Source organism: Caulobacter sp. GW821-FHT09A05, assembly GCF_059418465.1.
On sequence record NZ_JBWKPX010000036.1, the window covers coordinates 1 to 45,885 of the forward strand.

A 45,885-nucleotide genomic window follows, 5' to 3' on the forward strand; every position below is an offset into this window, starting at 1 on the left:
CGCGACGTCAAGGGCCTCTACAAGAAGGCCCGCGCCGGGCAGCTGAAGAACTTCACCGGCATCGACAGCCCCTACGAAGCCCCCGAACACCCCGAACTGCGCATCGACACCACGAAGATGGACCCGGTCGCCGCCGCCGAGCGCATCGTCGCCTGGCTGGAAGGCGAGATCGATTACGAGATCTGACGCGGCGAAATCCTCGTCCTTCGACAGGCTCAGGATGAGGATTTCTTCTGCGCCCGCATTGAATTCGGCCTCATCCTGAGCTTGTCGAAGGACGAGGACGACCACTCAGCGCGTCCGCTTTAGGAGGTTGACCGCGCCGATCAGGCCAAGGCCTCCCATCGCCGCCATGGCCAGGTAGCCCCTGGTCCCGAAGGCGTCGAACAGCGGGCCCGAGGCCAGGGCGCCGACGCCCAGCATGAAGCCGGCCGACAGGGCCGAGTTGATCGCCTGGGCGGCCGAGGCGCTGCCCGGCGGAGCCAGGCGCTCGATCAGCCGCAGCGAGGCCATGAAGCTGGCCGCGAAGGTCAGGGCGTGCAGGGCCTGCAGCGGGAACAGCAGCCACAGCGGCGGGGCGAAGGCATAGGCGGTCCAGCGCAACAGGGCCGCGGCCCCGCCCAGCACCAGCAGCGTCTCGGGCCCGACCCTGCGCCGCCACGGTTCGGCGAACCACATGAAGCCGACCTCGACGGCCACCCCGACGCCCCACAGCACGCCGATCAGCGGGTCCGAGAGGCCCTGCTGGCGCCAGAGCAGGGCCGAGAAGCCGTAATAGAAAGCGTGCGTCCCCTGGATCAGGCCGGCGGTGATCACCGCCAGCACGAAGGTCCGGTCGCGCAGCAGGCCGCCCAGGCCTTTCCAGCGCTCGGCGCGGCCGAGCTGGGGGGCTCCGGCCTCGCGGACGCGATCGGGCGGCAGGACCAGGATCGAGACCACGGCCACGCCGACCGCCGCCGCGGTGATCCAGGCGGCGATGACGCCGGGCGCCGTGACCGCCAGGATCGCGCCCATGGCCAGGTTGGCGACGATGAAGGCCGCCGAGCCCGCGCCGCGCGGAACGCCGTAGTTGAAGCCGTCCAGCCGCGAGCGCCGCAGGGTGATCACGTCGATCAGCGGCGTCAGGGTGGTCAGGCAGGTCATGCCGACCAGCCAGCAGGCCAGCAGACCCCAGAACCCCGAGGCGAACACCATGGCCAGGTAGCCGGCCGCCGCGCCCAGGGCCAGCAGCGCCAGGGGCGTGCGACGCAGGGTGAAGCCGTCGGCCCACACCGCCAGGCCCGGTCCCAGGAACGGCCGGGCCAGCAGGGGCGCGGCCAGGATCACCCCGATCTCGGCCCCCGTCAGGCCGCGCGAGCGGAAATAGGTGGCGATGTAGGGCAGGCTGACGCCGGTGCCGAGATAGGAAACGACATAGAACAGGCCCAGGCGGGCCTGGGCGGACGTGAAGCGGGGGGAGAACCTCACGAACGCTCCCTCCCCTTTCCTTCCCTTATTCCGCCCCGCCGAACCGCGCGGTCCATTCGGCGATCTGCTCGTCCTCGATCTTCTTGAACAGCACCTCCGGCGCGCGGACCGCCAGGCCGACCGGCAGGGCCGACAGCTCGGCGGCGGCGTCGGTGGTCGGCCAGGCCGGCGGCCAGGACAGCGCGAAGGCCTCGGCGATCTTCTCGGCCGCGAACGGGATGAACGGCGCGGAGATGCGGGCGTACAGGGCCGCCAGGTTCAGGGCGGTGCGGACGATCACGGCCGCGCGGTCACGGTCGGTCTTGATCGCCGTCCACGGGGCGGCCTCCTGCAGGTACTCGTTGCCGACCACCCACAGGGCCCGCAGGGCCTGGGCGCTCTTGCGCACCTCGATGGCCTCCATCTGCTCGGCGAGATCCGCGAGACGCGCGGAAACGTCGGCGAACAGTTTCTCCTCCAGCGGGCCGGGAGCCCCGCCCTCGGGGATCACGCCGTCGAACTTGCTTTCGGTGAACTTCAGGATGCGGTTGACGAAGTTGCCCAGCACGTCGGCCAGGTCGCGGTTCACGGCGCTGGCGAACTGCTCCCAGGTGAAGGCGGTGTCGCTGCTTTCGGGCGCGTTCGAGGTCAGGTACCAGCGCCACAGGTCCGGCGGCAGGAGCTCCAGGGCCGCGTCCATGAACACGCCGCGCCTGTTCGAGGTCGAGAACTTGCCGCCGTACCAGTTGAGCCAGTTGAAGGCCTTGAGCATGTCGACGCTCTTCCACGGCTCTTCCGAGCCCAGGATCGTGGCCGGGAAGCTGACCGTGTGGAAGGCGACGTTGTCCTTGCCCATGAACTGGACGTAGCGGACGTCGGCCGCGCCCTCGTCGGTGCGCCACCACGACTTCCAGTCGCGGCCCGGCCCGGCCTCCGCCCATTCCTGGGTGGCGGCGATATATTCGATCGGCGCGTCGAACCAGACGTAGAAGACCTTGTCCTCGAAGCCCGGGCGCGGGAACTCGCCCTTGGTCACCGGGATGCCCCAGGAAAGGTCGCGGGTGATGCCGCGGTCGATCAGGCCTTCGTCCAGGTGCTTGTAGGCGATCGACTTGGCCAGCAGCTGCCAGTCGGGATGGCTGTCGATCCAGGCCCGGATGCGCTCGGCCATCTTGGTCTGCAGGAGATAGAGGTGCCGCGTGTCGCGCACCTCCAGGTTCCGCGAGCCGGAAATCACCGAATAGGGGTCCTTCAGCTCGGTGGGGTCCAGCAGGTTGCCGCAGTTGTCGCACTGGTCGCCGCGGGCCTTCTCGAAGCCGCAGTGCGGACAGGTGCCCTCGATGTAGCGGTCGGGCAGGAAGCGCTTGTCGTCGATGGAATAGACCATCTGGTCGACGCGCTCCTCGATCAGGCCGCGGTCCTCCAGCACCTCGCAGAAGTGCTGGGTCAGGCGATGGTTCTGCGGCGAGGACGAGCGGCCGAAATGGTCCCACGACAGGCCGAAGGCGCGGCCGACATCGTGCTGCAGCACGTGCTGCTCGGCGCAGTAGGTCGCCACGTCCTGGCCGGCCGCGGCCGCCGCCAGCTCGGCCGGGGTGCCGTGCTCGTCGGTGGCGCAGATATAGAGGGTGTCGTTCCCCCGGGCGCGCTGGAACCGGGCGTAGACGTCGGCCGGCAGCATCGATCCCGCCAGATTGCCCAGGTGCTTGATGCCGTTGATGTACGGCAGGGCGGAGGTGATCAGGATGCGGGCCATGGGTCTTCCGGGGGAGTCGAGGAGCGGTTGGATATAGAAGGTGGGGACCGGAAACGAAAGCGCCGCGAGCCCCCTCCGGCCCTTCGGGCCACCTCCCCCAGAGGGCAGGGGTATCGCATATGGAAATTCCGGCCCAAATCAGGGTTCGGACCGGCTTTGGCGCCACCTGGATCGACCCAAGGAAAGCTTCGGATCGCGCGCGAATACTGACTTTCGAGTCGGCTCCACTGCGCACCGAGATGGCCGTTTTTCCATATGCGATACCCCTGCCCCAGAGGGGGAGGATCTACGCCGCGATAGATGCTCCCCCTCGGGGGGAGCTGTCGGCGAAGCCGACTGAGGGGGTCTTTCGCACGCACGACATCTCATGCTCACGCGGAAACCCGCTGAGGGAATGGAAAGGGTCGCGGAGCGCCGGACATCGTCCGGAGTGTTTTGACTATTACCGTTTCGACGAAGCCCAGATCGCTCCGCGCGGTCGTTATCCGCCAGCGTCCGGTAGGCAGCCCTGTTGAGGCTTAGCCGGACTCCGGACCCCGCCGTTTCCGACGGACTCCGGCGACGAGGGCGCGGATCTACGACACACGCGCTTGGTCCCCATCGACGCCGACGGCGGGCGGGCTTCCCAACGATGGAAGGCCCCGGACACGCTGGAGTAACCCCCTCCAGCCCAGTCCCGCTCGATCGCCCCCCGCCGCCGCATCGGTCGCTGGCCATGCGCCCTTTCCACGCGACGAGGTGGGACCAGGATAAGGGTGGTCCGAAGGGGGGAGGACCAAATCGGGTCGAGAAAGTTCAGGGGGTTGATATCGCTAGCGTTCATTCCGAACAGGCCGAGCATGGACGCTCCTCCCCCGCGACGCGGGGGAGGTGGCGCGATGCGAATACGCATCGTGACGGAGGGGGCGTGGCCGCCGCCGAACTCCCCCTCCATCTCGTCGCTGCGCGTCGAGCCATCTCCCCCGTTTCACGAGGAGGAAAAGGGTTAGGACACGCCCCCACCGTCTTCGCCCCCATGACCGCGATCAGCTCGGCGGGAGCCTCGTGGCGTCTCCCCTTGGGGCGGGGGACATGCGACGCCGTGAGCGCTCTGAGGGATGAAGCGGCCGGGCCGTGTGGCGCGCCCGGCGCTCCCGCCACCTCCCTGGAGGGAGGATCTCGTGGATCAGCCGCCGCTCGCGCGCAGGGCCCGGCCCTGCTCGCGCGACAGCTTGGACTGGACCTCGTCGCGGATGTCGATGCGGCAGGCGCGCGCCGACCAGCGGTCCAGCTTTTCGGCCCGGGTCCGGGCGTCGCAGACCGTCTCGCCGGCCGCGTCGATCCGGGCCTGGAGCCGGCGCGCGTCGTCGGGACGGGAAAGGTCCAGGTCGCCGACCCGGATCGTGGCCAGCACCGGAGGTCTGGCCGGCGCGGCCCAAGCCGGCTGGACTAGACCGAGGACAGGCAGGCCTGCCAGGCCCAGCACCGCGATCGTCGACAGCTTGGTGATGAAACGGCCCATGTTGGCCTCCCCTGTCCTTGGCGACGCCGTCCGCGTCGTCTTCGAGGGGTAGAATGGCCAGACTTCCTGGAGAATACGCGTTACGTCTGCTTCATGACGCCGTATTCATAGAGTGAACGTCGTGTAATCTTTCCGGCGCCCAAGTCAGCGCGAAGAGGAATTCAGCCGCGCTTCCTTGACCGGCGGCTTTTCCAGCGCCTGGTAGACCACCGTGCGCGTCGTCGCGTCCAGGCCCGAGCCCACGCCGCCCAGGCGCTGGATCATGCCGACGAAGAACAGGTCGTTGGCCGGGTCGATCCAGAACCAGGTGCCGGCGCTGCCGCCCCAGCTGATCGTGCCCGGCCCGACCGGCGCGCCGGACAGGTGCGGGTCGACCGCCACGGCCACGTCCAGGCCGTAGCCCATGCCGGCGCTGAACGGGAACGGCTTCTGGTCAGGGCGCAGCACCCCGGCCGTGCCGTTGGTGGTGACCTGGAAGCTGGGCGGCAGGTGGTTGGACCGCATCAGGGCCACGGTCTCGGGCCGCAGGATGCGCACGCCGTCCAGTTCGCCGCCGTTCAGGATCATCTGGGCGAAGCGGGCGAAGTCGCCGGCGGTGGACAGCAGCCCCCCGCCCCCGGACGGCGCGGCCGGCGGCCTGGACACGTCGCGCCACGGCCCCTCGCTGGCCGGGATCAGCTTGCCCGTGGCCGGATCGCCGTCATAGAGGGCGGCCAGGCGCGGCAGCTTCTCGGCCGGGGCCCAGAAGGCGGTGTCCTTCATCTTCAGGGGACGGAAGATCCGCTCCTCCATGAACACCGGCAGGGTCTGGCCCGACAGGCGCTCGACGATCAACCCCTGCAGGTCGGCGGCGACGCTGTAGCGCCACATCACGCCAGGCTGGGCGTACATCGGCAGCATGGCCACCTTGCGGACCAGGTGGTCCAGGCTGTCGGACTGCAGCACCCCGGCCCGGTAATAGGCCTGGTCGGCGACGCTGGCCGGGTCGTCGGCCAGGCCATAGGCGAAGCCGGCGGTATGGGTCATCAGCTCGCGCATGGTCGGCGGACGGCTGGCGGGAGTCAGGATCGGCCGTCCCTGGGCGTCGACACCGGAGGCCACGCGCAGGTCGGCCAGTTCCGGCAGGTATTCCGTGACCGGGTCGTCGAGCCGCCACCGGCCCTCCTGATAGAGGATCAGCATCGCCACCCCGGTGACCGCCTTGGTCTCGGAGCGGATGCGGAAGATGGCGTCGGCGGGCATGGCCTCGCCGGTCTCCAGGCTGCGCTTGCCGAAGGCCTTCAGCGACACCACCCGGCCATGACGGCCCAGCACGGTGACGCCGCCGGCGATCTGGCCCTGGTCGACCAGGGCCTGCATCGTCTCGTCCAGCTTCCGCAGCCGCTCGACCGAGAACCCCGCCGTCTCCGGCCGGGCCACGGGCAGGGGCGCGGCGGCGACGGAGCCGGCGGCGGTGAGGCCCAGCAGCGTCGCCAGGGCGCCGGCGGTTCTCCGGAACGGCTTCATCATTTCACGAGATCCTGTCATCCCGGACAAGCGCGCAGCGCGCCGATCCGGGACCGATCCAAAGCGCGGCGCTTCCGGCGGTCCCGGATCTGCGCTTCGCTTCGTCCGGGATGACAGGGAGAGAAGTCATCACTTGGGCCGGAAGCGCTTGGAGGTCGGGAAGCCCTTGGGCGACAGCTTGCCGGCCCCGGCCCGGCGGCCGACCCAGTCCTTCCACTCGGTCCAGTCGCGGCGGCGGCCGGCCGTGTCGATCCAGAAGGCGCCGCCCTCGGTGGTGAACGAGATCGCGTCGCGCAGCCCGCCCTCGCGATAGGACTGCAGCTTGACGCCCTTGCCGCGCGGCATTTCCGGCAACTCCTCCAGCGGGAAGATCAGGATCTTGCCATTGTCGCCGATCACCGCGATCTGGTCGCCCGTCGCCTCCAGGCAGAAGGCCGCGCCGGCCGCGTCGACCGTCAGCACCTGCTTACCCGCCTTGCGGTTGGCCAGGGCCTCTTCCTCCGGCATCAGGAACCCGTAGCCCTGTTTCGAGGCCAGGAAGCGTTTGCGCCCGGCCTTGAACGGGAACATGTCGATGATCTTCACCTTGTCGTCGAGCTCGATCATCATCCGCACGGGCTCGCCGTGGCCGCGCGCCGACGGCAGGTTGGCGCAGCTGATCGTGAAGAACCGGCCGTCGCTGGTGAACAGCAGGAGCTTGTCGGTGGTCTCGGCCGGGGCCAGGAAGCCCAGCTTGTCGCCTTCCTTGAACTTCAGCTCGGACGGGTCGTCGATCTTGCCCTTGGCGGCGCGGATCCAGCCGCGGTCCGACAGGATGACGGTGATCGGCTCGCGCACGATCATCGCCTCCAGGGCGGCGTCGGCGTCGACCAGCGGCGCGTCCTCGAAGATCGAGCGGCCGATCACCCCGGTCGGGCGCGGCTTGTCGTGCGGGTGGGCGATCTTGACCAGGACGGCGCGCACCTGGCGCAGGCCCGCGCCGACCAGGTCCCATTGTTTCCTGTCACTGGCCAGCATGGCCATGATGCCGTCGCGCTCCTCCACCAGCTCGGCGTGCTCGCGGCGGATCTCCATCTCCTCCAGCTTGGCCAGCTGGCGCAGGCGGGTGTTGAGGATGGCGTCGGCCTGGATGTCCGACAGGGCGAAGGCGGCCATCAGCTTCTGCTTGGGCTCGTCCTCGTAGCGGACGATGCGGATCACCTCGTCCAGATTGAGGTAGGCGATCAGCAGGCCGTCCAGGATGTGCAGGCGGGCCTCGATCTTGGCCAGGCGGTGGCGGGCCCGGCGGGTCAGCACCTCGCGACGGTGGGCCAGGAACGCCATCAGCGCCGACTTGATGCCCATGACGCCGGGCGTGCCCTTGGCGTCCAGCACGTTGATGTTGACCGGGAAGCGGCTTTCCAGCGCCGAGAGCTTGAACAGGCTCTCCATCAGCACTTCGGGCTCGACGTTCTTGGACTTGGGCTCGAGGACCAGGCGGATGTCCTCGGCGCTCTCGTCGCGCACGTCGCCCAGCAGGGCGGCCTTCTTGCTGTCGATCAGGTCGGCCAGCTGCTCGACCAGGTCGGACTTCTTGACCTGGTACGGGATCTCGGTGACGACGATCTGGTAGGTGCCGCGGCCGGTGTCTTCCTTCTCCCAGCGGGCGCGGGTGCGCACGCCGCCGCGACCGGTCTCGTAGGTCTCCAGCAGGCTCTCGCGGGATTCGACGATTACGCCGCCGGTCGGGAAGTCCGGCCCCGGCACGCGCTCCAGGATCTCGGCCGTGGTCGCCTCGGGCTTGGACAGCAGCAGCAGGCAGGCGTCGATCAGCTCGGCCGGGTTGTGCGGCGGGATCGAGGTGGCCATGCCCACGGCGATGCCCGACGAGCCGTTGGCCAGCAGGTTGGGGAAGCCCGACGGCAGGACCACCGGCTCCTCGTCCTGGCCGTCGTAGGACGGCTTGAAGTCGACCGCGTCCTCGTCGATGCCGTCCAGCAGCAGCATGGCCGCGGCGGTCATCTTGCACTCGGTGTAGCGCATGGCGGCGGGGTTATCGCCGTCGATGTTGCCGAAATTGCCCTGGCCGTCGACCAGCGGCACCCGCTGGGCGAAGTCCTGGGCCAGGCGAACCAGGGCGTCGTAGATCGACTGGTCGCCGTGCGGGTGGAAGTTACCCATCACCTCGCCGACCACCTTAGCGCACTTGCGCGCGGCGCCCTCGGGGTTGAGGCGCATGTTGTTCATCGCGTGCAGCACGCGACGGTGCACGGGCTTCAAGCCATCGCGCACATCGGGCAGGGCCCGCGAGCCGATCGTCGACAGGGCATAGGCCAGGTAGCGCTTGGACAGCGCCTCGCTCAGCGGCTCGTCGAGGATGCGGCCGTCTTCCGGGCCGCCGGGGGGAGGTAGGACTGGTTTGTTCATCTGGGAGATTCGTTACGCGTGAAAGGCACAGTAGCAGATGTGGGAGGCCCAAATCCTCCCCCTGTGGGGGCGGTTCGCGGCGTCACAATCGCCCCGCCTCGCCCAGACGGTCCAGCAGCCATACCCGGGCCGGCGGCAGCGGCCTGTTCAGCGGATGGAACACGAACTGCTCGAGGAAGTGGCCGGTGATGTCCAGGCCCGCCTTGACGTCGCCCTCGGCCAGCCCGCCCTGGGCCGACAGCATGAACGGCGGCAGGGGCAGCAGCTTGTCGCGATAGGGCGCGCCCGCCGCGCGGCTGACCGCCCGGCCCGTCCGGGGGCTGACATAGACCAGGTCGTCCAGCGAGCCGGTAGCGGCGCACCGGGACAGGTCCAGGCCGAAACCCAGGTCCTGCAGCAATCCGGCCTCGAAGCGCACATAGACCGCCGGCCAGATCGCCGGGACGGCCAGGGCGGCGATCAGGGCCTCCAGGGCGTGGAAGGCCCCAGGATGGGCCTCGCGCTCGGGCAAGGCCCCGGCGGCGACGGCGGCGGCGGCCGACAGGCCCGACAGGGCCAGGGGGTCGTCGAACAGCGAGGAAGGGCCCTCGCCCATCGGCTCCAGGGTCGCCGCGCCCAGCTGGTCGCTCATCCGGGCGCGATAGCGGGCGATGACCTTGGCCCCGGCCTGCAGGAACGGCTTCATCCGCCGCGAGGCCGCGCCCGAGACATGGGCGACGAACTTGCCCCGGTCCTGGGTCAGCAGCTCGACGATCGCCCCGGTCTCGCCATGGACCCGCGCCGACAGCACGAAGGCTTCGTCCTCCCACTCCATATCAATCACCGCTCATCCCGGCGAAAGCCGGGACCCAAGCGGCGTTGGCCGTGTGGTCTCCGCGCGAAACCCCAAGCTCGGCTTGGGTCCCGGCTTGCGCCGGGATGAGCCGATTGTGGAGACGCAGGATCGGCGTGATGCGCACTAGGATGACGTCCCCCAGCCCACGATCTTCTCGATCAGCGGCCGCCATTCGGCCTGGACCGGCAGGCCGATGACGTCGCGCAGGGTCGCCTCCAGCGCGTCGGCCGACAGGTCGCGCTGTTCGACCAGGGCGCCCGTGGCGTCGCGGTGGGTCAAGCGATTGTTCTTCAGGGCGTAGCGCGCGGCCGGCGTGGTGCGGCCGGCCGTCAGGCTGAAGGTGAAGTGCGAGCTGGGATGGGCGTAGGTGTAGAAATTGGCCTGTTCGTAGTCCTGGTCGGCCAAGGCGCCCAGCGCCACCTGGTAGGTCGCCGCCCAGCGGCCCGAAAGGTCGGCCTGGACCTGGCGCTCGCCGCCCAACTCATCGACCGGCAGGATGCGGAACGCGCCGTTGGGCGTGGCCTGCACCGCGTCGGAGAACAGCGCCAGCGGCCCCGTCAGCACGCAGCCGCCGAAGCCGACGTCGGCCAGCCAGGTCGTGTCGTCTCCGGGAACGCGCACGGCCAGCACCATGTGCGAGCGCGGCCGCGGCGGCAGGTGCTCTGGGACCATCCACAGCACCCGCGCCATCAACCCCGTGACCTCGAAGCCCAGCGCCGTCAGCACCCGCTTGAAGAGACCGTTCTGCTCGTAGCAGTAGCCCCCTCGCCCGGCCGTGATCAGCTTGGCGTCGACCTGCGCCGGATCCAGGCTGATCGCCTTGCCCAGCAGCACGTCGAGGTTCTCGAACGGGATGGCGTCGGGGTGCCGCTGGTGGAGGGCGCGCAGCACCGCGAGCGTCGGCTCGCGCGGGCCGTCATAGCCGATGCGGGCGAAATAGGCGTCCAGGTCGACGCTGGGCTGGGCCGCCTCGGCGGGCGCGATGTCGAGCTTGCTCAAGGCGCGATATTCCCTGTCTGTTCACGGTCCAAGGACAGGGTGCGGGCGGCGAAGTCAAGAGATGTCGCCCGAGCTCCCGGCCCTTCGGGTCGTGCTCCGCGCGCCCAAGGGTAAACTCCGCGAAGCGAAGAGCCGGGACTCAGGGGCGGCCGCACCGCGCTGGCCCGGTCACCTGGATCCCGGACAGCCTCTACGAGGCTTCCGGGATGACAACGGAGATTTGCGGATGAAGGCTCTTGGTCCTAGACGTCGAAATCCAGGCCCATGTCGTTGAACAGGCCGCGCTCCTCGGCCCAGTTCTCTTTCACCTTCACGTGCAGGAACAGGTGGATCTTGCGGTCGAGAATGTCCTGCAGCTCCTCGCGCGAGGCCTTGCCGATCCACTTGATCACCTCGCCGCCCTTGCCCAGCACGATGGCGCGCTGGCCGTCGCGCTCGACATAGATGGTCTGCTCGATGCGGGCGCTGCCGTCGGGGCGTTCCTCGAAGGCCGTGGTCTCGACCGAGGCGGCGTAGGGCAGCTCCTCGTGGACGCGCAGATAGATCTTCTCGCGGGTGATCTCGGCGGCCAGCAGGCGGGCCGGCAGGTCGGCGGTCTGATCTTCCGGATAGAGCCACGGCCCCTCCGGCATCAGCGAGGCCAGCTTGGCCATCAGGTCGTCGACCCCGGCGCCGGTGGCGGCGCTGATCATGAAGACCTCGGAATAGACGCCGGTGTCGAACAGGTCCTGGGTGACGGCCAGCAGGGTCTCGCGCTTGACGCCGTCGATCTTGTTGAGCGCCAGGATCACCTGGCGATTAGCGGCCTTCAGGCCCTCGATGATGGTCTGGACGTCCTGCACCGAGCGGTGCTCGCCCGGGGTGGCGCGGCGCTCGCGCACGGCCAGCTCGGCCTGGACATCGACGAGGTGGACCACGACCTCGCTGTCCTCGGCCCCGCTCCAGGCGGAACGGACCATGGCGCGGTCCAGGCGACGGCGCGGCGTGAAGATGCCGGGGGTGTCGACGAGGACGATCTGAGTGTTTCCGGTCATGGCCACGCCGCGCACGGGGAAGCGCGTGGTCTGGACCTTCTGGGTGACGATCGAGACCTTGGCCCCGACCATGCGGTTGACCAGGGTGGACTTGCCGGCGTTCGGGGCGCCGATGATGGCGGCGAAGCCGGCGCGGGTGGTTTGGTTTTGGGAGGTGGTTTCAGTCATTGCGGGTGCGTGTAGCACCGATGCGTCGAAAAAGCCCTCCCCCAGTTGGGCGGCCCCTTCAGGCCAATGGGGCGAAAGGGACGAGGCCGAAGCGGCGCAGGCGTTCGTTGGCGGCGTCGGCGTAGCGGTGGGCGAAGGCCTCGCGTTCCTCGCGCGGCCGGGCAAAGAACGCGGCTTCCCGTGCCTCCCAGTCGTCTGGGCTGTCGGCCGGCGCGCGTTCCACCTTCTCCAGCCAATCGACGTGGTGGCCGATCTCGTGCGGCAGGGTGCGGTAGAGTTGGGTGGCGCGTATCGCGTCCAGAGTCGGCGTCACGATCCAGCGCGATCCGACCTGCTCGACCTTGTGCCCGTCAGCCGCCAGCCGCGCCAACTCCGCCTGACCGCCCGGTCCCAGCGCGCTCGACCATACGATCGGCTTGGTGGGATCCACCGCCTCGATGAAAACCATCGGCCCCGAGGAGAAAGAGGGCCGTCCTTGCAGGCCGAGGTCGGCGCTGTAGGCGAAACGCCCCCAGACCGGCGAAAGAAGCCGCGCTTTGCGCGTGGGTTGTCGCAGGACGATCGCCGCCAGGCTTTCCCAATCGGTGCGCGGCAGGCTTTCCAGCATCCGCGCGATGTCGGCCACGGAACAGGCGTGGACGCAGCCACCGTGATTTTCCTCGGCCACGAACAGCATTTCATAGCCGGCGATCGTGACCCGGATACGCTGGTGAGGGCCGAGCATGGCGTACCAGATCCGCTCCTCGGACGAGGGCCAGGGAATGACCATGCGATTGTCGAGGCCATGACCCTGCTTGGCCGTGCCGATATTGCGGTTGCGGCGAGCCGGGACGCGCACCTTAGGCTCCGCCCGCCCCTTCCCGCGCCAGCAGCGCCTTGGCCGCGGCCTTCTCGGCCTCCTGCCGCGAGCGGCCCTCGGCATATACCGGATCCAGCCCCGCCACCGTCACCTGCACGGTGAACACCGGCGCGTGGTCGGGCCCCTTGCGGTCCTTGACGGCGTAGGTCGGCAGCGGCTTGCCCTTGCCCTGGGCCCATTCCTGCAGCGCGGTCTTGGGATCGCGCGGCTTGCCCTGGTTGGCGCGCTCGAACTCGTCGGCCCACAGGTCGAGGAACACCCGGCGAGCGGTTTCCAGTCCGCCGTCACGGTAGAGGGCGGCCATCAGCGCCTCGGCGGCGCCGGCCAGGATCGAGTCGGTCTCGCGGCCGCCGATCTTGCTGGACGAGGCCGACAGGCGCAGGGCCGGGCCCATCTCCGCGCCGCGGGCGACCCGCGCGCAGGTCTCGCGGCTGACCAGGGCGTTCAGGCGCGGGGCCAGCTCGCCTTCCTTGGCCTTGGGGAAGCGCTCGGCCAGGGCCTCGGCGGCCAGCAGGCCCAGCACGCGGTCGCCGATGAACTCCAGCACCTCGTTGTCGCCGGCCTTCTTGGCCCCGTCGCCCACGCTGGCATGGGTCAGGGCCAGCTCCAGCAACTGGCGGTCCTGGAACCTGTGGCCGATCCGGCGCTCCAGCTCGCCGACCGCGACGGCGCGTCTATCCATTGGAAATGCTCTGGGTGCGCCCTCGTCCTTCGACAGGCTCAGGATGAGGGCTACTGGGGCGTTCACAGCCCACGAGGCGATTCATTCGATATCCTCATCCTGAGCCTGTCGAAGGACGAGGATATCGCGAGAGGTCGTTGCGCCAAACCTACTTCAGGACGCGGAAGAAGCGGCTGGGACGCGCCTCGGTGAACCAGGTCCATGGCTTGAACAGGTGGGCGTCGGCGTTCCACGACAGCAGGATCAGCTGGGCACGGCCCACCAGGTTCTCGGCCGGCACGAAGCCGACGCCTTCCTGCATGCCGATATACTGGTCGTTGGCGTAGTCCCACTTGCAGGTGCCGGGACCGGTCTTGAAGGCCGAGACGCCCGGGTCGAAGCGGCTGTCCAGCGAGTTGTCGCGGTTGTCGCCCATGAAGAAGTAGCAGCCCTGCGGCACGGTGTAGACGCCGGTGTTGTCGGCGTCGCTGTCGGGGCCGTAGTCCTGGGTGGCGTACTGGCGGCCTTCGGGATTGGTCTCCTCGAAGCGGCCGGCCCGGATGGTGCCATAGCCGGTGTCGACCAGGGCCGAGGGCATTTCCTTGCGCGGCAAGGCCTTGCCGTTGATGTAGACCACGCCGCCGCGCACCTGGACCTTGTCGCCGGGCAGGCCGATCAGGCGCTTGATGTAGTCGACGTTGGGGTCGCGCGGCAGCTTGAAGACGATGATGTCGCCGCGCGTCGGGGCCTTGCCCAGGATGCGGCCGTCGAACAGCGGCGGGCTGAACGGGATCGAGTGCTTCGACCAGCCGTAGCTGTACTTCGAAACGATGATGTAGTCGCCCTGGTAGAGATTGGGCTCCATCGACGCCGACGGGATCGTGAACGGCTGGAACAGCAGCACACGCAGCACCAGGGCGATCGCCAGGGCGTAGGCGACCGTCTTGACGATCTCGATGAACTCCTTGACCGCCCCGGCCTTGTCGTCGGGCGTTTCGGTTTCGGCGGCTTCGGTCATGCGCTGTGGGGCTCTCGACGGAATGGACGGCGGGCGAACCCGACGCGCCTAGCTAGACGGGGTTTACGACGGGGGCAAGCGTGGCGCCCGTTAACTCGCCGTCATGGCGTAGGCGGCGGGGCGTTGCGCCCGGGCGGCGCCTGGCCCAGCTTGACCGTGGAATCCAGGCTCAAAATGTGGCGAGGATCGCCACCAGGACCAGGGCGAAGAAGCCCCAGCCGACCAGCAGCCAGGCCAGCGGGCGCTCCTGCCAGGGCTTCGGCTGGTGCTCGCGCGCCGCCTTGATTTCGGCATCGCTCCAGATGGCCATGGTGTTTCCCCGTCCCAGAACGGCGCCGTGGGCGGCGCTTGGGGATCGCGGTGCAAGGCGGGGGCCGGGCCACTAGGCGCCACCCGCGCGGGAGGGCTATCGCCTATGGCTTCGCGCAAAAAGGCTGTCATCCCGGACAAGGCCGGCGAAGCCGGGCGCCGATCCGGGACCGCCGCAAACGCTGAGCTCACGCCCCGGTCCCGGATCTTCGCGCTGCGCGCTCGTCCGGGATGACAGCCGTTTTATGGTGACCAGGCGGTAGGCCCCCGTGCGGGAAAGACCGAAGCTAGACCGCCGGCACCGCCTCGATGATCACGAAGGCCTGGGCGTAGGGGTGGTCGTCGGTCAGGGACAGGTGGATCACCGGGGTCATGCCCTCGGGGACCATCGCCGCCAGGCGCTCGGCCGCGCCGCCGGTCAGGGCCATGGTCGGCTTGCCGGACGGCAGGTTCACCACGCCCATGCCCGCCAGGTGCACCCCGCCCTTCAGACCGGTGCCCAGGGCCTTGGAACAGGCCTCCTTAGCGGCGAAGCGCTTGGCGTAGCTGGAGGCGCGGTCGGGCTTGCGCTCGGACCGCTTGCGCTCGATCTCGGTGAAGACCTTGTTCGTGAACCGGTCGCCGAACCGTTCGAGGGATTTCTCGATCCGGCGGATGTCGCACAGGTCCGAACCGATCCCGATGATCACGCGGCGGCCTCCAGCCTCGCCGCGTCCATCAGGGCCCGCATCCGCAGGATGGCCTGCGGCAGGCCGACGAAGATCGCCTCGCCGATTAGGAAGTGGCCGATGTTGAGTTCAGCGATCTGCGGGATGGCGGCCACCGGCTTGACGGTGGCGTAGTCGATGCCGTGGCCGGCATGGACCTCCAGGCCCAGGCTGGCGGCCAGGGCCGCGCCGGCCTTCAGCCGTTCCAGGATGGCGGCGGCCCGGTCGGCGTGACCCTCGCGGGCGGCGTCGCAATAGGCGCCGGTGTGCAGCTCGACCACCTGGGCGCCGGCCTCGGCCGAGGCCTGGATCTGGGCGGGATCGGCCTCGATGAACAGCGACACCCGGGCCCCAACGGTCCGCAGGCGGGCGACAGCCTCGACGATACGGACCTTGCCGCGCACCACGTCCAGGCCGCCCTCGGTGGTGACCTCCTCGCGGCGCTCGGGCACCAGGCAGGCGGCGTGCGGCCGGGCCTGCAGGGCGATGCCGACCATCTCGTCGGTGACCGCCATCTCGAAGTTCAGCGGCTTGCCGCGCTTCAGGCACAGGTCGGTCAGCAGGACGATGTCGGCGTCGCTGATGTGGCGGCGGTCCTCGCGCAGGTGGGCGGTGATGCCGTCGGCGCCGGCCGCCAGGGCCAGCTCGGCGGCCCGCACCGGCTCGGGATAGCTGGCCCCGCGCGCGTTGCGGATCGTGGCCACGTGATCGATGTTGACGCCCAGCCGCAGCATGCGCGTCAGCCCTTCAGGCGCCGGCTGCCGGGATCCTCGATCGGGATCGCCGCCAGTTCCGGCGGCAGGGCGTCGGCCGGATAGGCCGGGACCTCCAGGCTGGCCAGGGCCACCAGCGGCACGCCGACATCGGCCTTGCCGCCCGAGCGGTCGACGATGCAGGCCGCGGCGATCACCTCGCCGCCGGCCTCCTGGATCGCGGCGATGCACTCCCGCGACGACAGGCCGGTGGTGACGATGTCCTCGACCATCACGACCTTCGCGCCCGGCTCCAGGTGGAAGCCGCGGCGGAACTTGAAGCCGCCGCCCTCGCGCTCGACATAGATCGAGGCGACGTTCAGCCAGCGGGCGGTCTCGTAGCCGGGGATGATGCCGCCCACGGCCGGCGAGACGGCCACGTCGGGCTGGCCGACCGTGGCCACGATCTTCTCGGCCAGGGCCTTGCAGAGGCGCGCGCACCGCTCGGGCCGCATGAACACCAGGTTCTTCTGCAGGAAGACGGGGCTGTGCAGGCCGGAGGACAGCACGAAGTGGCCTTCGCGCAGGGCGCCGGCGGCGCGGAATTCGTCGAGGACGTCGTCATTGGTCATGAGGGCTGGATATAGGCCGGTGGGGGCGAGTCTACAAACGCTGTAGAAGGCGGCCATGAGCACCGTGGAATCACTCTCCGAACTCCGCCCCCGCGTCGGCTGCGGCGCGGCGATCCTCGACGGCGAGGGCCGGATCCTGCTGGTCCAGCGCCGCCGCCAGCCCGAGGCCGGCCATTGGGGCCAGCCCGGCGGCAAGCTGGACTGGGGCGAGAACGGCCGCGCCTGCGCCGAGCGCGAGATCCTCGAGGAGCTGGGGATCACCATCGTCGCCGGCCCGGTGCTTTGCGTCACCGACATGATCGCCGAGGGCAGCCACTGGGTGGCCGTGACCTACCGCGCCGACGGCTGCGTGGGCGAGCCGGCGATCCTCGAGCCGCAGGCCCTGGCCGACTGGGGCTGGTTCTCGCTGGACGCCCTGCCCTCGCCCCTGACCGCCGCCACCCTCGACGCGGTCGCCGCGCTTAGGGCATAAGCGCGCCACCGATTTGCGAGGAAGGTTCGCCATGTCCGTCGTCACCCTGAAGCGCTGGAACCTGTCGATGGGCGCCGGCCAGCCGCTGGCGGTGATCGCCGGGCTGAACGTGCTGGAGAACCTGGACCTGGCCCTGGAGGTGGGGCGCGAACTGAAGGCGATCACCGCCGAGCTGGGCCTGCCCTATGTGTTCAAGGCCAGCTTCGACAAGGCCAACCGCTCATCGATCACCAGCTATCGCGGTCCGGGCCTGAAGGACGGCCTGGCCATGCTGGCCGAGGTCAAGGCCAGGCTGGACGTGCCGATCGCCACCGACATCCACGAGGTCGACCAGGCCGGGCCGGTCGCCGCCGTCGCCGACCTGGTGCAGATCCCCGCCTTCCTGTGCCGCCAGACCGACCTGATCGTCGCCGCCTCGCGCGCCACGGCCGCCGCCGGCGGCTGGCTGCACGTCAAGAAGGCCCAGTTCATCGCCCCCTGGGACTGCAGGAACATCGTCCACAAGGCCCGCGAGGCCGCGCCGGACCTGCAGATCGTGCTGTGCGAGCGCGGCGCCTCGTTCGGCTACAACAACCTGGTGGTCGACATGCTGGGCATCGCCCAGATGCAGAGCCTGGGCGTGCCGGTGACCATCGACGCCACCCACGCCGTCCAACTGCCCGGCGCCGACCCGCGCACGGCCGGCGGCTCGACTGGCGGCCGCCGCGAGGGCGTGCCGATCATCGCCAAGGCCGCCGTGGCGGCGGGGGCGGACGGGGTGTTCCTGGAGTTCCACACCGACCCCGACAAGGCCCTGTGCGACGGCCCCAGCTGCCTGCCGCTGAGCGACGCGGCGGGGCTGCTGAAGACCCTGAAGGCGCTGCACGGGGTGGTGCGGGGCTAGAGGCGCCGCGCGCGCAATTATTCGGTTGTCATCCCGGAAGCCTCGCAGAGGCTGTCCGGGACCCAGGGGACTGGGTAAAGGCCTTGCGGCTGTCCTGGGTCCCGGACAAGCGCTGCGCGCTTTCCGGGATGACAACCGCGCGGGCCCCTACCCCCGCGTCCGGTCCACCGTCTCCACGGTCGGGCAGGTGCGCAGCGCCGCCGAGATGTTGGTCAGGTGCTTGGCGTCGCGGACCTCGACGTCGATGTCGACGTCGAAGAAGTCGCTCTGCCGGTGGTGCATGCGCAGGTTGACGATGTTGCCGCCGGCCTCGCCGATGATCGTGCAGACCTGTCCCAGCACGCCCGGCGCATTGCCGATGGTGGCGTGCAGGCGAGCCAGGGAGACGGTCTCGCGCTCGGCCTCGGGCGTCCAGTTCAGGTCGCGCCAGAGGTCCTCGCGGTCCTCGTATTCGGCCAGCTTGGGGCAGTCGATGGTGTGGACGTCCAGGCCCGCGCCATCCTCCCGCAGGATGCCGACGATGCGGTCGCCCGGCACCGGGCTGCAGCAGTGGGCGAAGTGCAGCGACACGCCGGGCGTCAGGCCGCCGCCGCGCACATAGAGCCGGGCGGCCGTGCCGCCCTCGATCTTGCGCCGCGCCGTGGCCACGGCCACGTCGGTGTCCTTCATGCCCGGGAAGGCCGTCTCCAGCACCTGGCTGGGCGAGACCCGGCCGCGGCCGACCGCGTCGAACAGGGCCTCCTCCGCGTCGAGGGCGAAGCGCTCCAGGATCGGCCGCAGCGAGACGTCCTTCAGCTTCTTGCCGGCCCGCTCGAACACCTGCTCCACCGAGGCCCGGCCCAGGCGCAGGAACTCTTCCTTCTCGGTCTGGCGGATGTGGCGGCGGATGGCCGAGCGCGCCCGGCCGGTCACCGTCAGCGACCGCCAGTCCGGCGGCACCACGGGCTTGGAGCCCCGGACCACCTCGACCACGTCGCCGTTGTTGAGCAGGGTGCGCAGCGGCTTGAGCTCGCCGTTGATCTTCACCCCGATGCAGGTGTCGCCGACGCTGGTGTGGACCGCGTAGGCGAAGTCCAGCGGCATGGCGCCCCGCGGCAGGCTGACCAGCTTGCCCTTGGGGGTGAAGACGAACACCTGGTCGAGGAACATCTCCAGCTTGGCGTGCTCGACCAGTTCCTCGGCGTCGCCGCCGTGCTCCAGCACCTGGACCAGCTGGCGCAGGTTGGCCAGGGGATCGCGGCCGCCGGCCGCCTCCATGCCCTCCAGGTCCAGGCCGTACGAGGCGTCCTTGTAGCGGAAGTGGGCGGCCACGCCCTCCTCGTTGACCCGGTCCATGGCCTCGGTGCGGATCTGCATCTCGATGCGCATGCCGCGCGGCCCCACCACCGTGGTGTGCAGCGAGCGGTAGTTGTTGCGCTTGGGGGTCGAGATGAAGTCCTTGAAGCGGTCGGGCACGCTGGACCAGGCGCGATGCACCACGCCCAGGGCCCGGTAGCAGTCCTCCTCGCTGTCGACGATCACCCGGAAGGCGTAGATGTCGGACATCTGCGAGAAGCCGATCGACTTGCGCTGCAGCTTGCGCCAGATCGAATAGGGCGACTTCTCGCGGCCGAAGACCCGGGCCGGCAGGCCGGCCGACTCCAGGCGGGCGGCGATCTCCTGGCTGACCAGGGCGACCGCCCCGCCCTGCTCGGCGCGCAGGGTGTCCAGGCGGCGGATGATCGCGTTGCGGGCCACCGGATTAGTATGCTCGAAGGAAAGCTCCTCCAGCTCGGTGCAGATGCGGTGGCAGCCGATGTTGCGGGCCAGGGGCGCGTAGATGTCGCGCGTCTCGCGGGCGATGCGCTCGCGCTTGGCCTGGCTCTTGATGAAGTGCAGCGTCCGCATGTTGTGCAGGCGGTCGGCCAGCTTGACCAGCAGGACCCGGACGTCCTTGGAGATGGCCAGGATGAACTTGCGCAGGTTCTCGGCCTGGCGGGCGTGCTCGGCCTGCAGCTCCAGCTTCGACAGCTTGGTGACGCCCTCGACCAGCTCGCCGATCTCGTCGCCGAACAGCTTGGCGATCTCTTCCTTGGTGACCGGGGTGTCCTCGATCACGTCGTGCAGCAGGGCCGTGACGATGGTCGCGGTGTCCAGCCGGTACTCGGTCAGGATGCCGGCCACCTCGATCGGGTGGGCGTAGTAAGGGTCGCCGCTGGCCCTCGTCTGGCTGCCGTGCATGCGCATGGCGTAGACATAGGCGCGGTTCAGCAGGGCCTCGTCCGCTGTCGGATCGTAGGCGTGGACGCGCTCGATCAGTTCGTACTGGCGGAGGAACTTCTGGCGGGGCTTGGCGGAAGACGCGGGCGGGGCGGGCGCCGGGTCGTTGGCGGGCGCCGCAGACGACGACGCGCCCGATTCGGAATCGGGCGCGCGTTCGGAAGGAGCGGCGGCGGGCGCCGCTTCGAGAATGAGTGGGTCTGCGCCGTCGGGGCTCAGTACCGCTCCTCCTGACCGCCGTCGCGGTCGCTCTGCAGGGCGCGGACCAGTTCCAGTTCGCTCATCTGCATGTGGGTGGGATCGGCCAGCAGGGCGAGGGTTTCGGCCTCTTCCTCGGCTTCGGTGTGCTCGTCCACGCGCTGCAGCGTGGTGATCAGCTGTTCCTTCAGGCCCTCGTGATCGACCACGTCGTCGGCGATCTCGCGCAGGGCGACGACGGGGTTCTTGTCGTTGTCGCGATCGACGAGCAGCGAGGCGCCGGCCGAGATGCCGCGCGCGCGATGGGCGGACAGCAGGACCAGAGCGAAGCGGTTGGGAACCTTCTCGACGCAATCTTCGACGGTGACGCGGGCCATGAATTCCTCGGGCTATGAGCCTTGGTTATCGCAAAATAGGGTCTGCAGCGGCGTTACACAACGCCGCATCGGCAGAGTCCCGGCTTTCGCGAGGGGGCGCTTATGCCGGGTTTGACCGGAGAAGTCCAGCGGAACGACGTGGAGGTACGCCTCACCCTACCGCGCCTTCTGCGGATAGATCGTCTCGCCGCGTTCCAGCATGCCGACGAACGTCTCGATCTTTTTCCGGCGGCCGGCTTCCGTCTTCATGTTGTGGACGCGGAAGGCCAGGGCGAAGCGGTTCTGTTCCGTGAGCTTTCCCAGCATCGCCCTGGCCTGCGGGTTGGCGTCGATCGCCGCCTGCAGGTCGTCGGGGATCTTCATGGCCTTGCCGCTGCCATAGGCGCGGTCCCAGCGGCCGTCGGCCTTGGCCGCCTCGACCTCGCGCAGGCCGTGCTCGGTCATGCGGCCCTCGGCGATCAGCCGGACGACGTTGTCGACATTGATCTGGCTCCAGAGGCTCTTCCTGCCGCGCGGCGTGTAGCGCTGGAGGAAGCTCTTGTCGTCGAAGCCCTTGCGCACCGCGTCGATCCAGCCCCAGCACAGCACCACGTCGATCGCCTGCCTGGCGTTGATCGAGGGCAGGCCCGACCCGACCTTGTGGATCTTGATCCAGACCTCGCTCTCCTTGTCATGGTGACGCGAGAGCCAGTCATAGAAGGCGTCGGAATCGACGAACTCGTGGACGCGCGCGGGATCGACCTGGATCGCGGCCATTCAGGCGTCCTCCCGCACGACCCGATCGCGCCCTACCAGACCTTCACCCGCTGCGCGGGCGGCAGGTACAGCGGGTCGCCCGGCTTGATCCCGAAGGCGTCGTACCAGGCGTCGAGGTTGCGCACGGTCAGGGCGCGGTAGCGGGCCGGCGCGTGCCCGTCGGTGATCAGCGCCTGGCGCAGCGAGGCGTCGCGCGAATAGCTCAGCCAGCTCTGGGCGTAGGCCAGGAAGAACCGCTGGTCGCCAGTCAGGCCGTCGATCACCGGGGCGGGCTTGCCGCCCAGCGAGGCGTGGTAGGCGTCCAGGGCCGCGGCCAGGCCGGCGACGTCGGCGATGTTCTCGCTGAGGGTCTGCTTGCCGTTCACGCCCAGGTCGGGGAACGGCTTGTAGCCGTCGAACTGCAGGGCCAGGGCCGCGCCCGCCTTCTGGAAGTGGGCGAAGTCGGTGGGCGTCCACCAGTTGCGCAGGCGGCCCTGGCTGTCGAACTGCGCGCCCTGGTCGTCGAAGCTGTGGCTGATCTCGTGGCCGATAGTGGCGCCGATCGCGCCATAGTTGGCGGCGGCGTCGTAGCTGGAATCGAAGTTGGGGGCCTGCAGGATCGCGGCCGGGAAGTTCAGGCCGTTCAGCATCGGCAGGTTCACGGCGTTGACGGTCTGGGGCGTCATCACCCACTCGCCGCGATCCACCGGCTTGCCCAGCTTGGCCTTGGCGGTGGCGTAGTCGAAGACCTCCGAACGCTGGACGTTGCCCAGGGCGTCGCCGCGCACGATCGTCAGGCCCGAATAGTCGCGCCATTTGTCGGGATAGCCGACGCCGACCTTCAGCACATCGACCTTGCGATGGGCCTCGGCCTTGGTCTCGGGCGCCATCCAGTCCAGCCCGTCGATGCGCTTCTCGAAGGCGACCTTCATGGTCTCGACCATGGCCGAGACCTCGGCCTTGGACTGGGCCGGGAAATACTTGTCGACATAGAGCTGGCCGACCGCCTCGCCGAGCACGGCGTTTGTCGAGTTGACGCCGCGCTTCCAGCGGGCCGCCAGTTGCGGCGTGCCCTGCAGGGCCGCGCCGTAGAAGGCGAAGCGCTCATCGACGAAGGCCTTGGGCAGCAGGTTGCTGTAGTGGTCCAGCAGGTGGAAGGTCAGGTAGTCCTTCCAGGTCTCCAGGCTTTCCTCGTCGGCGATCTTGCCCAGGCCCACCACCATGGTCGGGTGCCAGACGATGAAGCGCGGCTGGTCGGCCAGGCCCGCGGCCGTGAAGAAGGTCGTCCAGTCCAGGCCCGGGGCCCTGGTCGCGAAGTCGGCCTGGGTCCAGCTGTTGTTGGCCTTCTGGACGTCGGCGCTGTCGGCGCGGCTGCCCGAGACCTGGGCGATCCGGGTTTCCAGGGCCATGATCCTGGCCGCCTTGGCCTCGGCGTCGGCGACGCCGCCCAGGGCCAGGATCTTGGCGACGTGGGCCACGTACTTGGCGCGGGCGTCCTGCATGGAGGCGCTGTCGCCGACATAGTACTGCCGGTCGGGCATCCCCAGGCCGCCCTGCAGCAGGAACGGCGCATACTTGCTGGTGTCGTCGAACGCCGGCGAGACCCACAGGCCCAGCACGTTGTCGGTGTAGAAGTCCGTGGAGTTGAGGGCGTCGACGTCGGCCCGGACGTTGCCGCCCAGCACGGCGGCCAGGCTCTTCTTGTCCTTGATCGCGGCGATGCGGGCCAGGTCGGCCTTCAGCGGCGTGATCCCCTTGGCCTCGATCGCCGCCTCGTCCATGTAGCTGGCGTAGTAGTCGCCGACCTTCTGGCCGTCGCCCGCGCCGCCCGTCTTGGCGGCCGCCTGGATCAGATCGACGGTCCGCTTGGCGGCTTCCTCGACCATCACCGCGCTCTTGCCGTAGCTGCTGCGGTCGGCCGGGATCGGGTGGGCCTTGATCCATTCGCCGTTGGCGTAGGCCCAGAAGTCGCCGCCCGGAGCGACCGACTTGTCGAAGCTGGTCTGGTCGACGCCGCTCCTGTCGCCGGCCCAGGCGGCCGAGGTGAAGGTGGGAGCCGCGGACAGCACCGCGCAGGCGGCGGCGCAGGCGAGCAGCGAACGGGTGAAGGACATGCGAGACGTTCCCCAGGGCGCGCCGTCGGGCGATCGCGCTCAATGCGAAGTTCAGGGCGGACTATTGAGCCGGGGGTCGTCGGAGCGCGAATTAAAGTTTGGCAATGTCGGGAGGGATGGCGCGGAACACCTCCGAGATCATGCGACTGGCGCGGCGTCGATCCCGACCGTCGCCTCGGCCGCCAGATCCGCCGCCGTCCGGTCGCTGACCGGATGGCGCCAGCCGGGCGCGATCTGCGCCAACGGCCCCATGACGAACAGCCGCTCGTGGGCCCTCGGATGCGGTACGACCACCGCCCCGTCCAGCACCGCGCGACCGTGGGCGATCAGGTCGAGGTCCAGGGTGCGGGGGGCGTTGGGCTCGGCGCGCACCCGGCCGAAGCGGGCCTCCAGGCGGTGCAGGGCCGCTAGGACTTCGCCGGCCGACAACCGCGTCTCGACCAGGACGACCCCGTTGAGATAGGCTGGCGCGGCCGGGTCGGGCCAGGCGGCCGAGGTCCACCAGGCGGAACGTCCCGCCACCGCCAGGCCCTCCGAGCCCAGGGCGTCGACGGCCGCGTCGAGCAACGCCTCGCGACTCGGGTATGATCCGGGCAGGCTGCAGCCCAGGGCGACCACCACCGCCTGATCGAGCCATTTTTGATCGTTCTGATTTTTCAAGGAATTCCGATCACGTGACCTTCTACCCGACCGAGCGCCTGGCGCTGTTCATCGACGGGGCCAACTTCTTCTCCGCCGCCAAGGCGCTGGGCTTCGACATCGACTACCGCAAGCTGCTGGACGAGTTCCGCAAGCGCGGGGTGCTGGTGCGCGCCTATTACTACACCGCCATCGCCGAGAACGAGGAGTATTCCCCGATCCGGCCGCTGGTCGACTGGCTAGACTACAACGGCTTCACCCTGGTGACCAAGCCGGCCCGCGAGTTCACCGACAGCCAGGGCCGCAAGCGCTGGCGCGGCGATATGGACGTCGAGATCGCCGTCGACATGCTGGAGATGGCCGAGACCGTCGACCACCTGGTGCTGTTCTCGGGCGACGGCGACTTCCGGGCCCTGGTCGCGGCCGTCCAGCGCAAGGGCCGCCGCGTCACCGTGGTCTCCACGATGAAGAGCCAGCCGCCGATGACCAGCGACGACCTGCGCCGCCAGGCCGACAACTTCGTGGACCTGGCCGACCTGGGGAACATCATCGGCCGCCCGCAGCGCTCCGGCGGCCTGCCCCGCTTCGTCACCGACCCCGCCCGCGGTTCGGCCCAGCACGACGACGCCGACGAGGACTGAGCATGGGCCAGCGCTCCAACATCCCCGGCGAGGTCGTGCCCTCGCCCGCCGAGCCGCCGCGCGACTGCCCCCTGTGCCCGCGCCTGGTGGCCTATCGCCGCGAGAACCAGGACCTGTATCCGGACTGGTTCAACGGCCCCGCCCCGTCGTTCGGCGACCACGAGGCCCGGCTGCTGGTCGTGGGCCTGGCCCCTGGCCGCAAGGGCGCCAACCGCACCGGCCGGCCGTTCACCGGCGACTATGCCGGGACCCTGCTCTACGACACCCTGATCAAGTACGGCTTCGCCACCGGCAAGTTCGAGGCCCGGCCCGACGACTCCCTCAGGCTGGTCGGCAGCGCGGTGACCAACGCCGTGCGCTGCGCCCCGCCCGGCAACAAGCCCGAGACCTCGGAGGAGAACAACTGCCGGCCGTTCCTGACCGCCCGGCTGGAGATGTTCCCCCGCCTCAAGGCCATCGTCACCCTGGGCGACGTCTCGCGTCGCAACCTGCTCAAGGCCCTGGGCCTGAAGGCCTCGGCCGGCCTGCCCGGCCACGGCACGGAGTTCCAGGCTGGCCCTTATCGGGTGTTCAACAGCTACCACTGCTCGCGGCTGAACACGAACACCGGCCGGCTGACGACGCCGATGTTCGAAGAACTGTTCGGGCGGGTGAAGGCCTATCTGGACGCCAATCCTTAGCCTCACAGCGTCCAATAAGCGTTGTCATCCCGGAAGCCTCGCAGAGGCTGTCCGGGACCCAGGGGACTGGGCGAAGGCCTTGCGGTTCACCTGGGTCCCGCGCCTTTCGCTTCGCTACGCCAGGGATGACAACTGCGGCGGGGCCACGCCCAACCCGTTCACCACACCAGCCCCGTCGTCTTCAGCCGCATCCGCGCCAGGGTGTGGTTCGAGGCCAGGAACAGGGTGCGCCCGTCCTCGCCGAACGCGCAGTTGGCGATGGCCGTGCCCGTCTCGATCACCCCGATCAGCTCGGCCTGCGGCGTCAGCACCAGCACCCCGCCCGGTCCCGTGGCGTAGAGCCGGCCCTCGGTGTCCAGGCACATCCCGTCGGGCAGGCCCAGGCCGCCGGCCGCGCGCAGGGGCGTGGCGTCGAAGAACGGCGCCTTCGAGGTCGCAAGGCCGTCCGGCCCCAGGTCGTAGACCACCAGCTTGGGGGCCTCCGGGTCCGAAACCGAGACGTAGAGCCGGTCCTGGTCCGGCGACAGGGCCACGCCGTTCGGGAAGGTCAGCTCGGCGTCCAACAGGTCCAGCCTCCCGTCCGGCGCCAGGCGATAGACGCCGTTGAAGTCCAGCTCGCGCAGCGGCGAGGCGTTGCGGCCTTTCAGGCCATAGGTCGGGTCGGTGAAGTAGATCGCCCCCGTCCTGGCCACGGCCAAGTCGTTGGGGCTGTTGAACCGCTTGCCCCGCCAGCGGTCGATCAGGAAAGTCTTCGTGCGGGTCTTCAGGTCGATCCTGGCCAAGGCCCGGTTGCCGTGGTCGCAGGCCAGCAGGCCGCCGGCGGCGTCCAGGGCCATGCCGTTCTGGCCCGGCTCAGCGAAGGCGTCGGTGGGCGGGCCGGCATAGCCCGACGGGTTGAGAACCTCGCTGACGCCGTCCGCCGCGCTCCAGCGGTACATCACGTTGCCCGGCACGTCGGAGAACACCAGGTAGCCGCCGTCGCGCACCCAGACCGGGCCTTCGGTCCAGATGAAGCCGTCGGCCAGCTGCTGGATCTCGGCGTCCGGCGCGATCACGGCGTCAAGCTTGGGGGAAAGGCGGTGGATCCGGCCGACGGTGGGATAGGTCATGGCGGAGACCTGGCTCACGAGCGCACGCGCGGCAACGCGTCGAGCCATCGCGCATAGGCCTCCTCGCGGGCGTTGACGCTCACCGCCGGCGTCAGCACCTCCGCCTCCGGCCGCGCCTTCACCGCCTCTTCGACCGAGCCGTAGACCCCCGCCCCCACCCCGGCGAACAGGGCCGCGCCCAGGGCGGTGGTCTCCTGATAGCTGGCGCGGTGCACGGGAAGGCCGGTCAGGTCGGCCAGGCGCTGGCTGAACCAGGCGCTTTTGGCCATGCCGCCGTCAATGCGCAGGGCCGCGTCCTCGAAGGCCGAAGGGGCGTCGGCCCGCATGGCCTCGATCAGGTCGCGCCCCTGGAAGACGCAGGAGTCGAAGGTGGCCTGGGCGATCTCGGCCAGCCCCGCGTCGCGGGTCAGGCCGAACACCGCGCCCCTCGCCTCGGCGTCCCACCAGGGCGCGCCCAGGCCGGTGAAGGCCGGGACCACCACCACCCCGTGGTCGGCCCGCGCCGAGCGGGCCAGGGCCTCGGCCCCGCGCGGGCCACCGGTCACGCCCAGCCCCTCGTTCAGCCACTGGATCGCCGCCCCGGCCACGAAGATCGAGCCTTCCAGGGCGTAGGTCGTGCGTCCGCCGACCCGCGCCGCCACGGTGGTCAGCAGCCGCGACGCCGAATGGGGCCGGGTCTCGCCGGTGTTGACCAGCATGAAGCCGCCGGTGCCGTAGGTGACCTTCATCTCGCCGGGGCGGATGCAGCCCTGCCCCATCAGCGCCGCCTGCTGGTCGCCGGCCACGCCGCGGATCGGCAGCGGCCGGCCCAGGATGTCCTGCGTCACCTGACCGTAGTCGGCCGCGCAGTCCAGCACCGCCGGCAGCAGGGTCCGGGGCACGTCCAGCAGGGCCAGCATCTCGTCCGACCAGTCCTGAGCCTGGATGTCGAACAGCAGGGTGCGCGAAGCGTTGGTGGCGTCGGTGACGTGGGCGCCCTTTCCCGTCAGCCGCCAGATAACCCAGGAGTCGATGGTGCCGCAGAGCAGTTCGCCCGCCTCGGCCCGCCGCCGGGCGCCGGGGACCTTGTCCAGGATCCAGGCGATCTTCGTACCGGAGAAATAGGGATCCAGCAGCAGGCCGGTGGCGGCGGTGACCGCCGGCTCGTGGCCCTCGGCCCGCAGGCGATCGCAGACGTCGGCGGTGCGCCGGTCCTGCCAGACGATGGCCGGATGGATCGGCCGGCCGGTGGCCTTGTCCCAGACCACCACGGTCTCGCGCTGGTTGGTGATCCCCAGGGCGACGATGTCGGCGCTGTCGCGGTCGCACTTTTCGACCGTGTCGCGCAGCACACCCACGCAGGCGGCGTAGATCTCGTCGGCGTCATGCTCGACCCAGCCGTCGCGCGGATAGCTCTGGCGCAGCGGCCGGCTGGCGTCGCACACCGGCTTGCCGTCGGCCTGGAACAGGATGGCCCGGGTGCTGGTGGTGCCCTGATCGAGCGCGAGGATCAGAGGTTGGCCCATGCGTCTTGCATCTCCCTGGCGGTCTTGCCGACGGTCTTTTTTCCTGCGGCATCGGGACGCTTGTCATCGTCCGTGCGTGATTCCCCTGTTTAAGCATGTTTTCATCTGACGCCGCCAAGGTCGGTCTTGGTTAAGCTTGGATTTCGAGGAGGCTGGTGAGCCAGTCCGCCCAGACCGCGCAGCTTTTGTCCCTGGCCCGCAGCCGCGAGCCGGCCGATCGCGAACGCCTGCTCAACGGCATCGTCGAGATGTGCGACGCCGGCCAGGCCGAGGGCCGTCCGGCCGCCCCCGAGGTCCAGATCCTGCTCGACTCGATCTTCATGACCCTGGTGGTCGAGGCCGAGCGCGACATCCGCGCCCGCCTGGCCCAGAGCCTGGCCGACGCCGCCTGGGCGCCGCCGGCCCTGATCAACATCCTGGCCCTGGACGAGATCGAGATCGCCCGCCCGATCATCGCCCGCAGCCCGATCCTGCAGGACCGCGACCTGATCCGCCTGCTGGTCCAGGCCACGCTGGAGCACCAGATCGAGATCGCCCGCCGCCCGCAGCTGTCGCCGGCCGTGGTCGAGGCCATCCTGGCCAAGGACGAGTCGGCCGTCCTGACCGCCCTGGCCTCCAACCCCACCGCCCAGATCTCGCCGGAAGGCCTGCGCCGCCTGGTCGACAGGGCCCGCGACGTGGTCGCCCTGCGCTCGCCCCTGGCCCGGCATCCCAATCTCTCCGGCGATCTGGCCGAGCAGCTGTACCTGTGGGTCGGCCGCGCCCTGCGTGACGCCCTGACCACCCGCTTCCAGCTGGATCCCGACAAGATGGCCAAGGCCGTCGAGGCCGCCCTGCGCGGCGCCCATTCCGGCGCGGCCGTGGTCGACGACGGGCCGGTCGTCGAGCAGTCCGAGGACCGCGAGGAGATGGAGGCGGCCCTGGTCGAGAAGCTGGACGCCGCCGGCCAGCTGCGGCCCGGCTACCTGCTGCGGGTGCTGCGCGAGCGCCGCCTGCCGTTGTTCCTGTTCGCCCTGGCGCGCCTGGGCCGCTTCGACATCCGCCAGGTGCGGCGGGCGGTCGACAGCAACCGCCCTGAACTGCTGGCTCTGGCCTGCTCGGCGGTCGGCATCGACCGCAGCGTGTTCCCGACCATCCTGGCCCATGTGCGCGAACTGAACGGCGGTCGCCCCGGCGGCGGCGCCGAAGCCGCCCGCAAGGCCAGCGGCGCCTTCGGTCCCTTCGCCCCCGACATCGCGGCCATGGCGTTCCGGCGGGCGGTCAGCGCGGCGTAGGCAGGACCATCCACTCTCGCATCCTTCGTTGTCATCCCGGACAAGCGCGCAGATCCGGGACCGATGCGTGAACTCTGCGCTTCCGGCGGTCCCGGATCGGCGCTTCGCTTGTCCGGGATGACAAGGTTTTGAGAGCGCCGACCACCAAGCGCTCATACTAAAACCCTGGCCAAAACCCAGGTTTGACAACCCGCCGCCGATCCAGCCACTTGGCGGCATGTTCCAGCCCCTGCCCTTCGTGACTCGCCTGACCTTCAAGGCCAGTGACCGCCCCGAGGCGCAGGAGGCGATGGAGCGCCTGCGCGCCCGCTACGGCGACGTCGGCGACGAGAGCGCCCAGGTGATCGTGGCGCTGGGCGGCGACGGCTTCATGCTGGAGACCCTGCATGACACCCTGCAGCGCCAGACGCCGATCTACGGCATGAACCGCGGCTCGGTCGGCTTCCTGATGAACGAGTACAGCGAGGACGGCCTGCTGGATCGGATCAACGCCGCCGAGCGGGCCGTGATCCACCCGCTGGCCATGGTCGCCATCGACGCCAATCGCAAGCAGCATCGGGCCCTGGCCATCAACGAGGTGTCGCTGCTGCGCCAGACCCGCCAGACCGCCAAGCTGCGCATAAGCATCGACGGCAAGGTGCGGATGGGCGAGCTGGTCTGCGACGGCGCCCTGCTGGCCACTCCGGCCGGCTCGACAGCCTACAACCTGTCGGCCCACGGCCCGATCATCCCGATCGGCGCCCAGGTCCTGGCCCTGACGCCGATCAGCGCCTTCCGCCCCCGGCGCTGGCGCGGTGCGCTTTTGCCGCAGACAGCTAGGGTGACGTTCGAGATCCTAGAATGCGATAAGAGACCGGTAAGCGCCGTCGCCGACAATTTCGAAGTTCGCGACGTCGTCGAGGTCCACATCGCCGAGGACAGCAGCGCCAGCCTTTCCATGCTCTTCGACGCCGGTCGAAGCCTAGAGGAGCGGGTTCTGACGGAGCAGTTCTCGGCCTGACAACACAAAGGATTATTGGTCAGGGCATCACCCGCCCATTGGTCAGATAGAAACGGGCGTCTCATCTAATGTTAACGCCTTGACCCTATATTTCAGATCGATGCCCAGGGAGAAGCGTCCGTGACCAACAAGTCCGCCGCGGAAGTGATTCAGGTGCCGAACATGCTCAAGCTCAAGGTTGGCGGACGAGGCGGGATCGACATGGCGGCCATCGCCAAGGCCGAAGCCGCCCTGAAAAGCCTGTCGGGCAACTTCGCCCAATGGCTGAACGACGAGATCGTCAAGCTGGAGGCGGCCCGCCAGGAGGTCCGCGCCCAGGGCCTGACCGCCGCGACGGTCGAGACCCTCTACCTGCGCGCCCATGACCTGAAAGGCCTGGGCGCCACCTACGAATTCCCGCTGATCACCCGCCTGGCCGGCTCGCTGTGCAAGCTGATCGACGATCCGGCGACCCGCCTGGCCGCGCCGATGTTCCTGGTCGACGCCCACATCGACGCCATCAAGGCCTGCGTGCGCGACGACATCAAGGTCGACACCCACCCGGTGGGCAAGGTCCTGGCCGCCGAGCTGGAAGGCCGCGTGGCGGAATATCTGGCGGGCTGAACTCGTCGTTTCGAAAAGTTCCGAAAAGCCCCGGCCCCGCGCCGGGGCTTTTTTCTTGGGCGCTTGTCGCCGTCGCGCGCCGCCGTCGGGCCCGCTCAGCGGGATCCTTGAAGCGGACATTGCGACAGGCTGAATTGCGACAGGCTGAGATGGGTGGGAGGCGGTCCCCGAGAACTGTCTAGCGGCTCGAGCGGCAAACCGAAACGACGTCCTCGGTGCGCGTGACCGTCGCGTACTCGTCGTGCAGGTTCGACAGCGCCATCATGTGCCACTCCTCGGCGGGACGCGCGACGCCCAGGATATCGACCTTGTCATAGGTGTAGCAGGCGTCGCCGGGCAGGGTGACTTCGAACCCCAGGCAGAACGCCGCGCGCACGGTGGCTTCCACCGAGTTGTTGGTGCTGACGCCGACGACGACCAGGCGCGAGATGTCCCGCACGCGTAGCCACCGCTCCAGTCCGCTATTGGCGAAGGCGTCGTTGACGTTCTTCTCCAGCCTGTGCTCGTGCGCCAGGGGTTCGAAGCGGGGCTGGAACTCGCACTTTTCGGATCCCGGCCAGAAGGACCCGCCAGGCCGGCGGGCCATGTGCCGCACATGGACGACAGGCAGGCCCCGTTCGCGCCAGACCGTCAGTAGCCGCACGATGTTGTCTTCGGCGCCGGGATTGTTCCTGGGCCCGGTGTTCTCAGGCAACATGCCGCGCTGCATGTCGATGATGATCAAGGCGCCTGGGCTGGGCATTCACCGCTCGTGGGTGGCTACAAGAAGGTCAGCTTGGAGACAAAGCCACAGGTCCGCAACGGGCCGAAGGTCGAAATCCTACCCCGCCGAAAACCGTCCCCTGCGGAGGGCGAGGGAGATCGGAGCTCCTACTCCGCGATCCCGTTCAGCCGTTTGGCGGCGCTGACGGTGTTGGCCAGCAGCATGGCGATGGTCATCGGCCCCACCCCGCCCGGCACCGGGGTGATGGCCCCGGCCACCCCTTTCGCGGCCTCGAAGTCGACGTCGCCGACCAGGCGGGTCTTGCCGTCTTCCTTGGGAATGCGGTTGATGCCGACGTCGATGACGGTGGCGCCCGGCTTGATCCAGTCGCCCTTGACCATCTGCGGCCGGCCGACCGCGGCCACCAGGATGTCGGCCTCGCGGCAGACGGCGGCCAGGTCCTGGGTGCGCGAGTGGGCGATGGTGACGGTGCAGTCGGCGGCCAGCAGCAGCTGGGCCATCGGCTTGCCCATCAGGTTGGAGCGGCCGACCACCACCGCCCGCTTGCCGCTCAGGTCGCCGACCACGTCCCTGAGCAGCACCATGCAGCCGGCGGGGGTGCAGGCGGTCAGGGCCGGCAGGCCGCTGGCCAGGCGCCCGGCGTTGGTCACGGTCAGGCCGTCGACGTCCTTGTCGGGCGAAATCGCCGCGACGATCGCCGCCTGGCTCATGTGGTCGGGCACGGGGAACTGCACCAGCACGCCGTGGATGGCGGGGTCGTCGTTCAGCCGCTCGACCAGCGACAGCAGCTCGGCCTGGCTGGTCTCGGCCGACAGACGGTGGGTTTCGGAATGCATGCCGGCGGCCAGGGTCTGCTCGCCCTTGCTGCGCACATAGACCTGGCTGGCGGGATCCTCGCCGACCAGCACCACGGCCAGGCCGGGCGTCAGGCGGTGCTCGGCCTTCAGCCTGGCGACCTCGGCGGCAACCTGCTCGCGCAACTGGGCGGCGAAGGCCTTGCCGTCGATGATTCTGGCTTGCGACATCGCCGTCTCCTGTTTGGCGTTGCCTAGCCCCTACCCTCGCGCCGCGCAATATCCGCCGCGACACGCAGGAAGTCGCTTGGGCTTCGTCCAATCATGCTAGAGCCCAAGCATGGTCTCCACGTTGCCGACCCAACGCGCCGACGTCGTCCTGGTGGGCGGCGGACTGGCCAACGGCCTGATCGCCCTGCGGCTGAAGAGCCTGCGGCCGCGGCTGCGCGTGATCCTGCTGGAGCAGGGCCCGACCCTGGGCGGCGAGCACACCTGGTGTCATTTCGCCACCGACGTCGACGCGGTCGAGGCCGGCTGGCTGCGACCGCTGATCGTCCACCGCTGGTCGGGCTACGAAGTCCGCTTCCCCGGACACCGGCGGCAACTGCCGACCGACTACCTGGCCATCACCTCCGAGCGCCTGCACCAGGTGGTGACCGCCGCCCTGGGCGCCGACGCCTGGCTGTCGGCCGCCGTGTCGGACGTCAATCCGCACCAGGTGACCCTGGCCGACGGCCGGACCATCGCGGCCGGCGCCGTGATCGACGGGCGCGGCCCACGCCAGAGTCCCAGCCTGGCCTTGGGCTACCAGAAGTTCGTCGGCCAGGGCGTGCGCCTGGCCGCCCCGCACGGCCTGATCCGGCCGATCATCATGGACGCCACGGTCTCGCAGGAAGACGGCTACCGCTTCGTCTACGTCCTGCCGCTGGACGCCACGCGCCTGCTGATCGAGGACACCCGCTACAGCGACGGCCCGGCCCTGGACCGTCCCGCCCTGCGCCGCGCCATCGCCGCCTACGCCGAGGCCCAGGGCTGGTCCATCGTCCAGGTCGAGCGCGAGGAGGACGGGATCCTGCCCATCGCCCTGGGCGGCGACATCGACGCCTACTGGCGCGAGGCGCGGCCGCACGTCGCCGAGGTCGGCCTGCGCGCCGCCCTGTTCCAGCCGACCACCGGCTATTCCCTGCCCGACGCCGCCCGCCTGGCCGAGACGGTGGCCGCCCTGCCCCGGATCACCAGCGCCAGCGTCCGCGCCTGCGTCGAGGCCCAGTCCAAGGCCGTCTGGCGGCGACGGCGCTTCCTGCGCCTTCTGAACCGCATGCTGTTCCGCGCCTGCGCGCCGCAGGACCGCTACAAGGTGCTGGAGCGCTTCTACCGGCTATCGCCCGGCCTGATCCAACGCTTCTACGCCGCGCGGCTGAGCCGGTGGGACAAGGCGCGGATCCTGATCGGCAAGCCGCCCGTGCCGATCTCGGCGGCCATCAAGTGCATCGACGAAAGCTCGGTGCTCGGAGGACAAGACGCATGACCGTGACCAAGCCCAAGGCGGCCGTGATCGGCGCCGGATTTGGCGGCCTGGCCCTGGCGATCCGCCTGCAATCCTCGGGCTTCGACGTCACCGTCTTCGAGGGGCGCGAGAAGCCCGGTGGCCGGGCCTATGTCTGGCATGATGAGGGCTTCACCTTCGACGCGGGCCCGACGGTGATCACCGATCCCGACTGCCTGAAGGACCTGTTCGCCCTCTCGGGCCGCAGGATCGAGGACTATGTCGAGCTGCTGCCGGTCGATCCGTTCTACCGCCTGGTCTGGGAGGACGGCGACGTCTTCGACTACGTCAACGACCAGGAGAAGCTCGACGCCCAGATCGCCGCCCGCAACCCGGCCGACGTCGAGGGCTATCGCCGCTTCCACGCCTATTCCGAGGAGCTGTACCAGAAGGGCTATGTCGAGCTGGGCGCGGTGCCCTTCCTCGACTTCGGCGCCATGCTGGCCAACGCCCCGGCCCTGATGAAGCTGCAGGCCTGGCGCAGCGTCTATGACAAGGTGGCCGGCTTCGTGAAGGACGAGCACGTGCGCCAGGCGCTGTCGTTCCACAGCCTGCTGGTCGGCGGCAGCCCGTTCGCCACTTCGTCGATCTACGCCCTGATCCACGCCCTGGAGCGGCGCGGCGGGGTGTGGTTCCCGCGCGGCGGCACCCACGCCCTGATCCGGGCGCTGGTGAAGCTGTTCCAGGACCTGGGCGGCGTGGTCCACCTGGGCCAGCCGGTCCGGAAGATCACCACCAAGGCCGGTCGCGTTACCGGCCTGATCCGCGCCGACGGCCAGTTCGAGGCCTTCGACACCGTCGCCTCCAACGCCGACGTCATGCACACCTATCGCCGCCTGCTGGCCGACGACCCCAGGGGCGCCAAGGTCGGCAAGGCCCTGGAGGCCAAGCGCTGGAGCCCGTCGCTGTTCGTGGTCTATTTCGGGCTGAAGACCACCCACCCCGAGATCCGCCACCACACCATCTGCTTCGGCAATCGCTACCGCGAGCTGATCGGCGAGATCTACGGCAAGGACGGCCTGGCCGACGACTTCTCGCTGTACCTGCATCACCCCACCGCCAGCGATCCGGCCATGGCGCCCGAAGGCTGCTCGGCCTTCTACGCCCTGTCGCCGGTGCCCAACCTGAAGACGGCCAATATCGACTGGTCGGTCGAGGGGCCGAAGTATCGCGACAAGATCCTGGCCTATCTGGAGAAGCACTACATCCCGGGCCTGACCGCCGATCTCGTCACCAGCCGGTTCATCACCCCGGACGACTTCGTGACCGACCTCAACGCCTGGAAGGGCGCGGCCTTCTCGCTGGAGCCGATCCTGACCCAGAGCGCCTTCTTCCGCACCCACAACCGCGACGACGTGATCCCCAACCTCTATTTCGTCGGGGCCGGGACCCATCCGGGCGCGGGCATTCCCGGCGTGGTCGGTTCGGCCAAGGCGACGGCGGGACTGATGATCGACGACTACGTTCCGGCGGACGCATGAGCGACCTCGAAGCCCAGAGTCGCGAGGCGATTCAGAAGGGCAGCAAGAGCTTCGCCGCCGCCGCCGCCCTGTTCGACGCCCAGACGCGGGCGGACGCCGAGATGCTGTACGCCTGGTGCCGGCACTGCGACGACGTGATCGACGGCCAGACCCTGGGCCACGGCATGAGCCCGGTGGCCGACGGCCCGGCCCGACTGCAGGCGCTGTACGCCCAGACCCGGGCGGCCATGGCCGGCGAGACCCCAACCGATCCGGTGTTCGCCGCCTTCCAGACCGTGGCCCTGCGCCGGGGCATCCCCGAACGCTACGCGCTCGACATGATCGACGGCTTCGCCATGGACGTGGCCGGGCGGCGCTACGGGACGCTGGAAGAGCTTCTGGACTATTGCTGGGGCGTGGCCGGCGTGGTCGGGACCATGATGGCCCTGGTCATGGGCGTGAGGCCGGACGCCCTGGCCACCCTGCGCCGCGCCCAGGACCTGGGCCTGGCCTTCCAGCTGACCAACATCGCCCGCGACATCGTCGAGGACGCCCGCAACGGCCGGGTCTACGTCCCCGGCGACTGGCTGGCGGAACTCTCCGTGCCGGAGGACGCGGTCGCCGCCCCGGCCCATCGCGCCGCCGTGGCCGTCCTGGCCCGGCGACTGGTCGACGCCGCCGAGCCTTATTACGCCTCGGCGCGCTGGGGCCTGCGCGACCTGCCGGTCCGCTGCGCCTGGGCGATCGGCGCGGCGCGCGGGGTCTATCGCCAGATCGGGCTGGACGTCGTAAAGGCCGGATCCGGCGCCTGGGACGAACGGGTCGTCGTCAGTGGACGAATGAAGGTCTGGCGGGCGCTGGAGGGCGGCGTCGTGGCGCTGCGCTCGGCGACGCTGGATCGCTGGGGCGCGGCGCCGGAGCGGCCGGCGATGTGGTCACGGATCTGAAGGCCGGATCCAACGAGTTCCTCTTCATGTTGTCATCCCGGAAAGCGCGCAGCGCTTGTCCGGGACCCAGGACAGCCGCACCGCATCTGCCCAGTCCCCTGGGTCCCGGACAGCCCCTGCGGGGCTTCCGGGATGACAACGGTTCTGGACTTCGGGTCGTTCGACCCGTTTTCGCGCCCCTACAGCAGCACCCCGCGCCGGGTCATCCACCACGCATAGGCCGTGAAGAGCGCCAGCAGTCCCGCGATGACCGCGCTCATGACCGCCATCTGCTGGCCCATGATCTTGCCGCCGTCGGTCAGGACATAGGTGTAGGCCACGCTGATCAGGAAGGCCGCCAGCGACACGGCCAGCACCGGCCAGGCCAGCTTGTGGCGCAACAGGATCAGCACCGAGCCGGCCAAGGCGCCGAACACGCCAACGGCCCAGTCGAGGGTCATCCAGGCCGGCATCCGCTGGTAGTGGGCGATCTGCTCCGGCGTCATGCCCGCGCCGGCCATGTAGGCGACGCCCTTCGTCATGCTCATCACGAAATCGAAGACGCCGATCGCGTTGAACAGCACGGCGACGACGCCCACCAGCCACAGATGCCAGGGCGTCTTGATCGCTGTCTCGGTCATGGTCCCCTCCCCGGAACGCCGACGATTGATGGATCTACGGAAGCGCGCCGTCGGCGCCCCGCTCCCGAAGCTTGGCTTTCAGTTCCCGGACCGGGCGCGCCAGCAGGAAGCCGAACGACACCGCCCCATCCTTGGTGTGCACCGCATGATGGATCCGGTGGGCCTGGATCAGCTGCTTCCAGTAGCGCGACCGCCCCAGCGGAACCTTGAACCTCTGGTGCACCATGCCGTCGTGGAACACGAAATAGATCGCGCCATAGGCCGTGATCCCCAGGCCGATCGGCAGCAGCCAGGGCGCGCCGTGCACGCCGAAATAGATCGCGACGATGGCGGGGGCGGCGAACACCACCGCGAACAGGTCGTTGAGCTCGAACAGGCCTTCGCGCGGTTCGTGATGCGAGCGGTGCCAGGCCCACAGCCAGCCGTGCATCACGTAGCGGTGCATGACCCAGGCGAAGCCCTCCATGAAGGCCAGGGCCGCCAGGAACAGGGCCAGGTGCAGACCAAGGGTCGCCATCGTCATCCCGTCTAGCGCCGCAACCGGCGCGCCAACACGTGCGCGAGGGCCAGGCCGAACAGGCCGGCGGCGGTCAGCACGCACCAGGCCTTATACACCGCCCCCACTCCGGCGTCGCGCCAGAGGATCGCCTGGTAGGCCTCGATGGCCCAGGCGTGCGGGGTCGCCCAGCCCACCGCCTGCAGCCAGGGCGGCATCAGGAAGCGCGGCACCATGCTGCCGCCCACCGCCGCCAGGACCAGGATCACGAAGGTGGACAGCATCTGGGCCTGCTCGCGCGTACGGCACACCGACACCAGCCCCAGCGCCACGCCGGCCGCGCAGGCCGAGGCCGCCAGGGTGGTCGGCAGCCACAGGACCGCATGCTGGACCGCCGCCACGCCGTAGACGATCTGGGCAGTGGCGAAGATCAGCAGGGCCTGGACCGTGCCTTGCCCGACCAGGAACAGGAACTTGCCGCTGACCACCGGCCCCATGCCCGCCGTCCCGGCCAGCAGGCGGTCGGCCACGCCCGTGCTCTGCTCGTCCATCAGGCCCAGCGCGCCCTGCATGGCCGAGAACAGGGCGAACAGGATCATCACCGCCCCGGCGTAGTAGGCGATCACCCCGCCGCCGACCTTGGCGTCCTTGACCGCCTCGCGTTCGAAGAATCCGCCGTCGTCGTGGGTCGGGTCCTGGCGCATCAAGGCCGCGGCGCTGTCGGCGTTCTCGACCTGCTCGTCGGTGAAGCCGCCCAGCGCCGGTTCCAGCTGGGTGACCGTGCGGCGCAGGGTGACGTCTGGCAGGGCGTCGGCCAGCACCTGCTGCACCCGGGCCTGGGCCAGGGGCGCGGCCACGGCGCGGCTGGGATCAGCGACGATCAGGAACGGCTTGTCGGCCGAGGCGGGATCGGCGCGGATCACCAGGCCGGCGTCGGCCTGCCCGGCCTTAACCCGCCGGCGCACCTCATCGGCCGTCGCCGCCGCCTCGGCGCGAACCTCGGGCGAGCGCACCAGCGCCGCCGCCAGCCGGCCCGAATCCGGCGTCCGGGCCGTATCGGCCACCGCCAGCTTCAGCTGGATGTCGTCGCCGGTCGTCCCGGCGAACACCGAGGAGAAGATCAGGAACACCAGCGGCGGCAGCAGGAAGGTCATCAGCAGGGCGCCGCGGTCGCGCCAGAGGTCCAGCGCCATCACCCGCGCCATGGCGGCGATCTTCCAGAACGAACGCGTCACGCGGCCAGCTTCCGCTCGGCCACCAGCGTGAACAGATGGGCCAGGGACGGGGCGCGCACCCGGATCTCGCGCGGGGTCAGCCCCGCCTCGCGCAAGCGCTGGTCCAGCCGCCCCGCCGCCGCATAGCCGTCCGCGTCCAGCCGGGTCCAGACCGTCGCCCGCCCCGTGGGCTGCAGCCCTTCCGCGACCAGGCGGTCCTGGCCGGCGGCGTCGGCCTCCCCGGCCAGGTGGACCTGGATCTCCATCCGCTCGCCGAAAGCTTCGGCGATCAAGGCTTTCGGCCGTCCCTCGAGCGCCAGCTCGCCCTCGCGCAGGAAGCCGACCCGGTCGGCCAGGCCGCCGGCCTGGTCCAGGTCGTGGGTGGTCATCAGCACCGCCACGCCCAGGTCGCGCAGGCCGCGGATCACCGCGTCGACCGCCTCGCGGGCGTCCAGGTCGACCCCGACGGTGGGCTCGTCGAGGATCAGCAGGCTGGGCTGGTGGACGATGGCGGCGGCGATGTTGGCCCGGCGCTGATAGCCGCCCGACAGATGCTTGACCGGCACGTGGGCGCGGTCGGCGGTCCGGGTCAGGTCCAGGGCGCGGGCCACGGCGGACGCCAGGCCGGCGCGCGGCACGTCGGCCAGGACCGCGAAGGTCGCGACGTTCTCGGCCACCGTCAGGTTCGGATAGAGCGCGATCTCCTGCGGGACCAGGCCAAGGCCGGCCCGGGCGGCCGGGACCCGGGCGGGATCGCGGCCGTTCAGCCGCACCGCGCCGCCGTCGGGCCGGATGCGGCCGCAGAGAACGCGGATCAGGGTGGTCTTGCCGGCCCCGTTCGGGCCCAGCAGGGCGTAGATCTCGCCGGGACGCAGCGCCAGGTCGACGCCGCGCAGCACGGGCTGGCCGCCATAGGCGTGGACCGCGCCATCGACCGTCAGGATGGGCGCGGCGGCGGTCGGTCCCCGCGAAATGGCTTCATCGGTCACGCCGCCGCCTTGCGCCGGGCGAAAAGCTCGCCGACGTAGCGGTCCAGCACGCCGCCGCAACCGGCCTGGGCCAGGGCCCGGGAGGCCTTGGCCAGGTGCTCCTCCATGACCCGGCGGGCCCCGGCCGGACCCAGGGTCGAGACCACCGTGGCCATGGCCGCGTCCTTGCCCACGTCCTTGCCGGCCGCCTCCACCGAGTCCTGGGCGTCGATCAGGTCGTCGCGGATCTGGAAGGCCAGGCCGATGTGGCGGGCGAACACGCCCATCGCCTCGATCGCCGCCTCGGAGGCTCCGGCCACCAGCGCCCCGACCTGGGCGGCGGCGATGATCAGCACGCCGGTCTTCTCATGATTGAGGCGGTCCAGGGCCACCGGGTCGCGCAGTTGGTCGCGGTCGAACAGGTCGCGGGCCTGGCCGGCGATCAGCCCCGAAAAGCCCACGGCGTGGGCCGCGCGACCGGCCAGCTCGGCGCGCAGCGACGCCGGCAGGCCCTGGTCGGCGGCGATCACCGCATAGGCCTGGTTCAGCAGCCCGACCCCGGCCAGGATCGCCGTGGCCTCGTCGAACGCCCGGTGGATGGTCGGCAGGCCCCGGCGCAGGCCCGCGTCGTCCATCGACGGCAGATCGTCCAGGATCAGCGAGGCGGCGTGGATCATCTCGAACGCGCAGGCCACGTCCAGCGCCGCCCCCTCCGGCGCGCCCAGCTCGGCGGCGGCCAGCAGGGTCACCATCGGACGGAAGCGCTTTCCGGGGGCCAGCAGGCTATAGCGCACCGCCTCGACCAGGCGGTCGGGCGCCGAGCCCGCGAGCGGCGCCAGCTCGGCCAGCCGCCGGTCCACCCCGGCGCGCAGAGCCTCGATTTTCTGGAGAAAGGCGGCCTGGTCGTCCATCTCGCGGGTCGCGACCTGCTGTCCACCCCGACGCGGGCGAGGGCATTTGAGGGGCGCCCCCGCCGGGCGTCAACCGAAAGCTCCCCACGCCGGCCCGGAGGGGCCGATGAACACCGATCAGCCCCGGCAGAAGCCGAAGAAGCGCTTGATGTCCGCCCGTTCGGCCGGCGTGCGCGCATCCTGCGGATAGGCCTTGTCCTCGACCTGGCTGATCAGGCCGGTCTTCTCGAAGGCGGCCAGCACCGGATCGGCCAGCGGGATCGCGCCGATGGCGTCCAGCCCGTCGGCGATCTCGGAAGGGGTCAGGCTGGCGGCGTAGCGCCCCTGGGCCTTGCCCGACCGGAACCGCACCACGCCTGCCCCGGGCTTGCCATCGGCCAGGTTGGTGTGGAAGCCCACGGCGTTCGTCTTGCGACGGCACGAGAAGATGATCCCGACCACGTCGCTGTCGGGCAGGCCGTAGGCCAGCCGCTTCCCGTCGTCGGGCGTGGCGAAGAAGTTCCACTTCATGCCAGCCGGCGCGGCCGCCGGTCCCACGGGCGGGGCGGTGGTCGAGCACGCACCCAGCACCGTGGCGCTCGCCGCCAGCCCCAGCCATGATCCCCGACGTCCCATGCCCAATCCCCTGCTCCCGGTCCCTCGCCGATCTAACCGGGTTCGCGTCGCATGGCGACCCCGGGGGAACCCGGAAGACCGCCATGGACGGGGCGGACGACGCCGGGCAGGTGGAGCCAGCCGTCGGGCGCGGCGTTCAGGAGTGATGCCCATGTTGTCCATCAGAGCCCTGCCCTTCGCCGTCCTCGGCCTGGTCGCCGCCCTGGGCGCCTGCGAGCGCCGCCCCGCCGCGCCGCCGGAAGCGCCGGCCGCCGCGTCCGCCGCCGCCCCGACGGCCACGGCGTCCGCGCCGATGGCGCGTCCCCTGACCTTCGACCAGTCCGACGAGACGGCCAAGGTCGTCCTGCGCCTGCCGGCCGAGGTCGCCAGCCATCCCGCCCTGCACGCCCTGCTCTACGACCGCGAGGTGGCGGGCCTGAAGACCTTCGCCGCCAAGGCCCAGGCCGACCGCAAGGCCTCCGACGGCAAGTTCCCCTGGCGGCCCTACACCCGCCAGGGCCAGTGGTTCCTGGCCGCCGACGCCGCGCCGCTGGTCGGCCTGCGGGCCCTGTGGTTCGAGGACACCGGCGGGGCGCACCCCAATCACGGCGCCTCGACCCTGATCTGGGACAGCGCCGCCAACCGCGAGATCCCGCCCAAGGCCCTGTTCCGCCCCGGGGCCGACATGTCCGCCCTGGACCGGGCGATCTGCGACGCCGTGGCCCAGGCCAAGACCCATCGCGAGGGCGCCGCGCCCCTCAACGACATGTTCTCCTGCCCCAGGTGGAACCAGGCCGTGCTGGTCCTGGCCCCCTCGACCATCCCCGGCAAGATCGGCGGGCTGACGGTGCTGATCGACCCCTATGTGGTCGGGCCCTACGCCGAGGGCGACTACGAGGTGGTCGTCCCCGCGGCGGCGTTCCAGGACCTGCTGGCCCCGGCCTACGCCGGCGCGTTCGGCGGCGCGCCCAAGTCGCCGGGCAATCCGGACGGGACGCTCAGCGTGACGCTGGACCTGAAGTAGCGCCGAACGCGTCCCCACGCCGCGCTCAGGCTTAAGGTTGCGCTTGTCACGAACCGGTGCAATCTGGTCCCGTTTCGATCGGGGGATTCCATGCGTAAGTTCTATCTCGCCGCGGCCCTGGCCGCGGTGGCGACGCCGGTGTGCGCGGCCGACCTGGCCAAGTCGTCGGACGGCTACACCTATTTCAACAAGCCCGGCGCCCAGGTGGCCGCCCATGACGCCGACGTCCGCGACTGCAAGGTCAAGGCCGGCCGCCTGCATCAGCCCGACACCAGCCCGCCCGTCTACGCGCCTGGCCTGGCCGGCGCCATCGGGGCGGCGATCGGCAAGGCCATCGTCATGGCGATGAACGACTCCAAGGCCCGGCCGGTGAACGTCGAGAACTGCATGGTGGTCAAGGGCTGGCGGGTCGTGGCCCTGGACCCCGCGACCGGCGAGGCCGCCAGCAAGCTGGACAACGCCGGCAAGCTCGCCCGGATGACCCCGCTGATCGGCGCCGCCGAGCCGGAGGGCACGATCGTTCGGGTGTTCGCCAACGACGCCGCCAGCGCCCAGACCGCCGGCATGTTCTCGCCCGCCCGCAACACCATCAAGTCCGCCCTCAGCGTCGAGGCCATGGGCGACCCGCCCGAAAGCGACAAGCCGACCAAGGAAAAACCCGCCCCCGCCCCGAAGCTGGCCAAGAGCGCCCGCCCGCCCGCGCCGCTGAAGGCCGAGCAACTGGGCGAGATCCCGGCCAATTCGGCGCTGATCGTCGTCAACCTCCAGGGCGCGGGCGCCTTGTCGGTGGGCTTCGAGCGCGAAGGCCCCGACGCCAGGACGCCGGCCTGGGCCGACGGCCGCCCAGGCAGCTTCGTGGCCGCCCAGCCGGTCAAGGCCAGCGCCACCGCCGGCGGCGCCCAGGGCACCACCCTGGTGTTCGCCGTGCCCCCCGGCCGCTGGAAGATCGCCCACCTCAGCGCCGGCCTGTTCACGGTCAGCCTGTGCCTCGGCGCGCCCTCGTTCGAGGTCGCCGCCGGCGAGGTGGTCTATGCCGGCGCCTTCGACCCGGCCTCGGCGACCAACATCCTCGGCCCGGAAATGACCCTGGAGCCCTACCGCGCCGTCTTCCCGGCCCTGTCGGGCCTGGGCGAGAAGATGCGGCCGGCGTCCTATGTCAACGGCGCCACCGGCCAGTGCTACGGCGCCTACATGTACGCTCTGGAAACCACCGGCCGGCCGTTCGCCGAAGGCTATGCGCTGGGCTCCAGGGCCCTGCCGGCCCCGACCGCCTCGGCCGCCGCGCCGGCGCCCGAGGCGGCCATCCCGGCCTCGACCCCGCCGGCCGAGGCCCCGCCCGCGGCGGCGGTCACCCCGACCTCGGCTCCGGTCGCTCCGACGGCCCCGGCCGCCGCGCCGGCCGCCTCCTAGGTCGAGACATGGCTCCGATCCCGCGCCGGCGGTCGTCCTGGACGATCGCCGGCCTGGTGTCGCTGACCGGCGCGGCGAGCGCGGTCGCCGGCTCCACCTACCAGCCGCTGATCTATGGCGCGCCGCCGGCCGTCTATTCCTACGGCGCGGCGGGCGAGACCGCGCGGATGCCGATGTCCCTGACCGACGCGGCGCCGACCGCCGTCGAGGGCGAGGTGTCCAAGGACGGGGTGATCGCCCAGCATGTCCTGCGCGTGGACAAGGCCCGCGTGCTGACCAGCCCCGTCCAGGGCCGCTTCCGCGAGATCCCGGCCGGCACGGCCCTGGCCCGCGTCGAGGTGGCCAGCCAGGCCGGGCTGGTGGTCTGGTGCGACCTGCGGGCCAACACCAAGTGGAACAGCCGCGGCTTCTTCGAATGCCTGACCGACACCAAGGGGGCCGGCGCCTTCGACCAGGGCTGGGCCGGAAGCTCGGCCTACTATTTCGCGGCGGCCGGCTTCAACGTGGTCACCTCGCCCCGCACCCTGGCCGGCAAGGCGACCTGGCGCGAGGCCAGGCCGGACGAGCGCCCGACCCTGCGGCTGGGCTTCAAGTGGTGCGACGGCGACGGCGTGCGGAAACCCGCCCGCTTCGCGCGGGCCCTGCAGGCCAGCGGCGACACCCGCTGGTTCGTGGCCGGTTCCTATTGCGAGGGCGGCGCGACCGCACCGCTCGGCGACGGAGCCTTCGACCTGGGCCCTCTGAAGGTGGCCACCTCGGCCGGGACGACCGCCGGCGCGCTGCGCTACAGGGTCGAGGGCCGCCTGCCGCCCGCGCCCCTGCTCCAGCCGGTCCTGTCGGGCCTGGCCGACCTTTCGGCGCCACCCCCGTCCAGCATCGACCGGGCCGTGGCTCCACCCGCGCCGGAACTGTCGCTGAAGCCGCTGGTCCCGGCCGGCGCGGCGCCGATCGTCGTCGCGGGCGACGTCGCCAAGGGCCAGCCGTTCTTCACGGTGGGCGTGCGCCATGGCGTGACCGGCGTGCTCAGGCAGGAGGTGCGCGGCAAGGGCTGGTTCTTCGACAAGGCCCTGCCGGTCGGCCAGCCCCTCTACGGCGTGCCGATGGCCGGGGCCGGGACGACGGGCCTGGTCTGGTGCGCCCCGCGTCAGGACGACAAGCCGAAGGGCAAGTCGCCGACCCGCTGGGCCGCCGCCTGCCTGCCGCAAAGCGGCGCCCAGGCCAACTGGGTCGAGGCCCAGACGGCGATGATGAGCGTCAACCTGTCATGGTCCTACGGCAGCCGCGCCACCAACGCGCTGGACGTGGAGCGCGGCCCGGTCGACCTGCCGCCGATGACCCTCAGCTACGTGTTCGCCGGCTGGAGCGAGCAAGGCTCGCTGATGCTGGAGGTCCGCCTGGACTGGGGCGAAGGCCCGCAACTGCTGCGCGCCCTGCGCGTCGCGCCGGGGGCCGACGGCGTGGTGACGGTCAAGACCATGGACGGGACGATCGGCGTCAGGCGGGTCGGCGACACGGCCCGGGCGCAAGCGCTCAAGCCGCTGCGCGGCGAGGCGGACGTCGTCTACTAGCAGGCTAGCGTCGGGCCTCAGCCCAACCCGCAGGCCTTCGCGAAGCTGGCGACCGCCTCGCGCTCCGGCGCCGTCTTCACGTCGTGCGATACGAAGGCGCCGTAGACGTCGATCGCCAGCCCGCCCGACCTGGCGAACGCCTTCAGGACCGGATCGCCGCGATCCGTCCTGAAGTAGGCGAGTTCGTAGCCGTCCGGCTCGGAGGGAAGGACGTCATAGCGACGCACGACGCCAGCGCTTCTCAGCTTCACCCTGGCGACCTCGGGCCCGCCTCCGACCGGCACGTTGAACGTGATCGAGCCCGACGCCGGATCACAGAGGAAGAGCACCGCCAGGTTGTCGGTCCCGTCGACCCCGAACGCCAGCTTTGGACCTTCCGCATCCGGAGGTTCGGCATAGCCCCACGTCATGGGCTCGCCTTGAGGCGTGCTCGCACAGGCGCCCAGCAGCAGGGCGGCGAGCACAGGGACCGCGACGTGTTTTCGGGTCATAACGGGATGTTGTCGTGCTTCTTCCAGGGGTTCTGAAGCGCCTTGCCCTTGAGGGACTTGAGCGCGCGGACGATGCGCCGGCGGGTGCCGTGGGGCATGA

46 protein-coding genes and 1 pseudogene are annotated in these 45,885 nt (G+C 70.2%); 15 read left to right on the forward strand and 32 right to left on the reverse strand.

The annotated features are described in order from the left end of the window. Both AC07NX_RS23055 and AC07NX_RS23060 read left to right on the forward strand, forming a co-directional pair. A partial coding sequence (locus tag AC07NX_RS23055) for an adenylyl-sulfate kinase (RefSeq protein ID WP_494645036.1) occupies positions 1-186 on the forward strand: 186 nt, incomplete at its 5' end. Between the two features lie 9 nt (positions 187-195). Then, positions 196-293, forward strand: a pseudogene (locus AC07NX_RS23060) (hypothetical protein); the annotation flags it as partial. Here AC07NX_RS23060 and AC07NX_RS23065 read toward each other — a convergent pair. The 15 genes from AC07NX_RS23065 to pyrE all read right to left on the reverse strand — a co-directional run bounded on the left by AC07NX_RS23065 (position 292) and on the right by pyrE (position 16,529). Beyond that, positions 292-1,467 (reverse strand): MFS transporter, encoded by a 1,176-nt coding sequence (locus tag AC07NX_RS23065; protein ID WP_494645038.1) that lies wholly within the window; start codon positions 1,465-1,467, stop codon positions 292-294. The pseudogene AC07NX_RS23060 and the gene AC07NX_RS23065 overlap by 2 nt on opposite strands. 25 nt (positions 1,468-1,492) lie before the next feature. Beyond that, positions 1,493-3,202, reverse strand: a complete 1,710-nt coding sequence (gene metG, locus AC07NX_RS23070) for a methionine--tRNA ligase (protein WP_494645039.1) — start codon at positions 3,200-3,202, stop codon at positions 1,493-1,495. A gap of 1,165 nt (positions 3,203-4,367) precedes the next feature. Further along, positions 4,368-4,703, reverse strand: coding sequence for a UrcA family protein (locus AC07NX_RS23075; protein ID WP_494645040.1), 336 nt, complete (start codon positions 4,701-4,703; stop codon positions 4,368-4,370). A gap of 144 nt (positions 4,704-4,847) precedes the next feature. Continuing rightward, entirely contained in the window at positions 4,848-6,212 is a 1,365-nt protein-coding gene (locus AC07NX_RS23080) for a serine hydrolase domain-containing protein (protein WP_494645041.1), read from the reverse strand. A gap of 126 nt (positions 6,213-6,338) precedes the next feature. Next, positions 6,339-8,615 carry a DNA topoisomerase IV subunit A gene (gene parC / locus AC07NX_RS23085; protein ID WP_494645042.1) on the reverse strand — a complete coding sequence of 759 codons (2,277 nt, stop codon included), beginning with the start codon at positions 8,613-8,615 and terminating at the stop codon, positions 6,339-6,341. 82 nt (positions 8,616-8,697) lie between these two features. After that, positions 8,698-9,429 carry a DNA repair protein RecO gene (recO, locus tag AC07NX_RS23090; protein WP_494645111.1) on the reverse strand — a complete coding sequence of 244 codons (732 nt, stop codon included), beginning with the start codon at positions 9,427-9,429 and terminating at the stop codon, positions 8,698-8,700. A 144-nt stretch (positions 9,430-9,573) separates the two neighbouring features. Next, positions 9,574-10,449, reverse strand: a complete 876-nt coding sequence (locus AC07NX_RS23095; protein WP_494645044.1) for an arylamine N-acetyltransferase family protein — start codon at positions 10,447-10,449, stop codon at positions 9,574-9,576. A gap of 242 nt (positions 10,450-10,691) precedes the next feature. Continuing rightward, positions 10,692-11,651, reverse strand: a complete 960-nt coding sequence (era, locus tag AC07NX_RS23100) for a GTPase Era (RefSeq protein WP_494645046.1) — start codon at positions 11,649-11,651, stop codon at positions 10,692-10,694. A 58-nt stretch (positions 11,652-11,709) separates the two neighbouring features. Next, on the reverse strand, positions 11,710-12,489 hold the full coding sequence (locus tag AC07NX_RS23105; protein WP_494645048.1) for a hypothetical protein: 780 nt from the start codon (positions 12,487-12,489) through the stop codon (positions 11,710-11,712). A gap of 1 nt (position 12,490) precedes the next feature. After that, positions 12,491-13,192, reverse strand: a complete 702-nt coding sequence (rnc, locus tag AC07NX_RS23110; RefSeq protein ID WP_494645050.1) for a ribonuclease III — start codon at positions 13,190-13,192, stop codon at positions 12,491-12,493. Positions 13,193-13,340: 148 nt separating this feature from the next. Beyond that, on the reverse strand, positions 13,341-14,189 hold the full coding sequence (gene lepB / locus AC07NX_RS23115; protein ID WP_494645052.1) for a signal peptidase I: 849 nt from the start codon (positions 14,187-14,189) through the stop codon (positions 13,341-13,343). A gap of 169 nt (positions 14,190-14,358) precedes the next feature. Next, on the reverse strand, positions 14,359-14,499 hold the full coding sequence (locus AC07NX_RS23120; protein ID WP_494645054.1) for a hypothetical protein: 141 nt from the start codon (positions 14,497-14,499) through the stop codon (positions 14,359-14,361). 286 nt (positions 14,500-14,785) lie between these two features. Continuing rightward, a complete protein-coding gene (acpS, locus tag AC07NX_RS23125) occupies positions 14,786-15,187 on the reverse strand; it encodes a holo-ACP synthase (protein WP_494645056.1) in 402 nt (133 codons plus the stop codon). Continuing rightward, entirely contained in the window at positions 15,184-15,939 is a 756-nt protein-coding gene (locus tag AC07NX_RS23130; RefSeq protein ID WP_494645058.1) for a pyridoxine 5'-phosphate synthase, read from the reverse strand. Before AC07NX_RS23130 ends, acpS begins: the two co-directional genes overlap by 4 nt. A gap of 5 nt (positions 15,940-15,944) precedes the next feature. Continuing rightward, entirely contained in the window at positions 15,945-16,529 is a 585-nt protein-coding gene (pyrE, locus tag AC07NX_RS23135; RefSeq protein ID WP_494645060.1) for an orotate phosphoribosyltransferase, read from the reverse strand. 55 nt (positions 16,530-16,584) lie between these two features. Here pyrE and AC07NX_RS23140 point away from each other — a divergent pair, with 55 nt between their 5' ends. Continuing rightward, positions 16,585-17,001, forward strand: coding sequence for an NUDIX domain-containing protein (locus tag AC07NX_RS23140; protein ID WP_494645061.1), 417 nt, complete (start codon positions 16,585-16,587; stop codon positions 16,999-17,001). A gap of 31 nt (positions 17,002-17,032) precedes the next feature. After that, the gene (kdsA, locus tag AC07NX_RS23145; RefSeq protein ID WP_494645062.1) at positions 17,033-17,884 is read left to right on the forward strand and encodes a 3-deoxy-8-phosphooctulonate synthase; all 852 of its coding nucleotides are present in this window, start codon (positions 17,033-17,035) and stop codon (positions 17,882-17,884) included. Between the two features lie 147 nt (positions 17,885-18,031). Here the strand turns inward: kdsA and AC07NX_RS23150 are convergent, their stop codons facing one another. The 5 genes from AC07NX_RS23150 to folK all read right to left on the reverse strand — a co-directional run bounded on the left by AC07NX_RS23150 (position 18,032) and on the right by folK (position 24,227). Then, on the reverse strand, positions 18,032-20,182 hold the full coding sequence (locus AC07NX_RS23150) for a RelA/SpoT family protein (protein ID WP_494645113.1): 2,151 nt from the start codon (positions 20,180-20,182) through the stop codon (positions 18,032-18,034). Between the two features lie 176 nt (positions 20,183-20,358). Then, complete coding sequence (rpoZ, locus tag AC07NX_RS23155; protein ID WP_007671240.1) at positions 20,359-20,718, reverse strand: DNA-directed RNA polymerase subunit omega; 360 nt, start codon at positions 20,716-20,718, stop codon at positions 20,359-20,361. Positions 20,719-20,874: 156 nt separating this feature from the next. Beyond that, positions 20,875-21,474, reverse strand: a complete 600-nt coding sequence (locus tag AC07NX_RS23160; protein ID WP_494645064.1) for a YdeI/OmpD-associated family protein — start codon at positions 21,472-21,474, stop codon at positions 20,875-20,877. Between the two features lie 32 nt (positions 21,475-21,506). Beyond that, positions 21,507-23,567, reverse strand: a complete 2,061-nt coding sequence (locus AC07NX_RS23165; protein ID WP_494645066.1) for a M13 family metallopeptidase — start codon at positions 23,565-23,567, stop codon at positions 21,507-21,509. Between the two features lie 138 nt (positions 23,568-23,705). After that, entirely contained in the window at positions 23,706-24,227 is a 522-nt protein-coding gene (gene folK / locus AC07NX_RS23170) for a 2-amino-4-hydroxy-6-hydroxymethyldihydropteridine diphosphokinase (RefSeq protein WP_494645068.1), read from the reverse strand. Positions 24,228-24,241: 14 nt separating this feature from the next. On the opposite strand from folK, the gene AC07NX_RS23175 reads away from it, so the two are divergent. Next, positions 24,242-24,847, forward strand: a complete 606-nt coding sequence (locus AC07NX_RS23175) for a LabA-like NYN domain-containing protein (RefSeq protein ID WP_494645070.1) — start codon at positions 24,242-24,244, stop codon at positions 24,845-24,847. Positions 24,848-24,849: 2 nt separating this feature from the next. Next, positions 24,850-25,527 (forward strand): uracil-DNA glycosylase, encoded by a 678-nt coding sequence (locus tag AC07NX_RS23180; RefSeq protein ID WP_494645072.1) that lies wholly within the window; start codon positions 24,850-24,852, stop codon positions 25,525-25,527. Positions 25,528-25,685: 158 nt separating this feature from the next. Here the strand turns inward: AC07NX_RS23180 and AC07NX_RS23185 are convergent, their stop codons facing one another. Together AC07NX_RS23185 and glpK are read right to left on the reverse strand one after the other, a co-directional pair. Next, positions 25,686-26,636, reverse strand: a complete 951-nt coding sequence (locus AC07NX_RS23185; RefSeq protein WP_494645074.1) for an SMP-30/gluconolactonase/LRE family protein — start codon at positions 26,634-26,636, stop codon at positions 25,686-25,688. 14 nt (positions 26,637-26,650) lie between these two features. Then, positions 26,651-28,141 carry a glycerol kinase GlpK gene (gene glpK, locus AC07NX_RS23190; protein WP_494645076.1) on the reverse strand — a complete coding sequence of 497 codons (1,491 nt, stop codon included), beginning with the start codon at positions 28,139-28,141 and terminating at the stop codon, positions 26,651-26,653. Between the two features lie 185 nt (positions 28,142-28,326). Here glpK and AC07NX_RS23195 point away from each other — a divergent pair, with 185 nt between their 5' ends. The 3 genes from AC07NX_RS23195 to AC07NX_RS23205 all read left to right on the forward strand — a co-directional run bounded on the left by AC07NX_RS23195 (position 28,327) and on the right by AC07NX_RS23205 (position 31,018). Next, a complete protein-coding gene (locus tag AC07NX_RS23195) occupies positions 28,327-29,415 on the forward strand; it encodes a DUF2336 domain-containing protein (RefSeq protein WP_494645115.1) in 1,089 nt (362 codons plus the stop codon). A 217-nt stretch (positions 29,416-29,632) separates the two neighbouring features. Continuing rightward, positions 29,633-30,415 (forward strand): NAD kinase, encoded by a 783-nt coding sequence (locus AC07NX_RS23200; RefSeq protein WP_494645078.1) that lies wholly within the window; start codon positions 29,633-29,635, stop codon positions 30,413-30,415. Positions 30,416-30,535: 120 nt separating this feature from the next. Next, positions 30,536-31,018 carry an Hpt domain-containing protein gene (locus AC07NX_RS23205; protein WP_494645080.1) on the forward strand — a complete coding sequence of 161 codons (483 nt, stop codon included), beginning with the start codon at positions 30,536-30,538 and terminating at the stop codon, positions 31,016-31,018. 178 nt (positions 31,019-31,196) lie between these two features. On the opposite strand, the gene AC07NX_RS23210 is transcribed toward AC07NX_RS23205, so the two are convergent. Then, positions 31,197-31,760: a cysteine hydrolase family protein gene (locus AC07NX_RS23210; RefSeq protein WP_494645081.1), complete on the reverse strand. Its 564-nt coding sequence runs from the start codon at positions 31,758-31,760 to the stop codon at positions 31,197-31,199. A gap of 128 nt (positions 31,761-31,888) precedes the next feature. Further along, a complete protein-coding gene (gene folD / locus AC07NX_RS23215) occupies positions 31,889-32,767 on the reverse strand; it encodes a bifunctional methylenetetrahydrofolate dehydrogenase/methenyltetrahydrofolate cyclohydrolase FolD (RefSeq protein ID WP_494645083.1) in 879 nt (292 codons plus the stop codon). Positions 32,768-32,876: 109 nt separating this feature from the next. Here folD and crtY point away from each other — a divergent pair, with 109 nt between their 5' ends. Genes crtY through AC07NX_RS23230 form a run of 3 tightly spaced genes read left to right on the forward strand, consistent with a single transcriptional unit; the run spans position 32,877 to position 36,489 of the window. Then, positions 32,877-34,064, forward strand: a complete 1,188-nt coding sequence (gene crtY, locus AC07NX_RS23220) for a lycopene beta-cyclase CrtY (protein ID WP_494645085.1) — start codon at positions 32,877-32,879, stop codon at positions 34,062-34,064. Continuing rightward, positions 34,061-35,563 carry a phytoene desaturase gene (locus AC07NX_RS23225; RefSeq protein WP_494645087.1) on the forward strand — a complete coding sequence of 501 codons (1,503 nt, stop codon included), beginning with the start codon at positions 34,061-34,063 and terminating at the stop codon, positions 35,561-35,563. The genes crtY and AC07NX_RS23225 overlap by 4 nt, the downstream gene beginning before the upstream one ends. Then, complete coding sequence (locus tag AC07NX_RS23230; protein ID WP_494645089.1) at positions 35,560-36,489, forward strand: phytoene/squalene synthase family protein; 930 nt, start codon at positions 35,560-35,562, stop codon at positions 36,487-36,489. Before AC07NX_RS23225 ends, AC07NX_RS23230 begins: the two co-directional genes overlap by 4 nt. 179 nt (positions 36,490-36,668) lie before the next feature. On the opposite strand, the gene AC07NX_RS23235 is transcribed toward AC07NX_RS23230, so the two are convergent. From AC07NX_RS23235 to AC07NX_RS23260, 6 genes are all read right to left on the reverse strand, one after another. After that, on the reverse strand, positions 36,669-37,109 hold the full coding sequence (locus tag AC07NX_RS23235; protein ID WP_494645091.1) for a hypothetical protein: 441 nt from the start codon (positions 37,107-37,109) through the stop codon (positions 36,669-36,671). A 34-nt stretch (positions 37,110-37,143) separates the two neighbouring features. Continuing rightward, entirely contained in the window at positions 37,144-37,626 is a 483-nt protein-coding gene (locus AC07NX_RS23240; protein ID WP_494645093.1) for a sterol desaturase family protein, read from the reverse strand. 11 nt (positions 37,627-37,637) lie between these two features. Further along, positions 37,638-38,840 (reverse strand): ABC transporter permease, encoded by a 1,203-nt coding sequence (locus AC07NX_RS23245; protein ID WP_494645095.1) that lies wholly within the window; start codon positions 38,838-38,840, stop codon positions 37,638-37,640. Further along, positions 38,837-39,808: an ABC transporter ATP-binding protein gene (locus AC07NX_RS23250; RefSeq protein ID WP_494645097.1), complete on the reverse strand. Its 972-nt coding sequence runs from the start codon at positions 39,806-39,808 to the stop codon at positions 38,837-38,839. Before AC07NX_RS23250 ends, AC07NX_RS23245 begins: the two co-directional genes overlap by 4 nt. Continuing rightward, on the reverse strand, positions 39,805-40,698 hold the full coding sequence (locus tag AC07NX_RS23255; protein ID WP_494645099.1) for a polyprenyl synthetase family protein: 894 nt from the start codon (positions 40,696-40,698) through the stop codon (positions 39,805-39,807). Before AC07NX_RS23255 ends, AC07NX_RS23250 begins: the two co-directional genes overlap by 4 nt. 117 nt (positions 40,699-40,815) lie before the next feature. Then, the gene (locus tag AC07NX_RS23260; RefSeq protein ID WP_494645101.1) at positions 40,816-41,313 is read right to left on the reverse strand and encodes a hypothetical protein; all 498 of its coding nucleotides are present in this window, start codon (positions 41,311-41,313) and stop codon (positions 40,816-40,818) included. Between the two features lie 151 nt (positions 41,314-41,464). Here AC07NX_RS23260 and AC07NX_RS23265 point away from each other — a divergent pair, with 151 nt between their 5' ends. The 3 genes from AC07NX_RS23265 (at position 41,465) to AC07NX_RS23275 (ending at position 45,294) form a co-directional block, all read left to right on the forward strand. After that, positions 41,465-42,316 carry an RsiV family protein gene (locus AC07NX_RS23265; RefSeq protein WP_494645103.1) on the forward strand — a complete coding sequence of 284 codons (852 nt, stop codon included), beginning with the start codon at positions 41,465-41,467 and terminating at the stop codon, positions 42,314-42,316. Positions 42,317-42,406: 90 nt separating this feature from the next. Then, complete coding sequence (locus AC07NX_RS23270; protein WP_494645105.1) at positions 42,407-43,726, forward strand: hypothetical protein; 1,320 nt, start codon at positions 42,407-42,409, stop codon at positions 43,724-43,726. Positions 43,727-43,734: 8 nt separating this feature from the next. Beyond that, a complete protein-coding gene (locus tag AC07NX_RS23275) occupies positions 43,735-45,294 on the forward strand; it encodes a hypothetical protein (RefSeq protein WP_494645107.1) in 1,560 nt (519 codons plus the stop codon). A 17-nt stretch (positions 45,295-45,311) separates the two neighbouring features. Here AC07NX_RS23275 and AC07NX_RS23280 read toward each other — a convergent pair whose 3' ends face one another. Together AC07NX_RS23280 and AC07NX_RS23285 are read right to left on the reverse strand one after the other, a co-directional pair. Beyond that, positions 45,312-45,758 (reverse strand): hypothetical protein, encoded by a 447-nt coding sequence (locus AC07NX_RS23280; protein ID WP_494645109.1) that lies wholly within the window; start codon positions 45,756-45,758, stop codon positions 45,312-45,314. Positions 45,759-45,781: 23 nt separating this feature from the next. Beyond that, positions 45,782-45,885 (reverse strand): hypothetical protein (locus AC07NX_RS23285; protein WP_494645117.1); only part of this gene is annotated, 104 nt, incomplete at its 5' end.

Coding starts and splice junctions, on each gene's coding strand:
- metG (WP_494645039.1), bottom strand. CDS start 3,202: ATGGCCCGCATCCTGATCACCTCCGCCCTGCCGTACATCAACGGCATC.
- AC07NX_RS23075 (WP_494645040.1), bottom strand. CDS start 4,703: ATGGGCCGTTTCATCACCAAGCTGTCGACGATCGCGGTGCTGGGCCTG.
- AC07NX_RS23080 (WP_494645041.1), bottom strand. CDS start 6,212: ATGATGAAGCCGTTCCGGAGAACCGCCGGCGCCCTGGCGACGCTGCTG.
- parC (WP_494645042.1), bottom strand. CDS start 8,615: ATGAACAAACCAGTCCTACCTCCCCCCGGCGGCCCGGAAGACGGCCGC.
- recO (WP_494645111.1), bottom strand. CDS start 9,429: ATGGAGTGGGAGGACGAAGCCTTCGTGCTGTCGGCGCGGGTCCATGGC.
- era (WP_494645046.1), bottom strand. CDS start 11,651: ATGACTGAAACCACCTCCCAAAACCAAACCACCCGCGCCGGCTTCGCC.
- rnc (WP_494645050.1), bottom strand. CDS start 13,192: ATGGATAGACGCGCCGTCGCGGTCGGCGAGCTGGAGCGCCGGATCGGC.
- lepB (WP_494645052.1), bottom strand. CDS start 14,189: ATGACCGAAGCCGCCGAAACCGAAACGCCCGACGACAAGGCCGGGGCG.
- AC07NX_RS23120 (WP_494645054.1), bottom strand. CDS start 14,499: ATGGCCATCTGGAGCGATGCCGAAATCAAGGCGGCGCGCGAGCACCAG.
- AC07NX_RS23130 (WP_494645058.1), bottom strand. CDS start 15,939: ATGCTGCGGCTGGGCGTCAACATCGATCACGTGGCCACGATCCGCAAC.
- pyrE (WP_494645060.1), bottom strand. CDS start 16,529: ATGACCAATGACGACGTCCTCGACGAATTCCGCGCCGCCGGCGCCCTG.
- AC07NX_RS23140 (WP_494645061.1), top strand. CDS start 16,585: ATGAGCACCGTGGAATCACTCTCCGAACTCCGCCCCCGCGTCGGCTGC.
- kdsA (WP_494645062.1), top strand. CDS start 17,033: ATGTCCGTCGTCACCCTGAAGCGCTGGAACCTGTCGATGGGCGCCGGC.
- rpoZ (WP_007671240.1), bottom strand. CDS start 20,718: ATGGCCCGCGTCACCGTCGAAGATTGCGTCGAGAAGGTTCCCAACCGC.
- AC07NX_RS23160 (WP_494645064.1), bottom strand. CDS start 21,474: ATGGCCGCGATCCAGGTCGATCCCGCGCGCGTCCACGAGTTCGTCGAT.
- AC07NX_RS23165 (WP_494645066.1), bottom strand. CDS start 23,567: ATGTCCTTCACCCGTTCGCTGCTCGCCTGCGCCGCCGCCTGCGCGGTG.
- AC07NX_RS23180 (WP_494645072.1), top strand. CDS start 24,850: ATGGGCCAGCGCTCCAACATCCCCGGCGAGGTCGTGCCCTCGCCCGCC.
- AC07NX_RS23185 (WP_494645074.1), bottom strand. CDS start 26,636: ATGACCTATCCCACCGTCGGCCGGATCCACCGCCTTTCCCCCAAGCTT.
- glpK (WP_494645076.1), bottom strand. CDS start 28,141: ATGGGCCAACCTCTGATCCTCGCGCTCGATCAGGGCACCACCAGCACC.
- AC07NX_RS23200 (WP_494645078.1), top strand. CDS start 29,633: ATGTTCCAGCCCCTGCCCTTCGTGACTCGCCTGACCTTCAAGGCCAGT.
- AC07NX_RS23210 (WP_494645081.1), bottom strand. CDS start 31,760: ATGCCCAGCCCAGGCGCCTTGATCATCATCGACATGCAGCGCGGCATG.
- folD (WP_494645083.1), bottom strand. CDS start 32,767: ATGTCGCAAGCCAGAATCATCGACGGCAAGGCCTTCGCCGCCCAGTTG.
- crtY (WP_494645085.1), top strand. CDS start 32,877: ATGGTCTCCACGTTGCCGACCCAACGCGCCGACGTCGTCCTGGTGGGC.
- AC07NX_RS23225 (WP_494645087.1), top strand. CDS start 34,061: ATGACCGTGACCAAGCCCAAGGCGGCCGTGATCGGCGCCGGATTTGGC.
- AC07NX_RS23230 (WP_494645089.1), top strand. CDS start 35,560: ATGAGCGACCTCGAAGCCCAGAGTCGCGAGGCGATTCAGAAGGGCAGC.
- AC07NX_RS23235 (WP_494645091.1), bottom strand. CDS start 37,109: ATGACCGAGACAGCGATCAAGACGCCCTGGCATCTGTGGCTGGTGGGC.
- AC07NX_RS23240 (WP_494645093.1), bottom strand. CDS start 37,626: ATGGCGACCCTTGGTCTGCACCTGGCCCTGTTCCTGGCGGCCCTGGCC.
- AC07NX_RS23255 (WP_494645099.1), bottom strand. CDS start 40,698: ATGGACGACCAGGCCGCCTTTCTCCAGAAAATCGAGGCTCTGCGCGCC.
- AC07NX_RS23260 (WP_494645101.1), bottom strand. CDS start 41,313: ATGGGACGTCGGGGATCATGGCTGGGGCTGGCGGCGAGCGCCACGGTG.
- AC07NX_RS23265 (WP_494645103.1), top strand. CDS start 41,465: ATGTTGTCCATCAGAGCCCTGCCCTTCGCCGTCCTCGGCCTGGTCGCC.
- AC07NX_RS23270 (WP_494645105.1), top strand. CDS start 42,407: ATGCGTAAGTTCTATCTCGCCGCGGCCCTGGCCGCGGTGGCGACGCCG.
- AC07NX_RS23275 (WP_494645107.1), top strand. CDS start 43,735: ATGGCTCCGATCCCGCGCCGGCGGTCGTCCTGGACGATCGCCGGCCTG.